At 43.5% G+C, this 57671-nt stretch carries 45 protein-coding genes and 1 pseudogene (1 of these 46 running past the window's edge); 15 read left to right on the forward strand and 31 right to left on the reverse strand.

The window, feature by feature from the left end:
- Both VL525_RS18645 and VL525_RS18650 read left to right on the forward strand, forming a co-directional pair.
- A pseudogene (locus VL525_RS18645) lies at positions 1–230 on the forward strand (hypothetical protein); the annotation flags it as partial.
- Entirely contained in the window at positions 227–751 is a 525-nt protein-coding gene (locus VL525_RS18650; protein WP_325388542.1) for a hypothetical protein, read from the forward strand. The pseudogene VL525_RS18645 and the gene VL525_RS18650, both read left to right, overlap by 4 nt.
- A 143-nt stretch (positions 752–894) precedes the next feature.
- On the opposite strand, the gene VL525_RS18655 is transcribed toward VL525_RS18650, so the two are convergent.
- Positions 895–1293: a helix-turn-helix transcriptional regulator gene (locus VL525_RS18655; RefSeq protein WP_325388543.1), complete on the reverse strand. Its 399-nt coding sequence runs from the start codon at positions 1291–1293 to the stop codon at positions 895–897.
- 139 nt (positions 1294–1432) lie between these two features.
- Here VL525_RS18655 and VL525_RS18660 point away from each other — a divergent pair, with 139 nt between their 5' ends.
- Positions 1433–2875: a HEPN domain-containing protein gene (locus tag VL525_RS18660; RefSeq protein ID WP_325388544.1), complete on the forward strand. Its 1443-nt coding sequence runs from the start codon at positions 1433–1435 to the stop codon at positions 2873–2875.
- 324 nt (positions 2876–3199) lie between these two features.
- On the opposite strand, the gene VL525_RS18665 is transcribed toward VL525_RS18660, so the two are convergent.
- From VL525_RS18665 to VL525_RS18680, 4 genes are all read right to left on the reverse strand, one after another.
- Positions 3200–3520 carry a hypothetical protein gene (locus tag VL525_RS18665; protein ID WP_325388545.1) on the reverse strand — a complete coding sequence of 107 codons (321 nt, stop codon included), beginning with the start codon at positions 3518–3520 and terminating at the stop codon, positions 3200–3202.
- Positions 3521–6778 (reverse strand): CheR family methyltransferase, encoded by a 3258-nt coding sequence (locus VL525_RS18670; RefSeq protein WP_325388546.1) that lies wholly within the window; start codon positions 6776–6778, stop codon positions 3521–3523.
- A 474-nt stretch (positions 6779–7252) separates the two neighbouring features.
- Positions 7253–7696 carry a response regulator gene (locus VL525_RS18675; RefSeq protein WP_325388547.1) on the reverse strand — a complete coding sequence of 148 codons (444 nt, stop codon included), beginning with the start codon at positions 7694–7696 and terminating at the stop codon, positions 7253–7255.
- Between the two features lie 10 nt (positions 7697–7706).
- Complete coding sequence (locus VL525_RS18680) at positions 7707–11240, reverse strand: chemotaxis protein CheB (RefSeq protein WP_325388548.1); 3534 nt, start codon at positions 11238–11240, stop codon at positions 7707–7709.
- Between the two features lie 738 nt (positions 11241–11978).
- On the opposite strand from VL525_RS18680, the gene VL525_RS18685 reads away from it, so the two are divergent.
- On the forward strand, positions 11979–12863 hold the full coding sequence (locus VL525_RS18685) for a hypothetical protein (RefSeq protein WP_325388549.1): 885 nt from the start codon (positions 11979–11981) through the stop codon (positions 12861–12863).
- 627 nt (positions 12864–13490) lie between these two features.
- Positions 13491–14111, forward strand: coding sequence for a hypothetical protein (locus VL525_RS18690; protein ID WP_325388550.1), 621 nt, complete (start codon positions 13491–13493; stop codon positions 14109–14111).
- 327 nt (positions 14112–14438) lie between these two features.
- On the opposite strand, the gene VL525_RS18695 is transcribed toward VL525_RS18690, so the two are convergent.
- The 4 genes from VL525_RS18695 to VL525_RS18710 all read right to left on the reverse strand — a co-directional run bounded on the left by VL525_RS18695 (position 14439) and on the right by VL525_RS18710 (position 17043).
- Positions 14439–14993, reverse strand: coding sequence for a hypothetical protein (locus VL525_RS18695; RefSeq protein ID WP_325388551.1), 555 nt, complete (start codon positions 14991–14993; stop codon positions 14439–14441).
- Positions 14994–15247: 254 nt separating this feature from the next.
- Positions 15248–16330: a hypothetical protein gene (locus VL525_RS18700; protein WP_325388552.1), complete on the reverse strand. Its 1083-nt coding sequence runs from the start codon at positions 16328–16330 to the stop codon at positions 15248–15250.
- Positions 16331–16487: 157 nt separating this feature from the next.
- Positions 16488–16631 (reverse strand): hypothetical protein, encoded by a 144-nt coding sequence (locus VL525_RS18705; RefSeq protein WP_325388553.1) that lies wholly within the window; start codon positions 16629–16631, stop codon positions 16488–16490.
- Between the two features lie 4 nt (positions 16632–16635).
- Entirely contained in the window at positions 16636–17043 is a 408-nt protein-coding gene (locus tag VL525_RS18710) for a transposase (RefSeq protein ID WP_325388554.1), read from the reverse strand.
- A gap of 200 nt (positions 17044–17243) precedes the next feature.
- On the opposite strand from VL525_RS18710, the gene VL525_RS18715 reads away from it, so the two are divergent.
- On the forward strand, positions 17244–17441 hold the full coding sequence (locus VL525_RS18715; protein ID WP_325388555.1) for a hypothetical protein: 198 nt from the start codon (positions 17244–17246) through the stop codon (positions 17439–17441).
- A gap of 68 nt (positions 17442–17509) precedes the next feature.
- Positions 17510–18529 carry an LLM class flavin-dependent oxidoreductase gene (locus tag VL525_RS18720; protein WP_325388556.1) on the forward strand — a complete coding sequence of 340 codons (1020 nt, stop codon included), beginning with the start codon at positions 17510–17512 and terminating at the stop codon, positions 18527–18529.
- Positions 18530–18775: 246 nt separating this feature from the next.
- Here the strand turns inward: VL525_RS18720 and VL525_RS18725 are convergent, their stop codons facing one another.
- The 13 genes from VL525_RS18725 to VL525_RS18785 form a co-directional block, all read right to left on the reverse strand.
- Complete coding sequence (locus VL525_RS18725) at positions 18776–20899, reverse strand: hypothetical protein (protein ID WP_325388557.1); 2124 nt, start codon at positions 20897–20899, stop codon at positions 18776–18778.
- A 112-nt stretch (positions 20900–21011) separates the two neighbouring features.
- Entirely contained in the window at positions 21012–23648 is a 2637-nt protein-coding gene (locus VL525_RS18730) for a hypothetical protein (RefSeq protein WP_325388558.1), read from the reverse strand.
- Positions 23642–26659 (reverse strand): baseplate J/gp47 family protein, encoded by a 3018-nt coding sequence (locus VL525_RS18735; RefSeq protein ID WP_325388559.1) that lies wholly within the window; start codon positions 26657–26659, stop codon positions 23642–23644. The genes VL525_RS18730 and VL525_RS18735 overlap by 7 nt, the downstream gene beginning before the upstream one ends.
- A 44-nt stretch (positions 26660–26703) precedes the next feature.
- The gene (locus tag VL525_RS18740; protein WP_325388560.1) at positions 26704–27126 is read right to left on the reverse strand and encodes a GPW/gp25 family protein; all 423 of its coding nucleotides are present in this window, start codon (positions 27124–27126) and stop codon (positions 26704–26706) included.
- Positions 27127–27139: 13 nt separating this feature from the next.
- Positions 27140–27421, reverse strand: coding sequence for a PAAR domain-containing protein (locus VL525_RS18745; protein WP_147032292.1), 282 nt, complete (start codon positions 27419–27421; stop codon positions 27140–27142).
- Positions 27422–27440: 19 nt separating this feature from the next.
- Positions 27441–29192, reverse strand: coding sequence for a type VI secretion system tip protein VgrG (vgrG, locus tag VL525_RS18750; protein ID WP_325388561.1), 1752 nt, complete (start codon positions 29190–29192; stop codon positions 27441–27443).
- The gene (locus VL525_RS18755) at positions 29193–29909 is read right to left on the reverse strand and encodes a hypothetical protein (RefSeq protein ID WP_325388562.1); all 717 of its coding nucleotides are present in this window, start codon (positions 29907–29909) and stop codon (positions 29193–29195) included.
- A gap of 41 nt (positions 29910–29950) precedes the next feature.
- A complete protein-coding gene (locus VL525_RS18760; RefSeq protein WP_187359631.1) occupies positions 29951–30106 on the reverse strand; it encodes a DUF5908 family protein in 156 nt (51 codons plus the stop codon).
- A 39-nt stretch (positions 30107–30145) separates the two neighbouring features.
- Positions 30146–30679: a phage tail protein gene (locus tag VL525_RS18765; protein ID WP_325388563.1), complete on the reverse strand. Its 534-nt coding sequence runs from the start codon at positions 30677–30679 to the stop codon at positions 30146–30148.
- A 10-nt stretch (positions 30680–30689) separates the two neighbouring features.
- Positions 30690–31127, reverse strand: coding sequence for a phage tail protein (locus VL525_RS18770; RefSeq protein WP_147032288.1), 438 nt, complete (start codon positions 31125–31127; stop codon positions 30690–30692).
- Between the two features lie 47 nt (positions 31128–31174).
- Positions 31175–33283 (reverse strand): phage tail sheath C-terminal domain-containing protein, encoded by a 2109-nt coding sequence (locus tag VL525_RS18775; protein WP_325388564.1) that lies wholly within the window; start codon positions 33281–33283, stop codon positions 31175–31177.
- Between the two features lie 75 nt (positions 33284–33358).
- Positions 33359–34144: a hypothetical protein gene (locus tag VL525_RS18780; protein ID WP_325388565.1), complete on the reverse strand. Its 786-nt coding sequence runs from the start codon at positions 34142–34144 to the stop codon at positions 33359–33361.
- A 5-nt stretch (positions 34145–34149) separates the two neighbouring features.
- Positions 34150–34725, reverse strand: coding sequence for a DUF4255 domain-containing protein (locus VL525_RS18785; RefSeq protein WP_325388566.1), 576 nt, complete (start codon positions 34723–34725; stop codon positions 34150–34152).
- 118 nt (positions 34726–34843) lie between these two features.
- Here VL525_RS18785 and VL525_RS18790 point away from each other — a divergent pair, with 118 nt between their 5' ends.
- The 3 genes from VL525_RS18790 to VL525_RS18800 all read left to right on the forward strand — a co-directional run bounded on the left by VL525_RS18790 (position 34844) and on the right by VL525_RS18800 (position 45684).
- Positions 34844–36280: a contractile injection system tape measure protein gene (locus tag VL525_RS18790; protein ID WP_325388567.1), complete on the forward strand. Its 1437-nt coding sequence runs from the start codon at positions 34844–34846 to the stop codon at positions 36278–36280.
- On the forward strand, positions 36246–37610 hold the full coding sequence (locus tag VL525_RS18795) for an ATP-binding protein (protein ID WP_325388568.1): 1365 nt from the start codon (positions 36246–36248) through the stop codon (positions 37608–37610). The genes VL525_RS18790 and VL525_RS18795 overlap by 35 nt, the downstream gene beginning before the upstream one ends.
- A gap of 142 nt (positions 37611–37752) precedes the next feature.
- Positions 37753–45684, forward strand: coding sequence for an eCIS core domain-containing protein (locus VL525_RS18800; RefSeq protein WP_325388569.1), 7932 nt, complete (start codon positions 37753–37755; stop codon positions 45682–45684).
- Between the two features lie 262 nt (positions 45685–45946).
- On the opposite strand, the gene VL525_RS18805 is transcribed toward VL525_RS18800, so the two are convergent.
- The 6 genes from VL525_RS18805 to VL525_RS18830 form a co-directional block, all read right to left on the reverse strand.
- Positions 45947–46846 carry a DNA/RNA non-specific endonuclease gene (locus VL525_RS18805; RefSeq protein ID WP_325388570.1) on the reverse strand — a complete coding sequence of 300 codons (900 nt, stop codon included), beginning with the start codon at positions 46844–46846 and terminating at the stop codon, positions 45947–45949.
- 172 nt (positions 46847–47018) lie between these two features.
- Positions 47019–48311, reverse strand: coding sequence for a hypothetical protein (locus tag VL525_RS18810; protein ID WP_325388571.1), 1293 nt, complete (start codon positions 48309–48311; stop codon positions 47019–47021).
- 349 nt (positions 48312–48660) lie between these two features.
- On the reverse strand, positions 48661–49263 hold the full coding sequence (locus VL525_RS18815; protein WP_325388572.1) for a hypothetical protein: 603 nt from the start codon (positions 49261–49263) through the stop codon (positions 48661–48663).
- Between the two features lie 24 nt (positions 49264–49287).
- Entirely contained in the window at positions 49288–50070 is a 783-nt protein-coding gene (locus VL525_RS18820) for a hypothetical protein (RefSeq protein WP_325388573.1), read from the reverse strand.
- A 792-nt stretch (positions 50071–50862) separates the two neighbouring features.
- Positions 50863–51105, reverse strand: a complete 243-nt coding sequence (locus tag VL525_RS18825; protein ID WP_325388574.1) for a hypothetical protein — start codon at positions 51103–51105, stop codon at positions 50863–50865.
- Between the two features lie 6 nt (positions 51106–51111).
- Complete coding sequence (locus tag VL525_RS18830; protein WP_325388575.1) at positions 51112–51372, reverse strand: hypothetical protein; 261 nt, start codon at positions 51370–51372, stop codon at positions 51112–51114.
- Between the two features lie 149 nt (positions 51373–51521).
- Here VL525_RS18830 and VL525_RS18835 point away from each other — a divergent pair, with 149 nt between their 5' ends.
- From VL525_RS18835 to VL525_RS18845, 3 genes are all read left to right on the forward strand, one after another.
- Positions 51522–52316 carry an SDR family oxidoreductase gene (locus VL525_RS18835; protein WP_325388576.1) on the forward strand — a complete coding sequence of 265 codons (795 nt, stop codon included), beginning with the start codon at positions 51522–51524 and terminating at the stop codon, positions 52314–52316.
- 131 nt (positions 52317–52447) lie between these two features.
- A complete protein-coding gene (locus tag VL525_RS18840) occupies positions 52448–53044 on the forward strand; it encodes a cupin domain-containing protein (protein ID WP_325388577.1) in 597 nt (198 codons plus the stop codon).
- A 4-nt stretch (positions 53045–53048) separates the two neighbouring features.
- Positions 53049–53336, forward strand: a complete 288-nt coding sequence (locus VL525_RS18845) for a hypothetical protein (RefSeq protein WP_325388578.1) — start codon at positions 53049–53051, stop codon at positions 53334–53336.
- A 32-nt stretch (positions 53337–53368) separates the two neighbouring features.
- Here the strand turns inward: VL525_RS18845 and VL525_RS18850 are convergent, their stop codons facing one another.
- Together VL525_RS18850 and VL525_RS18855 are read right to left on the reverse strand one after the other, a co-directional pair.
- Positions 53369–55438: a beta-L-arabinofuranosidase domain-containing protein gene (locus tag VL525_RS18850; protein WP_325388579.1), complete on the reverse strand. Its 2070-nt coding sequence runs from the start codon at positions 55436–55438 to the stop codon at positions 53369–53371.
- Positions 55439–55508: 70 nt separating this feature from the next.
- Entirely contained in the window at positions 55509–55967 is a 459-nt protein-coding gene (locus tag VL525_RS18855; RefSeq protein ID WP_325388580.1) for a DUF1569 domain-containing protein, read from the reverse strand.
- A 114-nt stretch (positions 55968–56081) separates the two neighbouring features.
- On the opposite strand from VL525_RS18855, the gene VL525_RS18860 reads away from it, so the two are divergent.
- Positions 56082–56282 carry a hypothetical protein gene (locus tag VL525_RS18860; RefSeq protein WP_325388581.1) on the forward strand — a complete coding sequence of 67 codons (201 nt, stop codon included), beginning with the start codon at positions 56082–56084 and terminating at the stop codon, positions 56280–56282.
- A gap of 70 nt (positions 56283–56352) precedes the next feature.
- A complete protein-coding gene (locus VL525_RS18865) occupies positions 56353–57432 on the forward strand; it encodes an acyltransferase (RefSeq protein ID WP_325388582.1) in 1080 nt (359 codons plus the stop codon).
- Between the two features lie 81 nt (positions 57433–57513).
- Here VL525_RS18865 and VL525_RS18870 read toward each other — a convergent pair whose 3' ends face one another.
- On the reverse strand, positions 57514–57671 hold the 3' portion of the coding sequence (locus VL525_RS18870) for a cold shock domain-containing protein (protein ID WP_325388583.1). It continues 37 nt past the right edge of the window; 158 of the gene's 195 nt are visible here — the last part of the coding sequence; its start codon lies off the right edge, out of view — the gene reads right to left on this strand; its stop codon occupies positions 57514–57516.

Below are 57671 nucleotides of genomic sequence, written 5' to 3' on the forward strand. Positions count from 1 at the left end.
TAAGGGAAGTAATGAGAAACGCCGAACAGGAAAAAAGCAATAGTCAAAAGCCGGAACAAACCACTTATTTAAAGCCCCAACCGGAAACACATTATTTGAAACAAGCCTTATCGGCGGGAACTGGCCTGTTAGGCGGTTTACTTGCGAATATGCCGGAGGAAGACGATACACCGGAGCGTAAAAGGAAAAAGAAAAATGAACATGAACAAAGCAGAGGAATATCAAGATGAAAGAGATAGATGAATTAAATAACAGAATGGACAGCAGTGAGGAAATCGTAGATAACCTCGTAAAAAATAGTGTAGAAATGGAAAAGCAGATGGCTAAAATCTCTGAAATCCATATTCCAGATTATTCAGTGGCGATGGATACCATAATTCGGGAGGTAAAGGGATTCAAACAAAATGATAGAGCAGATCAGCAATTGATTTTGCTTAAAACCCTTAACGAGAAGTTGGATAAGGCACCAAAGTCAGCTGTTAAGCAATTGCGAATTATTTTGTTTCCCGAAACTAATCAGGGACAATATTACAAAATTGTATTTGGCAGGCTTATTCCCTGCGGTTTATGTTTAGTCGCTATTACTTACTTATATTCTTTAGGTGGGAAAGCAATTGATGCCTACAGTCAACATAAACAAAGTCAACAATCAGCCCATTATCAAAGGGCTTGGATTTATTTAAAGCAGATAGCGAAAAGGAGAACTTTATCAGCTATGGATACAGCTTATACTAAAACAGCAGATAAATAAACCCTGATATAATTAATTGTTAAAAAATAAAGTCCCCTTTCACTCGCTGTTAGGGGACTTTAACCTAAACCTTATCACAATTGGACAAAAGAATTTGTCCTTTTAGATGGTGGCAATTTAATATTTTTTGGGGTTATTTCTTGTTATTTTCCTTTTAGCAGATCGTTCTTTTCTTTTTCAGCCTGTAATAGACGTTCAAGTAAAACTATCTTTTCATTATACAATTCGACAATTTTATCAATTGGATTAAACGATGGTTGGAAATTAATAGCGTTTAACGTCGAAGTATCTTGACTGGTAAAAGTATTTGAGATTATATTCAAAACAGCATCATCATTAAAGTTTTTGATAGCGTCTGCAGGTACACCCAAAATCTTAGAGATCTTTTCTAAGGCTTCGCCATCAACATCTGCACTCTGTTCGATTTTAGAAACAGCTTGTTGGCTTATACCTAATTCAGCAGCCAGGGTTTCTTGCTTCATGCCGCGCAGTTCTCTAATTTTGCTGATTTTTCTACCGATATGTAAGGTTGGTTCTGCCATAAGTCAAATGTATTGTTAAAATGTAAATGTACAAAACAACAGCTTTATTGTAAAGTACAATCGCTTATGGTTCGGTACGGCGATGTTACGCTATTCTTTTGTTTTGCCGGTTAATGGAGGCCGGTGTAAACAAAGTATTATGTACAATGGAACTTATGCCCCCTGGGAACATTATCCTAAAACACTTCGCCATTACGAAGTCGAAAATCCAATGTCTGTAGTAGTCGATTTTTTTAGTGCTGATTCAGTAAAAGGCCACGGCAAGCGATTAAAGGAATGGCGTTATTATGTAGTTAATGACGAGCATTACGATGAAAAACGACATGGCCCCGGCACATTGCTTTTTATATACGACCTTAATTTGAGGATTTTGGAAGCTATGTATCTGCTATTAGTCAATTACAAGAACTTCTCTTACCAGCGGAAACAGCTTACGGAGGAGCAATTGGAAGAAGAAAAGGAACAATGGGAATACTACCCTAAAAACCTTTCCCTGAAAGAACAGCTTGAACCCTATAAGGCAGTTAAGAAAGTCTTTAAGAAAATTAAGCCGCAGGAATATAGGGATCAGCTTCATGAGTGGTCACACGTAGCACTTTACAATAATGCAGATGTCGAGGCTTTATATGCAGGTGAGGTTATCACTGTTTATGAAAACTTAATTAAGCTGTATTCGGCAGCATGGCTAATCTGCCAACGGGAGGGCGGTCGCCCACAGCTAAAGCGAAGTAATATTGAAAGTAGCTTAACAGAAACATCCACCGAACCAATTGCGCTAAGAACCATAAACCCCCAACCAACGGCAGCCGAAAAGCTGGCACTGGAAGAAGTTAAAAATCTGATTGTAAAACGTTGTCCGCAGGTTCAAATGATTATTCATTTAGGAACACATCCCAAGCCGTTTACATTCTACCTGCTTATCCTGATAAGCGATGATGAAAAAACGCCCGAGCATGAAATCAGCAATAAGATTGAGGACAATTGCCAGTACCTTGCTCATGTACATGCCATAGTTCATAAGGCAAACAGCGCAAAAGAAGCCTTAAATATCGGTAGGCGCTTTTGGTCGACTGTTATGGATAAGGGATATATTTTATATCAGTCCCTCGAATTATTATTACCGGAGCATCAGGAAATAACTAAGGAGATATTATTAGAAAGGGCTAAATTCAATTGGGAAAGGTGGGGAAAACAGGGTAACGAGTTTTTAAGAGGCGCAGAATTATATAGAGCAGATAATAATTTCAGGCTTGCAGCATTTCTTTTGCACCAATCCGTTGAAAGCGTTCTTAAAGCTATTATTCAAGCCGTTATAGGCTACCGGGTACAGATGCATAATTTATCAAGGTTGCTAAGACTTACCTTGTTGTTTACCGATGAATTAAAAGAGGTTTTGGAGCTTAATACCACCGAGGGGGCACAATTATATCAATTGTTGCAAAACGCCTATTCACAATCACGATATAACAGTTCATTTGATCCTGATGGAGATTCAGTAAGAGTACTATCGAAGCAGGTAACAAAATTTAATAAGGTCGCAGAAAGAATTTACAAGCAATATATACAAGATATTAAGTGTTGACAGCCTCAGCAGTATTGGCAGGCGGGCATTCGTTCGCCTTGCCTTGCTTCTGAAAGCTATAGACCGTAAAGATGGTACCGCTAAGAACCCAAAAGTAGCATGTCGGGCGGTTGATTTTAATCGTCCGACTTTGCTGCTGAAAAGCAAAACGACACGTACAACCGTTGGAACCATGCAGCTACGGCAGGCGGCTTCATTGCACCTCGCGCTTTCGCGCCGGGTTTCATTGCGCCGTCAGCCTCAACGCCCCACAGCAAAACTGAAATTCGCTGCGCTCATAACAGATTTGCTTTTGGCCGCCCACTTAATAATAACATTCCTCATTCACCAGTACAGCGAAGATAGCCACCGCCGGGTAAAAAGTAAAGGCCATGCAGAGCGGGCCATTTTATTTTGTTTTTTAGCGGTGGCCCGGCCTTGACTATTTACCCGGCTACGCGCTTTTGGTTGCTCAACTGGTGAAAATGGAATGGTGTGTTCAATAAAAATATTGATGGGGTTGTATCTTATTTGTTTTGCTGATAAGCAATAATCGTAAATGATTAATAAAGCAGCCAATGGTTTTTCTATTCTTGCAACCAAATAATCAATATCAAAAGATTTTGCTACAAAATCATTGGGAACGCCGGAGCGTTTAATAATCACCTACTTTGAGTTCTTAAAAAAGATTTTAAAGGAACTGCCTTTTCCAACTTCGCTTTCCACCTCTATTTTACCACCTGATGCATTAACTATTTTTTTTATTAAATAAAGACCAATTCCAGAGCCCTCTTTATCGTTATTAAATCGCTGGTACATATCAAAAACATAATTGATTTTATCTTTACTGATCCCGATGCCATTATCGGTCACTGTTAATAAAGTATAAATATCTGACTTTTCAGTTTTAATCATGATTTCAGGTTTCCGTTCAGAAGAATGGAATTTAATCGAGTTAGTGATTAAGTTCAACATAATGCTTCTCAAATTCTTCTTAGCAAACCGCACCTCCTTTTCGCGGAAATCTGTCGTAAAGGTAGCGCTCGCCATCCTTACTTTTTCTGATATGGTTTCTCTTATTTCATTAAAAAGGACCGAGAAGTTTTCGTTTTGATTATCGTCGATCTGCTCTGATTCTATGCTACCCACCTTGCCCAGGTCATTAATAATCGATTTAAAATTAATAACGGATTTATTCATCATTGCAGATAATTTCATTACTTCCGGGTCTTTATTATCCATTTTATCATTAAGCATCGTTAACATCATTTCTATATTCAGTATGGGTGCTTTAAGGTCATGTGATGCACCAAAAACAAAATTATTAAGATCCTCATTAATCCTAAGCAAACTTTTATTGCGCTCATCCAGGCTTTTGTTGCTGATATCCAAATTCTTATTACTGACATCGAGCTCCTTTAATAGCTCTTTCAATTCGGTTATATCATAAAAACTGATGATTGCCCCATCTATTTGTTTATTACTTTTTTTAATATAGGGCATGGTCATTACCTGATAAGTGCGTCCTTCTGACGACTCTGCCTCCTTGGTTACCGTTTCCCCGTTAAGAATCACTTGTTTGATATCTTCTATCAGGCTTTCAAATTTTATATTAGTGGTAATGTTGCTCAGCGGTCGGCCAATGTCACTTTCCAGGACATTAATATGCTTGACCGCCCCAGGTGAATATTTTCTGAGTAACAGGTCATGATCGACGAATAACTGTCCATTGACATTGCTGCGGAAATAGTTGTTCAAATCATCGTTAGATTCCGTTAATTCGCCATTGGTGACAAGGTGCTCCTTATTAATAGTTTGCAATTCTTCATTTACCGATTGCAGTTCTTCGTTAGCACTCTGCATTTCTTCATTAGCAGATAACAATTCCTCATTGAAAGATTGCATATTTTCATTGGACGTATCTATTAGTTCATAAGCTAATTCCAGTTTATGTTTCGATTCGGCAAGTTCCTTTTCAAGAATGATAACATGCTCCCTTGTAAGCTGATCAATATCAGAGTCCTTGATCAGATTTTCATTCTTCGCTTTACTCTTTTTTTCTTTAAATAATATCAGTAATAATTTCTCATTTGGCTGACCCGTGTGAAAAGGGCATATTACCAAATTGACCGTCTTTGTCGAAGAACTATTTTTATTGACAAAATTAAGGTTGTTCAGAGTGACCTTTTGATTGAGTTGGAATGCTTTATGAACTGCGGCTTTAAACGTAATTGCTATGTTGTCAGGCATCAGCTCATTAAGATTGAAATTAAACATTTCATCCTTGAGATAAATCGAAGGGTCACCGAAAGTTTGAATAACCATTAAGTTTTCATCTGTACAAATTCCCCTTAAGCCGGATTCCTCCAAAGCAATAAAGTTCATTTTTTCAGCTATTGCTATTTGTGAAACAGGGGCTATGGGTTTTTTATTTATTTCAATAGTTGTTGTCTTTATCCCATCAATTACGCTTGAGGAGAAGGTTTCAAACTTTAAAGTACGTCCAATTTTATTACTTTTTAAAATATTCCATTTATTGTTAATCTCGCTAAAATCAGATTTCAAAATAACTAAGCTCTCACTCGGACCAAGGAATAGGTAACCATCTTTTTTTAATCCAAAGTGCAGCATAGCTAATACTTTCTTCTGCAAAGCAGCATTCATGTAAATCAACACATTGCGGCAACTTATCAGGTCGACATTACAATAGGGTGGATTTTTTGCTAAATCATGTTGTGCAAAAACGAGCATTTTCCTAACTTCAGGCTTCACTTTATAAGAAGCCCCATTTTGGGTGAAAAAGTGCCGTAGCCGCTCTTTGGATACCATTTTTTCTATCTTATCATCGTAGATGCCTTTAGACGCTATATCCAAAGCGGCTTTGTTGATATCGGTCGCAAATATTTTAACTTCTATGTCTTTTTTAACTTTATTGAGGTATTCCCTTATAAAAATTGCCAGGGAATATGCTTCTTCACCGGTTGCACAACCAGCAACCCATATTTTTAATATTTCACCTTTAATTTTATGATTTATAATATCGGGGATTACTTTTTTTTCGATGATCTTAAATGCGTCCGGGTCTCTAAAAAATGAAGTGACACTAATTAAAAAGTCTTTTGCCAGCGCTTCTATCTCTTTAGGGTTACTTTTTAGAAACTCGTAATATTTTTCAACCCGGCTAAAATTATGCTGAACCATTCGTCTTTTAATTCTGCGTAGAATGGTGGGTCTTTTATAGTCACTGAAATCCAGTGGAAGGTTTGCCTTAATTAAACCAATCATATCCGTCAATTTCTCCTCGTTGATTTCATGATCTTTATCATCAATCAGTAATTCAAGAACTCCATCATTAACGTAATCTTCAATTACTTTGGGCATGGCCTCAGGAGAAAGGACTCTGTCAGCATAACCCGTGGCAATAGCTGCCATTGGCATTTCGCTGTAATTAGCACTATCTGGGTCTTGTATAATTACAACGCCTCCCAATTCCTTGATCGCTGCAATACCTTTTGATCCATCGTTTCCTGTGCCTGATAATATTACGCCAATTGCCTTATTCCCCCTGTCTTTCGCCAATGAGGTAAAGAAGTGATCAATGGTCATATAAGGTTTTTGTTTATCCTTTTTATCAGATAAGAAAAGGGTGCCATTTTTAATGGTCATAAAATTAGCACTGGGAATAAGATATACCTTATTCGATTCTATTTTCATATTGTCACTAACCTCCATCACCTCCAGTTTACTGTGGCGGGCAAGTATTTGAGCCATCATGCTCTTATAATCATAAGCCAGGTGCTGAATCAGGATATATGATACCGCGTCAAGCGGAGTGTAATCAAAAAATGCGGATATTGCTTCTAACCCGCCGGCTGATGCGCCAATAGCAATAATGTATTGCTTATTGTCAATCTTTTTTTTCATAATCAGTAATCGATATTGGAATGATTTTATTAACTATTAGTTTTAGAGACTTACTGACTAAATAGTTATAGAGAGCAGGCGTTAAGTTTAAATAACATAGTTTATCGGGTTTTGTTATTAATTTTTGATTAAATTGCAGTTACATCAATGCTGCTAATTATTCAGAATAATTAGCATTGCTTAAATTGACAATGAGTTGATAACCTTAAGGTATCGCTGCTAATCGATAACTACAAAAAATAGAATGCTGCAAAGCGTTCTATCAGGCGATAAGTTTTATTTGGGATTGTTTGATTAACAAGTAAAGGCTAAACAGGCGTTCAGAAATTTTCCTTGGCTTGCGCTTGACTTTTTTTAACCGTCTCACGCATTTCGTTGCTTACATTGTGAAAATGGAATATGCTGTTCATTAAAATAATTTAGCAGTTAAAATTTATTTGTGTTCACAATATGCGACAAAACATACATAATTAATCAGGCTGCCAACTGTTTTGCTATTCTTGCAAGCAAATGGTCTATATCAAAAGGTTTTGCTACAAAATCATTTGGTGCGCCGGGTAAGTGCAACGATTCCGCGAGGTCATGGGTCCCGGAAATCAGAATAACGGGCAGAAAACAGGTCAAATGATTTTCTTTTATTTCTTTGCAGATTGAGCGGCCATCCAAACCAGCGAGAATTACATCCATTAATACCAGGTCAGGCTCAAAGTCTTTTATGTCATCAAATACAGTTTCACCGCATGATAACGTACGTACCTCATAACCATTATCTGTTAAGAGCAAAGAAAGGATTTCCAAAATGTCAGGATCGTCGTCAAGAATTAGTATTTTTTTGTTCATAAAATCAATGGCAGTTTCCGGCTTATAAGATGTTATTTTTGCGGCCAAAACTGTGCCAATAGTATTAAACAGCTGCAAATGAATCCGATTAAGGTAAGGGCAAGCTAAAGTAAAATGTTGAGCCTTTACCCATTTCACTCTCCACCCATACTTTACCATTATGCCGCTGGATAATTTCGGCAGACAAGTAAAGGCCGAGACCAAAACCGGAAATAGCCTGGGTAAAGACACTTTCTATCCGGTAGTATCGATCAAATAACTTTGCCTGATCTTCCGGCTTTATACCAATGCCTTCATCTTTTACACTTACCTGTATGTTGCCGTTTACCTCTTTGCAGGAAACTTCGATATTTTTACCTTTCGGTGAATACTTTACCGAATTACTTAGAAAGTTGTTGATCACCTGGCCAATCTTATCCCTATCTGCTTTAACAGATACCGGTGGGCATGACAGTACCACAATATTGTGGCTTGCGGTTATCAACATAACTTCTTCCACTATTTCATCCAATAAGGTATTCAACTCGAATGTCTGCTCATTCAAATAAATCTTTCCCGCCTCAAAGCTTGAAACATTTAAAAAACCGTTGATCATGGCGGTCATTTTCTTTACCTGGGTATGCGCCTTATCCAATTTAATCACATTAAAAGTGTTTTCTTCTTTTTTTGCCCTGGAAGTTAATAGCTGTATATATCCCTGGAGTGATGTTAGCGGCGTTTTCAATTCATGGCTGACCATTGCAATAAAGTCATTTTTCCGGATCTCATCCTGCTTATGCATCGTAATATCATGTACCACGCCTGTAAAATAAGTTGGCTTATCTTCCAAATCTTTGGAAAGGTCTCCATTGGCTCTTACCCAGCGAAGTTTTCCGTCGTGAAATCCCCGCAGTGGAAATTCCACATCACATTTGATACCCTGGCTGATATTAGCTTCGACAGCATCGGTCATTAAAGCTTGATATTTACTATCAATTTGTGCAATAGCCGCTTCATAGGTCATTTGTTCATCAGGATGAAATCCAAATATTTCCTTTAGCCGTTGGGATGGAACAAATTCACGGGTTTGGAGGTCTATAGACCACATGCCCATTGCGGCCGAGTCCATGGCTATACTCAGCATTTTATTGCTGATATTTAATTCCTGTTGTATTTTTTTTAATTCGCTGATGTCATTAAAGGTAATTATGGCGCCGGTATTTTTATGATCTGCCTGCTGCACATAAGGCATGGTCATGATCTGGTACCATTTGCCGTTATTGGTTTCAATTTCTTTGGTGATAACGCATCCTTCGGCAAGTACTTTTTTAACGTCCTCAATAATAGTTTCAAATTTGATATTAGTAGAAATGTTGCTGAGGGGCCTGCCGATATCCGTTTCCAATAAGTTGATCTGTTTTACCGTACCCGGCGAGAATTTCATTAATCGCAATTCATTATCAATAAATAACTGGCCGTTTATATTACTTCTGAAATAGTTATTCAAGTCATCATTAATTTCCAGTAGCTCTTTATTTTTTAGCTGGTAGTCAGCGTTAATGGTATGGAGCTCTTCGTTTACTGATTGCATTTCCTCATTAGTACTTTGCATTTCTTCATTAGCTGAAATCAGTTCCTCATTGAAAGATTGTAAATTTTCATTGGAGGCATCCAGCTTTTCATTGGAGAAATGAAGCTTGTCTTTTGATTCCTTTAATTCCTCTTCAAGATTAACAACGTATTGATCAAGGTATATTTTTTCATCATATACGATATCTTTTTGCAAGGCCGTAATTGATTTATCTTCACTGAAAGTTACCAATAATAAATTCTCTTCACCTTTAAATACCAAAGGGCTTACTGACAGGCTTACCTTAAAAATAACGCGCCCCTGCTTGATTTTTATTCCGTTTAGAACAACGTTTTCTTTTGTTTTTAAAGCCTTTTTGCTCAAGGTATTAAAAGCCACCGCAAGCGGTTTTGGTAGCAGCTCTGACAGGTTTGAATTGAAGTGTTTATGAAGTAAATACTTGGTGGTATCACCATAAGATTTTACCACCTGATTATTTTCATCAACACAAACTGCTAAGTAATCCAATTTTTTAGCCAGATTTTCGTGCATTGCTTCGGTCAATGAATATTTTGTATTTTTAGATACTTCTTCCTGCGAAAAGCGCGATGGCTTGCGTTTGTTATCCAAAAATTCGGGCATCGAAAAGGCATCAAAACTTACAGCCCTTTTTGTTTCCAGATTCTTATATATTTTCCATTTTTTATGTGCTACCTCCAGGTTTTTTATAATGGGCATCGGATTTTCACTGGAACCTAAAAATAAATAGCCGCCTTTTTTAAGCCCGAAGAGCAACATGGCAAATATTTTCTTTTGTAAAACAGGGGCCATATAAATCAGTAGGTTACGACAACTGATCAGGTGCATATTACAGTAGGGCGGGTTTTTCACCAAGTCATGCTGTGCAAAGATCAGCATCTTTCGTATGACCGGCTTTACCCTGTAATTGTCCCCCTCTTTTAAGAAATACTTTTCCAATAGGTCAGCGGGTACATTTTTTGAAATGCTCTTATTATAAACGGCCTTGCCTGCGTGTACTAAAGCACCGCTATCAATATCAGTAGCAAAAATCTTTACTACCGTATCTGCTAATCTCCCTGTTAACTGCTCGGCTATCAATATGGCTATGGAATACGCTTCTTCACCTGTCGCACAGCCAGCTACCCAAACTTTCAGCTCCTCAACGGGGGTTAACTTTTCGAGAATATCGGGAATAACGTTGCTTTTTATAAAATCAAACGCTTCTTTGTCCCTGAAAAATGAAGTAACACTGATCAGAAATTCTTTGGCAAGTGCCTCTACCTCTTTCGGAGTAACTTTCAAAAAGTCAAGATAATTTTCCAGCGTTGTAAAATTCCCAAAGGAAGCCCTTCTTTTGGTCCTTCGTAATATCGTGGGTAATTTATAATCTGTAAAATCAAGCGGTGATCCTTCTTTGATCAGGTCAATAATTGCCGCGAGGTTCTTTTCATCATCCGCCTGATCAATGGTTAAATTTCCTTCGTTTTTTATATAATCTTCTATTGCATCGGGCATTGCCATAGGTTCCATGATAAAATCTACCAAGCCGGTAGCGATAGCATGGGAAGGCATGCTACCAAACTCAGAAGTTTCAGGATCACGGACCATTACCATGCCACCAGCCTGCTTAATTGACTTAATGCCTTCAGTGCCATCCGAACCCAAACCCGATAGAATAATGCCAATGGCCTTTTTGCCGTAATCTTCTGCCAATGAATTAAAGAAGGTATTGATCGTTAAATGTGGGCTTTTAGTTTTTTCCTTGTCTGTTAAATACAACTTATTGTCCTGAATGGTCATGAACTTATCACTTGGGATAAGATACACCTGGTTACATTGAACTGTGATACCGTCTTCGGCTTGTTCAACAACAAGTTTACTGTGCTTGGCCAGTAATTCAACCATCCTGCTCTTAAAATCGGAAGACAAATGTTGCACAATAATATAGGATACACCATCTAAAGGCGTATGGTCAAAAAAAGAATTGATCTCTTCCATGCCGCCCGCAGAGGCGCCGATCGCAATAATATGGTGGGGATCAACTTTCAACATGGCAGGAATTAAAAGAGCAGAATTAGAATTTTTTAAAATTCTTGGAGGAAGTGAAACCAAAATTACAACTATATTTTTGAAAATGAGCATTTTATTGATGTTTTACCGGGTATTTACTATATAAGTGAAGTAATACTATCAGTTGAGACAAAACTATTTTTTATCTGAATAGTTGTATCTAAACATCATTACGCAAGTTCATGGATTTAAACGCTCATGCAAAGTCTGTGATTGAAACGACGACTTGCCCGCAACATAATCAAAGACCTTTATTAAAAATAGTCGATAGTCAAATTCAAATCGAGTGCTGTTGCGGTGATTTTAAAGTTATTTGTTTAAGAAGAATACTTAACCTATTAATTGACCATAAAAACAAGACGCTTAAGCTAGTATATCGAAATTATGAATAAACATTCCATCACGATAAATAACAAGCGTTCGCATAAGCCCATTGTTAAATCTCAGAAAATCATTGATAGATATTTCTATATTTTGTATCTTTATAACATAGGATTTGCAATTAATCTATGTCAAAAAAGTGGTGAGTAATTCGGTGAGTAAGAATTAAGGCCCACATAACATATTGAATACCAGGCCATTTTTGGGAACCATACAAATCCCTCCGGCTCCACGAAAATCACTTACCGTAAGTTGAACGTATGTTTGGCTTACGGTTTTTTGTTTATAAACTACACATAAAATTATATTTGTATCATCATAAATCTTGCATGAACCTATATGAGTTACGATTTATTTTTCTATAAACAAAAAGGCAAAGAAGTTTCAACTGTTACAATTTCTCAATATTTGTCAAATAATTTAGTACCTGTAAATGAAAACGGAACGCAATGGTTTTTTGAAAACAAAGACACAGAGGTGTATTTTTCATTCGACTATAACGAACCCGATAACGATTATCAATTTAAAGAAGATATTGAGCCTATTGATGATTTCGATGATACAAATTTTTCATTCAACATAAATTTCATGAGGCCAAGTTTTTTCGGAAAGGAAGCTTTCATGTTTGTAGAGCAATTTTGTGAAGATTTAAATCTCTTCGTTTTAAATCCCCAATCTGACTCTGAAAATCCTTACAAACCAAATAAGCAAGAGCAATTTGATATTTGGAATAAGACAAACTTATGGGCAAGCAAAGATCATTTTAACGAAGTACAAACTTGCTACTTGAGTGAAAGCGAATGTATCAAAGTTTGGGAATACAACTTAAACCGGCATAAATTGCAACAAAAACTTGGGAATGGTTATTTTGTTCCAAAGATCTTCTTTTTTAAAATCAAACAAAATAATGAACCAATTACGTTAACTACCTGGACTGAACACATTCCTATCGTTTTGCCAACCACGGATTATATTTTATTGGTCAGACAATACAAGAGACTTTTCCGAACTGTTAAGGACACTATTTTAGTTTCACGGGAAAAGCTTTTAAATGACCTTGGGGACTACTTTGACGAATACGATTTTCCTAACTGTAAAATAATACATCAAAACAAAGCCGATCAGGTCAAAAATAAATTCAATTCAATTAAACCAGAAAAGGAACTTGGCGAATTTGCGGAAAGGTTAGCGATGGAACATTTATTTAATGCAAAACCTGAATAAAATATTAATTATCCATAGTGACTTCATTTGCTGATTTTTCCATCACCTCAACCGCGTCAAGCAAATATTTAATTTGCAACACGAAATTGTCGTTTAAGGCTAATAGAGTGGGATTGGGTTCTAACTCAGTCCCTCCGGCTCCACATTAAATTGAACTTGTGTTTTTGAGAGCCCGCTAAGAGGGTTCGAACTTTCTCTTGAGCTGGCCGTGCCTGGACGGCGGGTGCGAAAACTCCCTCCGGCTCCACAAAACAATGAAACCCAGCCTTTGGCCGGGTTTCATTGTTTTGGCTCAGGCGTAAACGCTTGAACGAGCGGGAAGTTAATCCCCCTCCCCCCTCCTTTATGGTTAACATGGTTAACACATTTTTACCCTTTTTTAACATAAAATACTTAATATCAATTAGTTAATAAAATAACGCGTTAACCCTGCACGCCATTGCTTTTACTAAATATATTAGTATATATAAAATATATTGCTTATATTTACAGTCAACAATCGGCAATTCCGCGCCCGAAAACGCCGCCTCTCCGTTTACTTTTATTAACACCATTCAATAAAATAGCAACAACGGACCATGCTTTTTTTAAAATTTACATTCATCATAAAAACCTGAACAAATCATCATGACAAACCTTCCAGCTACAAAAATCGAACACCTGCTTTCGCTCGAAAAGATCACCGCCACCGACGTTGAACACCTAAACCAGGCCGAACGCCAGCAACTCTCAGAAACCGCCACCCAGACCCTCGCGCAGTTAACAGGCGCCGAACGCGACAATTTTTTGAATAAGATCGACCTCATCATTCCCGCAAGTACCAAAAACGACATTTGGGAATACAACCACTCGCTCATCAACGCCGCCGTCTCCCGTTATATGGGCCAAAACGGGGTAATGCCCGATAAAAGCTCCATTGCCCGCGAAACCGGCCTCAGCCGGCAAACCGTAGCCAAACATTTTGCGGCCTATCAAAAGCACCCCGGCCACACCGCGCAAATGGAACAATTTAAATTGATGGCCCCCAATGTGCTCGCCCATGTTTTTAAGCACGCTCTCAACGGCGACATGCGCGCCGCCAAACTTTACCTCCAAATGGTGGGCACTGCCGATAAACAGCCCGCCGTCATCGCCGAGCAGAACAACTACATACAGGTAAACAACACCATCCTGAGCCAGGAAAACCTGGCCCAACTAAGCGCCGAGCAGTTGAACCAGATAGAGAATATTATCAGGAAAAACGGATAATCAGATTAAAAAAAGGCTGTCATACTGAGGCCCTCGAAGTATGGTGGGCGGACCTTGACGGATTAACAAGGCCGGGTGGTTTTGGGCGTTCCCCGCTCGGGCTGTCACACTGAGGCTCTCCAAGCGGGTCAGGCTTTCCGTTACAAGTCCTCGCCGCTTACCAGCGGTTGCGGGCTTTTCACTCCAATCCTTAACGCGAAATATTCGGCGCTTTTCGAAGTCTCTGACTTCGAATGAATATGCTTATATTCTTCAGACTACTTACATAAAAGTCCGAAGTTGCAAACTTTGGACAGCGGGGAGGTTAACCACGGGTATTTTTGAATACTAACCGACTCTATCAAATACGGTCTTCCACGAACGCTCGCTGCCGATCAAGCTCGATTTTGCACTGGTCTGCACAGAAATAGACCGGCCATCATTACTCAACTTCCAAACCTCTGTTACGTAAACAAATGCTTGTTTTTGACCAGCCATCGTCAGGCGCACAGTTGAGCTAACAGTCATCGTTTGTCCATCAGCCGACAACTTTACGGTAAACGTCTTTCCCCTTCCCGGGCCATAGTCAATTTTGCCTGCTTTGCCGTCGAAGGCCATTTTCTCCTGGCTGGTAACAGGAGCTGCACCCGGAAACGAGCTTGACACCTCTACGGTCAGAAAATTTACCTGCTCTGCTATTTTCATCGTTTTAGCCAGCATACGGTCACCCGAATTATAGCAGCAAACAACATTTCCACCCATAGCTATCGACTCTTTGGCTCTCCATTCGCCGGAAAAGCTAGTGCGATGAGTGCCATTTTTTTGCTGAACCTGTACAAGAAAATAAATTAGTCCGACCATGATGACAGCCAGACCGTACAAAACATTTCTTTTATTTTTCATATCTCATCAAAATTGATTCAGCAAATCTACCCTGACATCCTCTAGCCTGAAGAATTTGTATTGTAAATTAAAATGTAAAATTTGTAAATAAAATCTTGACACATAAAAGCGGCGCTGTTCGAAGCCTCTGACTTCGAACAGGTATGCCTGTAGTCTTCAGACTACTTATATAAAAGTCCGAAGTTGCAAACTTCGGACAGCGGGGGATTTATAATAACAATAATCGCCTAACCTAATTTGCTCGAGTAATGTATTTATTCAGTTTTACTTAAAGCCCTATTCACATCTTCCATTGAATATTTATCCAACTTAATTTGTTTCTTTAACGGTTCAAAGACAGGATCCGGATATTTAGTTATAGCTATCAATAAATCTGCTCCTAAAGTTTTGTATCTAAATTCATCCTTGGTTTGGATTGTCTTTTTAAAAAAATCCAATGTTTGAGGTTCTTTAGGATATTGAGCTAATGCTTGATAAAGGATTTCCCATTTCTGATAATCGTACAGTTTCTCCTTCCATTCACGCTCAAAAATATTGGTTATTATCGGATAGAAACTATTATCAGGAATTAGCATCGCGGAGCGAATAGCATAGTCTTCGGATTGAAGGTCATTAAATGCAGCTCTTATTATGCTAACATCATTAACCCTCTCATACTTTGCTAAAGCCCATATAGCAACAGGCATTTTCTCATTTATTGCAATTTCTCTAATTCGATTATAATATTGGGCTTGGGGCTTCAAGTCATAGAGTAAATTGTACTTAGCAGATAAAATTATGTGTTTATCGAAAAGCAAGATACTATCTATCATAGACTTTTGTCTTAACGACAGTTTATAGCCAACGTCTGTTGAATTGTGTGGTGTGACTGCGTTTAAAAAATAATCACCTGCCATCTCTTCAGAAATTATGCAACCAAAAAAAGTAGATACTTTGGCTGTATCGTGTAAATGAGATAAAAGTAACGTAAAAGCATAAGTATCTTTTCTCGCCGTTAGAGCATCATAGGCATAGCATCTGACAACAGAGTTTTTATGGTGCGTAAGTTCCCTCAATTCTGCTAACGACGCTACTTTGTTTAATTTTTCGTAACGGTTCCATTGCCCAGTCCTAACACCAGCAAAACCTACTCCGGAACTGGTTAATTGATTGTATTTGGCTATGCTATCGACTATGGTTTGGATTGCAGGTCTGATTTTTACCGGCTCAATCCTTTTAGGTGAATTAATTTGATCACATGATATAAAAAGACACATCAATCCGATAAATGCGCTTAAAAACAAAAAAGAGCCTTTCAAATTGAATCGTAACATTTCAAGGATCGGTTTAGTGTTCATAGGACATAAAGTTAGCGGATTACTTTAAAATAATGAATCTTTATGGCATCTGGATTTTTCCATTGCATCCCCCCACTCGTTTAAGAGTTCAGCGCAGCGGCTCTTAAATGAACAAGTAAATGCAGCACTCCGTGCGGTTCCCCTGCACAAACATTATTCAAACCAACAACACCACCGGCAGTAAGCCATTCTCCTGCCTATAATAATCAATGGCGCTACTATATTTATAATCAGCAGGTTTCCAAACCAACCCGGCTTTAACCGGGTTATTATGAAGATAATCCAGACGCTGATCCATCATTTCCTTAGTTCTTAACTCGACAGGGTTGATTATCTTGTCGCCAAAACTGATTCTCGTTATTATTAATGTTTTTTGCAGCCGCACTTTTAAACAACCACAACATCCAATGTTTTCGGCTTTCTCTCTGGTTGTCTTTTATAGCCTTAATCAGCATACGGCTCGTAAATTTCTTTACATCACGTATAATGCCGCTAAGTTCGTTCCCTTGCCTTGCGGATATGATCAAGTGAACATGGTTTGGCATAACCACCCAGGCATAAACAATTAGCCCTTTATTTTCAATACTATACCGAAGGCTGTCCACCAATATCTGTTTGTAATCTTCACGACTAAAAACATCTATCCATTCTACAACCGAAAATGTGACGAAGTGGGGCCATTCGTTATCCCCAAAACGATATCTTGTTGCCATCGTGGCCGAAAGATAATCAATCACCAATTAATATATGCTTCATTAGCCGCACGGAGTGCTCGTTTTAATTCGTTGATTTAAGAGCGCTGCGCTGAACTCTTAAACCAGAGAGGCAAATGCTTCTCGCGCCCATACAGCAAAACTCCGCTTTATTTTCATTTTCCTTAAAATGTTTTTCAACCCCGCCCGTCTATATCAATATGGAAAGACATGACTACCCGCAGAACAGGAATTTTAAATTCCTTCCTGCTTTCACTGATGCCGATAAACAGCTGCTGATGCTGTACCATGATATATGCGATTACTTTGGATGGTCGGCAGACCAGGATGAGCTGGCGGCCCCAAACCCGGGCGATTCGTCCAACCAACTGGACTATTTACTGGCTATTTCGGGCTAAGTACTTTTACCTTGCGGTGGCACACACGCAACAAAGACTAAACCTTTATTCCCTACCTTTGCCCCACCATGAAAAAGATCGGATTTCTATCATTCGGGCATTGGTCAAACCACCCCTCCTATAAAACCCGTACCGCAGCCGATACCCTGCTTCAGTCTATCGACCTGGCCGTTGCCGCCGAGCAGATAGGCTTGGATGGCGCTTATTTCCGCGTGCACCATTTTGCGGCGCAGCTAGCCTCGCCGTTCCCATTGCTGTCGGCCATTGGCGCCAAAACCAGCAAAATAGAGATAGGCACAGGCGTTATTGATATGCGTTACGAGAACCCGATGTATATGGTGGAAGATGCCGGCGCTGCCGACCTGATCTCGGGCGGGCGCCTGCAACTGGGTATAAGCCGCGGGTCGCCGGAGCAGGTGATAGACGGCTGGCGACACTTTGGTTACGAGCCCTTGCCCGGCGAAACCGATGCCGATATGGGGCGCCGGAAAGCGATGGAATTTTTGGATAAACTCAGCGGCGAGGGTTTTGCCGACCCTAACCCCTACCCCATGTTCCCTAATCCGCCGGGCCTGTTACGTTTAGAGCCGCATTCGGAAGGCCTGCGCGAACGTATCTGGTGGGGAGCCGCATCCAATGCCACAGCAGTTTGGGCAGCCGAAAATGCGATGAACCTGCAAAGTTCGACCCTGAAGTTTGACGAAAGCGGCAAGCCTTTCCATATTCAGCAAGCCGAACAGATAAGGCTGTACAAAGAAGCATGGAAAAAAGCAGGCCACCAGCGCGAACCGCGGGTTTCGGTGAGCCGTTCCATCTTCGCACTGGTAACCGATTTGGACCGGGCTTACTTCGGCCAGGCCAAAGGCGCCGATAGTTTCGGCTATATCGAGCCCAACAAACGCGCCGTCTTCGGCAAAAGTTATGCTGCAGAACCCGATCAGCTCATCAAAGAATTAGCCGGCGACGAAGCTATACAGGAAGCCGACACCCTGCTGCTCACCATACCCAACACCCTCGGTGTTGATTACAATGTGCATGTGCTGTCGTCCCTATTGCAACATGTGGCCCCGGCACTGGGCTGGCGTTAGGTTGATGCTGTTTTTTGAGTAGACCGCAAAAAAAAAGCCCTCGGAGAATGACCCCGAGAACTTAGAAATAGAAATAAACTTAGTCTTGCGACATCGTAAAAACACGAGAAATTTCGATAAGTTGCCTTGCTGCTGTCCTTAACTCTTTCGAGCGCTATACGTTCTCACGCTTCGCGTAAACCCCAACCAAACTATATACCAAATCAAACAGTATAAAGATAAGTTTTTTTTAAATTATCAAGAAATTTAAACATCAAAAATTCTGCTCTGATTGACCCTGTAATAATAGGAAAGGCAACCGTCTCCAATTACTGTGGCACCATCGTGAAGTAATACAAATGTGCCCCCCCTTGGAACACCAGCCATATACTCAAGGCCGGCAAGATCCTTGAGCACAACTATTTTTTTCACATTAGGATCGGTGACTTCGACAAGCGCATCGTTATACCCCTTAACTAATGCTAATACCTTGTCTTTATTAACAGCGGTAGTATATTTGGTTATCACATTCGGATCGGACAGTGGGTTGGTAGCAGTGGCAGTAGCAGCAGCCGGTTTAGCAAAACCCGGCGCCTTGGCGTTGCCGGCGTTGTAAAACACATGTGAATAGGCATTCAGATTATCGACAATACCCTTTATCTTGTCCGGCTGACGGTAACTGGTTTCTAAATTGTTAGCCACCAATTTTTTAAAGGGGTCAAAAGTATACGTCGTTTTAGGCTGATTTGGGTCTGCCATTGCTGCCTTTAACGCCTTTAAACTATCGTTTAAAAAAACAGAGAAATCGTTATACCAGTTGTTCCATGTAGTAGGCCCCTTATAGTTCACGTTGCAGTCAATCAATTGAATTGGCAGGTCATCGGCTGCTATCATTTGATTTAACGCAGAAATAACGGCGTCCTTTTGAAGGCCAAGGTGGCCCTCTATCCTGAAAAAGCCCTGGTTTGTCCAATCGGCCATAGAAAGCTTCGCCACCATATTAGGATTGGTATTTCTTGTTGGGATTTGTGCGTCGTAATAACAAAAAATATTCTGAAGGTCTGCACTTTGGGGGTTCCAATTGGCTAAAATTGGATTATTGGCGACCAGCACATCGTAATAATAAGGAATAGCCCGGTGAGCAAGCAACGAGTCGCCTGCAACAGACGGAATAGCGATCACTTTATTAATTTTTGCAGCCTGCGTTTTAATAAGGTCCTGCGTTACAAAATTATTTACCAGCGAAACGGCACGCATAAATAATTGCTTAAGGCGGTTCCTGTCAAAGGTAAATGCCGGCTGATCGCCTGCGGGTAAAAAATAATAACGCCACTTATCAACGCTGCCTTGCTTTAGGCCGCCAAGCACTATAACACCCTCGATCCTCACCTGCGGATAGATCGGGTATTTTTTTGTATAATCATTGTAAAACTCAACCAACTCATTTATGGCTTTTGAAAGATCAGAGGCAAAAGCATTGTAATATTGCTCGCACTTGCCTGCATTTGCCGATGCGACAATAGCAGTAAACTTAGCCACTGCTGCGGTAAAGGCCGATTTCTCGGCAGAATCGAGCAGTGTTGAAATAATACTCAATTGCTTTCCTGAGCTTGCAACTGCAAAATAAGGCTGAAAGGTTGTAAAATTCGTACTCCATGCGGTAAAGGAATTTTGATAAAAAGCAGCTGTACTGCCTACCTGCGAAAGACCTTTTACGCGCGTTGCCATGCATAATGGCATCTGGGGGCTTAAAGTATTTGATGGCGGAACAGGCGCTACGCTAAATTGGGCGGCAAGCACCAGGAAAAGCCTGGTCATATAGCTTCTTTCAGTTCCCCTGTCGTTACAATCGCCTTGCTGACAATTATCATAGCTATCATCCTTTACAAAAACGCCCGCAAAAACGGTGTAATCAGAAATAGCCTTTGCTGCCGGTATAGCCATCGAATCCAGGGTATTTGATCCGTCGGGCAGATCGGGCAGGTTACTTGCAACATTAAATATTTCAATTGCGTTCAATACTTTTTCGGTCGCGCTTAATTTGTCTTTCACTTTGTCGTAGTCAGCTTTCTCCATCAGCTGCTGCGTATTATCAGGCAAAGTAATTAAGCTCAGATCGATCGCATGGCCTTTATCGAACACCTGGTTGCCGGTTTGCTGAATGATATAACCATCAACCGTGCAGGCGCTTCCTGCCGTAATGCTGATCTGTTTAAGCGAAACGCCATCTGTAAAGCTCAAAGCAAACCCTTGCAGTATGCCGTTCCCTTTCAGCAGGTATCTCGCAGCTTTTTCCTCCTGCCACAAAAAATCGGTTGTCTCATTAAGCTGTTTACTCGTAAGGTATTGGCTGCTTACATAAACAGGGAAAGAATTTGGTCGGGTTTCCATATTAAAAGTTTTAAATCAACATGAAAAAAATCAATTACTACATTGTTTTTTAGCGTTTTTGATGTTGCTTTTGCATTTTGGCAGGTTTAACAACAACTATTTATTTAATAAGTCAGGGCTGCTTTTTTTCAAAAACAAACCATTCTTCTTTGCCATCGCTGCCAAGCGCCGAATAATCAAGTATAACGGGCACCTTTATTTTGTCGGCTTCTTCATTGTAATTAATATCGTCACATTCGTCAAGGATAGATGGCAGGTACATATTTTTCAATAAGCCCATCATGGTATAAACGTCGAGCAGGGCTGTGTTAAAGTCCGTAATATCCTGGGCAACGGGTACCGCACCAGCCGTTTCTACTTTTGCCAGCGCGGTAAAGAATGCTTCAGTTGTTTGCTCGAACAGGAACATCAGCGCCGGATCGAGCCAGCAAATTTTCAATGTTACGTGCGCCGGTGCTTCGGTACGTATAAGGCTTTCGGTAAAGGCACGAAAATCCATATTGTTGCTGATAGAAAGCCATCCGGGTGCAACAACGGTCATCTGCATGCTATAATTATCAGGTATCAGGCATTCTGCATGTTCGTTATTTGTCCCGTTCCCGCATAACGGAAGCAGATTATTGAGCGGGGCCGTGCTTTTATAAAGTGGGCGTAACAAAATATGTTCTAAAACATGTATGCCGAAATTTGCGTCAAAATCATCAAAACGATTATCGGTAATAACCAATTTATCAGCTGGCGCAGGTACCACACCTGTTGCTATATTCTGCAGCAATAATTTATAGTCGACCACATTGGTGGGTACCGACAGTTTTTTATTTTGGGAACTGATAACACCCAGCATTTTTTGGATCCTTAATTGTAGCCCGGTCACATTATCACCACTCCCGTAAAGTGGTTTTGTATAATTAAAAGCGCGGCTTCGTCCGCAACTAATTTCAGGATACACGCTTAAAAATTGGATCTTGTCGTCGATCAGCTCGTCTGCGGTCGCCTCATCAAAAAAATCGCCCGTTTTATTTTGCTGAAATTTAAAAACCGAATAATCAACAAACAACTCATTAAACCGTGCCAGTAAATGGTCTAAAAGCCTGTTCCGTCTTTGTTTTTGCTGATCGGGCGTTTCAATCAATTGGGCATACGAAGTGTAAGTTGCCCCGAAATTAGGCGGATTACCGTCCGACTGCAGCAACATCCCCAGGTCTTTTATGATGTCTTCGCTTAACGGTAAGGGCTGCAATACCAGCGCAGTGACGCCCCCGCGCCAGGTAAATATATTTTTAAGCTGATCTAACTGTTTCAGATAATCGGCAAGCAACTGATCAAAAAACAACAAATAGGCTTTTGATTGAAGCCGTTGTGCTTTGCGAAGGTTAGTTTCTCCCTTGGGTATGCCATCCATACCGGTGTAATAAAATAAGGGGAAATCATTTTGTATCGAATAATAATTTAATATATCCCGGTTTGTACCCGGAGGGATTGGCAGATCATTTTCAAAATCGGCCGGTGATGAAGGGTAGTCGATAAAATCGTACGTGCTGTATTCCGGTTTTCTTTTGGGCGTAAAATAGATGAGTCCTTTTGAAAAGTTTATGCTATTAAATATTTTGGTTTTATCCTGCGCGTCGGCATCCAGTATGAACTGGAATACGGAATTTGAAGTATCCTGCAGATGTAAACAGTATGGCTGTGCATTCTGCAAAACCGAAAAAGTGCCGTCGCCATTGTCCTTATAACTACTTAGGTGAATTTTTTTTATTTGCAATATCCCGGGTATATCCATCAACAGGTTAATGATATCGCTGACGTATAAAACATCCAGGTGGCCATGTTTATTGAGATCGTCTTCATCAATGAAGCCACGGGTGGCAGAGGGCCCGTTAAAAATATCTTCGGTGCGCTTTTGCTTATCAATAAGCTCTTTAAACGAATAAAATTTGAGATTGGGGTTTATATAATTATATAATGCACTGTATATTTTCAGAAAAACAACATCCGCGTTCGCATCGGGCTTTAGCTCAATATCTGCGCATACCGCTATAAGTTCCGCATTCGGAACATTGATCACTTCAAAGTCTTCGCACAGGTTACGGTTCTGGCTCAACAGGTCCTTTACATAATTCTCTAAACAGATCTTATATTCGTCAGGCTGAACCACTGCTTCTGCATGCGCCGAATCCTTATTCCGGAATTGTGCAAGCGTAGTTAAGAAGGGCTGATGATGGTCTGCGATAGTCTGATAATCTTCCACCTCTATCTTAACAATATAGAGCCCCTTTAACTTAATAATTTCAAAGGGATGGTTTACCGGCTGCGTAAGCGATGTATCTACCGTCTTTTCATCAAAATAAATGGCAGGGTCGTAATTTATATCATCCATCGTCTCCAGCCAAACGTTCCGTACGCCGGGCGTTCGGTCCAATATTAATTTCCTATAATCGTTGAGCGTGATGGGGCATGTTGTAAGTATCTGATCTGCCGTAAAGAAATCATCGGCGTGGGGGCCTTTTTCACCAGCATCTGTCAGCAGATCAGCAACGGGGAACGAAGTTCGGTACGCAAGATCAGTTAAGGCATAGCACAATAGCTCCAAAATCGTCACACCGGGATCATGGATATTGTAGTCGGTCCATATCTTACCCGAAAACTGCTGTATATATCCCAGGCCCGTATTGCGCAGCCACTCATAGTCCTCTGACTGTGTTACAGGCGTTTTGCTGATTACGATATTTCCATTGTCTGTCAGCATATTGCTTGTGTATCAATTTGATGTGAAGAATGAGAAGTAAGAATTACATCTTCGCCGCTGCCGGTCGCAAATTCGTTCCAGCTTATTGTTTTGTTATTTTCTATTTTAAAGGCTTCAAAATTTGTCAAATAGTTTATGTATGGCCTTTCTTCTATAAAATTGATGATGGATGATGCATATATCTTACCCGAGAATGAAGGCGAAATATTTTTATTCAATATCCATGGCGCTATAAATTGCTGGATATCTGTATTCAGCTGATCGCGGTAGAAACTCTCATCAAATCCCGGATTAATTTTTACGCTGCATTTAACGATGATAGGCTCATAAACCGGGTTTATAAATTTCACATGGGCAAAAGTTGTCATAAAGCTGCCGATATATTCTTCGGCTTCTGTGAGGGTGCCTTTACTTATCCTTGGCTGCAACAGGTCTTTTTCTGCAATGTTTACGGTAGCCGGGAGCGCTACGCACAGCACGTTACCGGGCTCATACATACAATCCTGGGTGGCATGTGAAATACATTTGATCTTATATATGGCGGGAAACTTTTCAAGCACAAGATGCTCATAGTCCCAAATGCTCCAGCTTCTGTTCTTATGCCTTAATCTTTCGCTTACGCGGGTAAAAAAATGTTCGGCCTGCTCGGCCATTGAACCGCCATAAGAAGCCGATGGCTGAGATACAGCCTTTACCCCGTCTATTTTAACAAGCGCTTTTGTAATGGTGCCTGCGGGCAGCGGTGTTTGCAAATGATAAGGGTCGTTGTCGCGGTCATCAAACACAGCTTCAACTGCATTGGTATTAATATCAATTATGGAGGGATACGCTGCCGCACTGGAAGCAGAAACTACTTTTATCCAAACCAGGCTCTCGCCCATAAGGGTATTGGGCATCAGCGCCGCTTCCGGTATAGCAAAAGAAATAAAGCCGCTTTCGGTAAAATCGGTTGTTGTATTTACAACTATCTCATCAAAACCAAACTGTATCCATTTATTGGATGTAAGGTAATACCATTGCGTTTTCTCATTGATAAGCGCATCTATCTCCTCGGTGCCGTCGAGCCTTGAAAAATAGAGATTAACGGTTTGCGCGACGGGGCAATTGCTGAGCCCAATAAATAATTGTCCGCTTACATTATAATCACCCGAAACTAAGGTGTCCTGGGTTGAGGTAATTATTGAAAATCCAAAAGGGTGGATCTGCATTAACTGGTGTTCGGGCCTGGCTGCAACATCAAATGCATCTTTTTTTACATAATCAAGATGCAGGCTGTTAAACTCGGGCGTATAAGGTTGCGGAGGAATAGGAAGAATAGCTGCCGCCGTGGCAACCTTTGCATTATTAGTGACGGTATAGGTTAATACATTCGGAAAAATCTGGTGGCCAAAATCATATCCTACGGTTACTTTGGCAAAACCCCACCGCGACGTTTCAGTATAGTCGTTTGATTCTGTTATATCGAAATCATTATTTATAACATTATCGGTGTGGAAAGTATTATAGGATTTCTTTTTATCCGGGTTTATATAATTTGCCAGCGCATCCTCATTAACCTGGGTCCATTTGCCGCCGCTTAATAATTCCACTTTTCCGGGTACATTTCCCTGTTTAAGCGCTTCCCATTGCTTATTAAATGAATCGATTGTTTGCGGACTTACAGAGTTATCGGGAACGGTTTTCAAATACGTCTGATAGGCAGAGTAATACTTTGCCATGTTACCAGGTGCACCCTTCCAGTTAATGGCAAAATGCAGGGTAGACAGATATTTACTGAACACTTCGGTGCTGCCAATGGTAAAAAATGATTTGTTTTTTACGGGCGTATTGCCAAATGGCTTAAATGCCTGTAATGGGTTTAGCTTTCCGTTGTCGCCGGTGATCGTATACGATTTGACACCCTCAACATTCATTACGATCTCTCCTAATGCATCAATGGTTAGCGCCGACAAAAAATTGATGGCACCGGGAAAATTCGCATCGCTATTGATCAGAAATTTTATAACAGGATATTGCGTTGGGTAATTTGACTGGTGTGTTTTTTCGTCGTAAGCTGCTATGGCGGGTAATGATTCATCAATTTTTACACGTAAATACGTTTTTGCTGATGTTCCGCTGCCAACCCCGGGAAGAAGATCGACCATTACACCCTTACTTACCCATCCCTTGGGCCCCGTATAGCTTGCTGTTAATGATACAGGCGGGAAATTTTCTATACTATCAATTTCTATGGTCAGCCTGCGGCGGCCTTCTTTGGCTAATAAAAGCGGGGAGCAGAAAGCAAAGCCGACATTAGCCGGGGCATTGTTAATTGACCCGAACACCCGCCAGCTGGTAATATTATTTTGTTTAAAACTATTGTTAGAAACCGCATCGGCGGCCGCATATAAGCCATTTGTGATGGCCCCTGTTTTATCTGCGAAAACCGTTTTCTTTTTAGCGATGGTTACCTGGTTTACGATAATTTCGCGGGTTGTTTTATAAACAAGGCTTTTTTTTGCAGCATCTTTGCCGGCATCCAGCTCACGCCCTGCCGCTACCCTGGCGGCGACGGTATTTTTTTCCGGCTCAAACAAAACGGCTACCTTGTCGGGCTCTGCCGTCTTTTTTGCAAGCTGTAAAACATCCTCGTAATAAAAATCAACGTGGCGGCCGGTAAAGCCATTAAAGCTATCACGTAAGGTTTGAAATGTTTTTAAAAAAGATAATAATAACCCAAGGTGTGGCGGCACGTCACCCCGCTGCAGCAAACTGTCGATATTGGTAAACTTTAATGTCTTATTTTGATAATCGTAAATAAAATCATAAAACTCCTTCCACCTCCCCCATTCGTTCAGCGTAGTATCATAGTATTTTACAAAGGAAGCGTATTCGGCTGCCTGCATTACCAGTTGCTCTATAGTGCGGTCATCAGGCTGGTAAAAGCCTTGTTTTAGCCCGGCAGGAAAGCGTTGCCACTGGTATGTGCCTTCTCTTTTTAAAGGATGCGGTATGTTGCAACTACAGCTCATTCGGTAAATACTATTTAAAAATTACTTTTCAAACCAATGTTTTACTATGCTCCGCTATTAATTACCAGGTTTCCTTCGTCTAAATAGAAAGGAAATACCAGGTTATGCCTTGAGTTGGTGGTGCGGATGGTGTACTCAACATCCACCAGGACTATTCCTTCATCTTCCGTGGCCGTTACAGATACGTCTTCTGGATTTATCCTGGGCTCGTAATAGTAAACGGCCGTAAAAACAAGATCCTTTACATAAGCGATCAATGATTCGTTGATGGCCTCAAACATTAATACATCCAGGTTGCAACCATAGGAAGGTTGCATGATCCGTTCGCCGATCCGGGTTAAAAGAAGCACATGGAGACTACTTTGAATGTCATCTTCATCGCTTAACATTTCAACATTACCGGTTGTCTTGGTAAACTGTATTGGAAACTTCCACCCGGTACCTAAAAATGATGTTAACATGTCCATATCATACCTTATATTATCCGCCAATTATTACTGTAGGGCAGCCCACAGCCGACATAGCCCCGCATATACACGCGTCTGTCGTTCTGATAGCAGCCACACCTCCGATCTTTACGGTAGCGCTTCCAACCGGGAAGATACTTGCCGTTATGTGCCCCGACGGCGGAGGTATTACACATACATGATTGTCGCCCATCACGCTGGCCGGCATACCGCCTATCAATACGGTGGCGCAACCCGGGCCCACTATGGTACCGCCGTGGTTTGTAACATCTCCTACTCTGGCTGCTGCCGGCATATTTATTTTTCTTTATGTTTTAATTAATATTAACAGTACTTCCTCTCACAATTGTGGTAGAACTTGATGACAGCTCCGCACCACTGCCCCCCGAAGCCTTGAACTGCGAGTTTGCCTTTAGTTCGGAATTGGTGCCTTCAACTGATATATCACCATTTGCCTTTATCTTAAAATCTTTACTGCTTGTTATTTCAATACCATTATCATTCATCACTACCTTATTCCCGTTTTCATCTTCCAGTGTTATTCCTTTCTGATCTTCACTTATTAATATCTTGTTTCCTTTTGGCGTGTCGAACAATATCTCCTTCTTGTCGTCGTCAAATTGCCACCTCATTTTTTCGCGACTGTAAAACCCCTTGATCTGATTGGCGTCTGCGGGGGTTATGGGGGATGCGTTTTTGCTGCTGTGCATACAGCCAACAATGACTGCGTGCAGCGGGTTGTTATCAATAAAACCAACAACTACCTCATCATCAATTTCGGGCCTGAAATAACTCCCGCGGTCTTTTCCGGCATCAAGTGTTGCCATTCGTGCCCAAATCGCTTCATCTGCGCCGCCGAGCGTAGGCAATTGTATCAATACCCTGAACTCGCTTAAAGGATCTGATTCAAGTTTTTTTACTACCCCTATCTGTAATCCATTAATACCAGGCATATATCCAAGCGCCGGGCTTGCTGTAACATCATCGTACTGTGACGCATAACTTTTATTTTTCCACCCAAACTGGATATCTGTATCCCATTTCCCCTCGCGTATGCTGTGATGTACGCCGGTAACATAAGCTTTGCCATTAAAACGGTCTCCAACGCCATTTAATTCAATTATATCACCCGGCCAGATAGTGGCAAAGCCAATACATTGCGCCCTTCCGAACGTCTTACTTAAATGGTGCCTGATGACGGCTGCTTTGGCTACAGTATCAAGATTATCTGTTACGGTATCGCCCTGCCAAAACATGTCAAGAGAGCTGTTCCCAACAGCGTCCGCCGCATCGTTAGAGGTAAAATTCCCGGGTTCCTTGCCATTCCACTGGTTACTCTCCGTACTTTCTATCACCTTTTGGTCCGACGCGCTCCAGCCGCTTACTTTTATTTCGGTGTAGCAGTTGCGTGCATCCATTTCGGCCTCAAATTCAAGAATAGATGATCCGTAATACAAACTCAAAACAGCATCGGCATCAAGTACAGGGGCCTTTACCTGTATTTTATCATATTTTGGCAAAACAAACATGCCGTTTGCTTCGGCCCTTAGGTTTATAAAATCCCAGTCGGTGCAAAACGACTGAAGTAAATGTTTGTGCTGGGTAGTGGTAGCATCAACGTCGCTGCTTCCCGGTATCAGCGATTCGATCACTTCGCTATCCTTTTTATCTTTAAACGACGTATTTTTCCTGTTAAGCGTGGTTTTGAAAATATCGTGCTTGGCAACGATATTAAGCACCGACGATTGCCCCTGTAAAATTTTCACAGCCTGCTTTACCACCATTCCTTTAAAAATGGTTTCCTCCTGGCCATGATAGCCCGCTTTGACCTCAATTTCCACACCCGGGATAAAATCAGCGCTGTTACTTACTTCAAAAGTTGCAGTGCTAACATCCCCATCCAGTAAAACTATCTGCGCTTCGGGCACTTTATGCGCCATGTGGCTTACGGTAACACTTAGCACGCTATAATTGCCGGCAATAGCAGTTCCGTTTACCAAAATTGTTTTGGTAGGCAGGTCGGCAGGCGCCGGGGTTGGTACAACTCTGCTATTATTGTCTGGCATTTATGTTGATGTTTTTGATACAGGCGGAAAAAAAACCGTGGTTCCTTCCGGCAGATTTCTGAAAGTATTAAAGTTATTCGCCCTTGCTACTTCCACGTAGTAAGTGTTCTTTTTGTATATAAAATTGGAAACCCCTATCAGTTTATCGCTGCGCGTCAATTTTCTTTTATGCGTAAGGTCGGGCGAGTTGGGGTTATTGATCATTTCACTCAGCTCCTGGTCAAGGCAGCTGGTAAAAACGGCGTTAACCTTTGCGCGTAACGGTTTTGCCGTTGATGAAAAGAGATTGTAAGTAATGTCTACCGATTTGAGAACACATTTAAGCAGCACAGAACCGTAAAGAATTTTGATATACCTGTTCTGATGTTCTTTCCCGTCAAACACATACACTACGGTTAAAAAATCGTTCACTTCCTTTGCCACCTCTTTTTTCGGCTCGCCGTTGGCCCCGGTGCCATCAATGATGAACTCGAAAGAATAATCCTGCGGTTTAATTCTTTTAAACCTCATCGGGGCGCTTGTGGCCCCATCGGCCTGCGTTTCGTCCCTGTCAACCTGTAATTTTACAGCAATGTTGTTGGGGTTAAACATAACCGTATAGGCCTGCCCAAGATTGTTATCATTGAGCACAAGTTTTCCATCCTCAAATTTTACATCGTTGTAAGGAATGAATTTTAATTTCTGAAGGGCCCCGTCCTGTTGAATTAATCCAGCCATAGCTATTTCTAGTAAATGGTTCTAAAAGCTCCCCGGTATGGTCACCGTTCTTCCTTTTCATTAATCTTCTTCAACACCTCGTCCAGCAACTGCTGAATCTTCTGTTCGTTGTCCGAAGCAGGCACAGCAGCCTGCCGGGGGGATTCGGGCGCCGTAATGCTGGCCCTGATCACCAATTCATTTATTTCTACAGGCATAACATCTGGAGTTAAAGGTTATAATTGGCCGGCGCTATATCATAAAGATATCCCTACTGCCGAAGTGAGTTTATCAAGCAAACTTTCCCGTTTAAAAAACTGGTAAGCAAGCTCCATGCTTTCAATTAAAAACCCACTGTCAATCGCTTTAAAATCGCCCATGGTTAGTTTAACAGGATAGGCATTTTTAAAACTCCATATTTGCGCCGGCATGTGCATGTCGTTTAGTAAGATCACTTGAACCTGGCAGGGCTTGATGTCAAAGTTTGCAATAGCATCATTCGCCCATGTCATGAGCGGAGATGGCAACGAAGAAAAATAACCGCGCTTTAATACCAGGTTAGGATATTTTGCCCTTTGGGGCAGTTTGTGCACAAACCTGTTTTCTCCCCCTTCTATTAGTTCTTCAGTAGTAATTTCTGCTGCAAGCCCGGTTACTTCTGTCCATCTTGTATCAATATCTGCCGTACTCACCGAAACGGGCCCTATACTGACACCCGAGCCAATGCCCTCAAACCTTACAACAAAATGGAAACCTACAGAAGGATATTTAACCGCATCAAGTAATGCCATAAACGTTTACTTAATTATTGTTTTCAACACTAATGCCTTCATGGGCCAGTTCAAGCGTTTCGATACTTACTTCGTTACCGGTTGCCTTAAGCGATCCTCCGTCGGTTTTAACGGGCCACGCATTGCGCACGCGCCATACAATAACCGGCTCGTGGTTTTCATTAAGCAGGCTAATGGTTACGTCGCGCCGGTCTATCTTATTCAATTGATGGGTATTCCACCAGCTGAAAAACTCGTTATCGCCTTTAGTTACGCCCCGTTTTAAAGTGATATTCCCGTATTTTTGCATACCGGGCATTTTAATAGTACTGTAGTCCGGCATGCTTCCGTCCCGGTATTCAATAATTTGCGTTTCAATATTCAACCCGGAGACCTCAGAGAACCCGATATTCGTACCGCCCCATTCAACGCGGAAGTGGAAGACAGGTATAGGATATTTAGTTGCCATAAGCTTTTTAATTAAAAATCAATTTTATAAGTTAAATACCATAATGATTATTGCTGGAGTTTGTGAGAGAACCTCAGTATGACAAATTCAGCCGGCCTTACAGCAGCCATTCCGATTTCGACGATCAGCCTTCCCTCAAGAATATCCTGCGATGTCATCGTAATTCCAAGCCCGCAATTGATATAATATGCCTGTTCGGGCTTGGCTCCAGCCAGTGCACCCTGTCGCCATTGGTTATTTAAGAAATTATCGATCTGACCGCGGATACGTGCCCAGGTGTTGGCATCATTTGGCTCAAACACGCACCAGGATGTGCTTTTCTTACAGCTTTCCTCAACAAAACTGAAAAACCTGCGTACCGATATATATCTCCACTCGTTGTCGTTGCCGGCTAACGTTCTTACGCCCCATACTAAAATACCTTTCCCGTAAAATGCCCGGATAGCATTAATTGACTTACCGGCATTAGGATCGACATTTAATCCTTCCTGGGTATCATCGTCAATAAGTTCGCTTACATCACTTACAGAATTGATGGAGACATTTCCGGGAGCTTTCCATACGCCCCTATCCCTGTCAACAGATGCATAAACACCTGCTACGGCACCCGAAGGCGGTAAAGTGTTGATGGATGTGTTCAGTACCGACAAAATTGAATTATAGATCGGCAGATCGGGTGTTAAGGCATCTTCGGTTGCAGATTCTAACGCCAATCCCATACTAACAACGGAATCGAGACCACTTTTCGCAGTCCGGAAAATTTGTGTCAGCGCGTTCAGTGCCTGCGTTCCCTTATCAACAAGCGTTGCACCGGTTATAAGGCCGCTATCAACGGCTGCACCCGGCACCCATTTGGCATCTGTGAAAAGGGTGAAATCGACAACCGCCATAGAAGCAGCAACATTGGAAATATCCGGTGTAGCTATACGATAGGCTTCATTGTCAAGATTTCTGAACGTTTGTAAACTATTCTTCAGGTTGCTGGCCAAAAAGTCTTCCACAGAAGCTCTTAAAGTTGTCGACCCTATAACCCTGGTAATTATCGGCAGCGCGGCGGTAGGTGTTGCGGGTGTTGCCGTGTTTATTTTGTTTGTTGGGGTAGCATGATTGACAACAAACCCTTCAAATTGTGCATACAGGTAATATACAAATTCAAAGGCTGCTTTTAACTGAACCAATCTTGCTGCATCATTCGCGGCCCCGTTAAACGAATTTACGATGCCCTGGAAACTGGCATCCAGTTTAGAGCTGCTGAAAGTGTCGGTCGCGGGCGAGCCCGTATAAACCGCCAGCCTGGCATTAATAAGGTCGTTACTGGCGTATATGGTCGAAAAAGTATCAAGCTTTGTTTTAATAGGTGTTCCGCTTGCGTCCTTATCAGTATCCTTAAAAAGTGATTTTAATGCAAGTGCCGTCCCCGTGCTATCGAAAAGATTCTTCATGATATCACGCAGCCTGAATTCTTTATCGTAAATAGTTTTTACATACGGCGAATATGCGGCACCGTATTTAAGATTATTCATCCCGATCTTGCTCCGGAAAAGGTCCGCTTCTTCTTCCACCAGTTTAGTGGGATCATCGGGTACGTCCAACACGGCAAACCGGTCGCCCAGGTCGCCGCATTGCTTTAGCGCGGCCTGTTGTATGCCGGCAATTTTATCCCAATCGACAGCACCGCCCGTTTTTATATTTACAGCGTCCGGGAAAAGCAGGATAGTTGGCTCATCAAACTTTCTTACTTCGGCCAGTCCTTCTGTAATTTTTGTAGCGCGTGTGGCATCATTATCATTGCTGCTATATTTATCCACCGAACAGATATAGCAAACGCCCCCGCCGTTATCAAAAAACAGCCTCATGCTATCGTACAAATTGTAAATACTGTTGTTGACAACCGTTGTTGAAGTGTCGACCACGTTATTAATATCAAGCTGCACATGGATTGATGAATAAGACGGCCCCTGACCAAAATATTGCACATAGTCAAGCAGGCTTGATATCCTTGTGGGTTTTTTGATGAGGTCATCGGCAACAAACCTTTGAGCTTTTTCAGTATAGCCAATGAACGCCGGAACGGCTGTATCTACTTCGGCTACTGACGGCGGAAGTTTCGTTATTTCTTCCACATAAACATTCGGAGTTTTGTACGTACCTGCCATAATGAAATTGATTAAATAATGATTGTTATTATTTATTGCTAATGCAGCAATTTGTTTTTAGTATAAATAGCAATTTTATGCCTGCGGGATAAGCAAATCAAACTCGGCAAAGCTTGTATCCGCAAGGCTGGTCTTATATTCCAAAAAGTCATTTTTTAATACACGCACAAGCGAAATGCTGTCTAAAATTTCAGCATCGCCCACAATAAAAAATTTCTTTATGAAATTACCGGCTTTAAAACTATAAATTCCGGGCTCCAGGCCCGAAGCATCCACACTAAACGCAAACTCAGGTATAGCAGAAACTCCATCGATGCTTTTATCATTGAGGAGTGCAGGAGGTATATTCAAATTAACAAGGGCATTTTTTTCATCCCTTATTTCAAGCGCAGCATAAGCAGAGGTAAGCCCTGTCTGCGCCCGGGTTACTGTAAAAGTAAAAACAGGGGTAACAATTTTTACGTCTTCCTGTATTGAAACAGTGGGCGCCCCTCCGGAAACGGAGATCAGCGCGTTGTACAAAACGGGAAAACCAATATCTTTTGCTATGGTAGCCGTTGAATGAAATTTCAGGTTTTTTATTTTTTCTTTGTCAGAAAAACCAATGCTCAAATAAAAATATTCGTCGGTATCAATAACAATAGATGGCACACAATCAACCGGTGCATTTGCAGGCATCTCTTTGCCTTCAAAATAAACAGCGGCAACATTGCCCTTAAATTGTGGCTTTAGTTTAAGATCAGACATGGTACCAAGGCTGAATGCCGGCGCCGTTAGCGTAATTCCATCAGAAATAATACCTATACCCGCAAGGTTATAAGACGTTGTAAACGAAAAAAGAGGTTTGTAGCGGGTAACCATCGTTTTTAATTTTCAAATTTTTTCTGAATTACATCTATTCCAACCGCCCTTACTTCTCCTGATGTATCGAGTACTCTGTTTGCCTGTATTGCTATAACACGTATTTTATATAATAGACATGGGGAAAGTTTTTCGCCGAGCGCCTGCCACATATTACTATTTTGCTCAATAGTCTGGCTGTACAGGTCAACCACTAATTGTTGTAGCGGTTCATAAGCAGGCTTCATAAAATCCGGTTTTGTAAAAACATATTTCCCCTGTAAAACAGTTACTACATTGGCCAGCTGTTTTAAAGCTTCCTCATAGTTTTTCCCATCATACTGATAGGTAACAAGAACGTATAAGTTTAAACGAATTTCGGGATTAACAGTAGAGTAGAAATCATCGCCGGGATTTATGCGCCGGTTATGATTTACCTCTTTTAATATTTTTTCTTCTTCTATGTTTAAAAGAGAAAGGTGGATCTTGTCTTTCTCTATATCTGTATCCTTTGTTATGTTTCCTAAAACGACAGGGTTAGCCGGGCTGGTTATTTCCTGATTCAAGAAATCTCTCAAAAATTTCATTGCTACATCAAGCATAACAAAGAACAGGTTTATACAAACGAATCTAAATTAAAAAAAACTATTCTGCAATAGTTTTAACCTTTTCTAAAAAAAAATTAAATTAGATGAAATAATTATTTCAAAAGAAATAATAATGCAAAAAAATCATATCAACCGGGTACTTTTGCACTTCTCGTTTGCCCAGGAAGAAAAAGACACGGCCTTGCTGCAAACAAAAAAAATATTTTACGATGATACTCTTCCGCTTATAAACGTCATTTTTGACAAAACAGAAAAAAATATTTACATCGACAAGCTGGAAATCGATGTCGGAAAAATAACTGAATCGGAGTTTCCGGAAAAATTTTCGGCCGCTTTGACCGAGGCCTTATCAAAGCTATCTTTTCAAACCATTCCTCAAAATAAATTAGAGCCAAAAGCCGGTTTTAGTGCGGATGAAAATACAGGCCTGCTTGTTGAAGACCTGATCTTCTTTTTGAAAAGCGGTTATTGGCCATGGTACGTTCAACGGAAGCCAGAAGAAGAGATCAGGGGAATGCTCATCGCTTTTTGGGAGCGGAAAGAACTTGTTTTCCAATTATTCAGTAAGATCAGCGCTGATCATGCAATTAACATACAAAGAATTACTTACCTGGCGGCGGGTTCCAAAGAGTTAAAAAACACCTTGTATGAGGCATTTTTGATGATCCACCCCTATTTGAAAGAAATTCTTTTATTTTTCGGGAAGGTTTATTCAAAGGTTATCGCCGGCGAACAATACTTAAATGCAGCTTTCATTAATAAGCTGTACCGGTATAAACCACTTGAAACGCCCGGCGACTTTAAAAACTTTATTGCCGAACTGCTTGAAAAAAATCTTAATAACAGCATAAAATTACCATTGCAGGTTCAGCAAGCTGCCGGCAGCGTCAAACAGCTATTGCGGCAGCAGGATGTGATTATAAAAGACAAGTTGCTGCCATTGCTTGAAAAGTTATTTTCAATTGGCAACAAATTTTACAATGCTGCCGAATCAGCCAATCCTTCAAACTATACCACTTTCCAACCAGGCGCCGAAGAAGATAAAATAAGCATTACCAATGCCGGCCTTATTTTGTTACATCCTTATTTACCCTTTATGTTCAGGGAATTGGGCTGGGTTGATGAAGGGAAGAATTTTATCGATCAAAAAGCGCAGCAAAAAGCCATCCTGTTTCTCCAGTTTTTGATCAATGGTAAAAGCAGCCAGGCCGAGCATCTATTGGTTTTAAATAAAATACTGTGCGGATGGCCAATTGACTTACCTTTAGATATAAAAAGATATCAATTCACTGAGGCGGAAAAGAAAGAAGGGAAGGAAATGCTGGACAGTTTGATCGAACACTGGTCGGCATTGAAAAATACTTCACGGGATGGATTGATAAATAGTTTTATTACAAGGAATGGGCTGCTGCAAAAAAGAGAAGACGGTTTTTTGGTGCAGGTGGAAAAAAGCTCCATTGATATATTGATCGAATTTCTGCCCTTTGGGATTCTTACTATAAAGTTGCCGTGGAATGAGTACATTATTTACACTGAATGGACATACTGATTTAAAGGGGCCGGATGTTGCTTTTGTGGAAAAGCAAATGGAATGGCTAAGCAATGTAATTGATACCAGGCTTAAGCTATATTTTGGCCATGAACCGTCGTGGGCCGAAATTGAAGACGTGCCGGATGAACAAAGCGACTGGTATACAACATTCTTCAAAAAACAACCATTATCATTTGCCGATAAAGTAATGTTATGGCTTAGCATGGCGCCTGTATTAAAGCCACAGCTGCTTGATTTTTTTTATGTAAAGAACCAGGATATCGACAACCGCTTTTCAGAGTTCGGGGCTTTTAAAGCAGCCCAGCTAAATGGCCTGGTGCCTACTATGGATACGCTGCTGTTTATTTTGAGCGGCGATGATCTGCAAAAGCGCATTTTTTATCTCAATCATTTCGGGCGCGATCATTTTCTTTTTTCATCGCACCTTATACAATTAGAAAGCCCTTCTGCTGCCGAACCTTTCACCGCTTCGGTCATAGTAGCCGCCGAAGACCTGATAGAGATCATACTTCGGGGAAAAGAGTACGCCCCCGAATTCTCGCATTCGTTCCCGGCAAAAAGGCTTACGACCGAGCAAAACTGGGACGAACTGGTATTGGAAAAAAAGACGCTTGTTCATATTGAGGAGATCAGGACGTGGATAGAAGTTGGCAATGAAATGCTGAATGCCTTTGATTTACGGAGCAAATTAAAACCGGGCTACAGAAGCTTGTTTTTCGGCCCTCCCGGTACAGGCAAAACTTTTACGGCTGCCCTGCTTGGCAAATACACCGGTTACGACGTTTACCGTATCGACCTTTCGCTGATCATCAGCAAATATATTGGTGAAACAGAAAAGAACCTCACCAAAATATTCGACAGGGCAGAACATAAAAAATGGATCTTGTTTTTTGATGAAGCCGATGCGCTATTTGGCAAAAGAACGCAGGTAAAAGACTCTCACGACCGTTATGCAAACCAGGAAGTGTCGTTTTTGCTGCAGCGTGTAGAAGATTACAGCGGCCTGGTTATCCTTGCCACAAATCTTAAATCAAATATTGATGAAGCATTTGCGAGGCGTTTTCAAAGCATCATCGATTTTCATATGCCGTCGGTTAAGGAACGGTTACTTATCTGGCAGAAAACATTTTCACAAAAAACAAAATTTGCCGATGATGTTGATCTTAACCTGATCAGCGCTGATTTTGAGATCAGCGGCGGTAGTATTACCAACGTGGTTCGCTATTGTTCATTGCTTGCAATAAAAAGGGAAAACAGAATTATACATCATGCGGATATTATTGAAGGCATCCGCAGAGAATTTCTGAAGGAAGGAAAGACCATTTAACAGTTATGATCGGCCCGGGGCTATTCTCCTTCTATATATAATGAATAAGGCTTGCAAAAAAAAAGCTGACCTAAAGTGATAAAGGGGTATTGATTGATAAATTATTTCCCTTTAATTTTAAATTAAATTTACGCCTGTTCTCATGCCAGTAAAAACTGCTACGACAAAATCACGCGCAGTAAATTTATCGACCCCGGCAAAAGCCGGTGGCGGCAGAGCTATACAACGTAAAACCCAATCATCCCCCCTACCGGCTGCAGTCCAGCGAAAAGAACAACCGGGGGGCTGGGCGCATCGCCGGCCGCAAAAAGCAGTTGGCGGCAGGTCGCTCATCCAACCTAAGGTAAACATCCATGCTGCAAATGATCATTTTGAAAAAGAGGCCGATCATGTGGCAGATAAAGCAACGGGCAATCAACCGGCATCTTCGGGCACACGCATAACGAGTATCAAAAGCGGTACCCAAAGCAAGGGTGCCGAATGCCAAAGCAAAAGCATTCAATCTAAAATAAATAACCTTGGATCTCCGGACGTATTACATAGCGGCGATGCCAGCCCGCCTGCACCCGATATTCATACGACACACCCGTTAACTGCTGTACTTTCTAATCAGAGTACGAGGGGAAGTCCTTTGCCTGCACCTGCCCGCAGGCAAATGGAAAACCGTATAGGTGCAAACTTTGAAAATGTTCGCATCCATACCGGGCAGGAAAGCCATGATGCCAGCGCATCCATTGGTGCAAGGGCATTTACCCAGGGTGCAAATATTCATTTTGCAAACGGACAGTTTAACCCAAACACAAGGTCAGGCCAGCATCTTTTAGCGCATGAGCTAACACACACCGTTCAGCAGGGCGCAAGCCCGGCAACCACCAGCACCGTTTCTTCTATTCAGCGTAGTACAGAGAGCCACGCTGCCTTCAACCCGGTCGCCCTGCCTTCGGAGGCCAGGGGCCCGCCGCTTCAAACCAAGTGCGGCGATACAACCATTCAATGTTCATTTGTCGATACCGCCATCTCAAGGATCGGCGACCTGCTCGACGACCTGCCTTCGATCACCGAAGGTATTGAAGGCGCAAAAAGATGGCTGATGGGAAAGGCACGGCGCTTTGCGGGCTTTATTCCGGGTTATAGCGCCTTAGGTGTGGTTATGGGGCAGGACCCTATAACCGGCGAGCGCATTGAACAAAATGGGAGAAATTTTATCAATGCCGCGCTTGATATTATTCCCGGCGGCAGCCTTTTAAAACAAAAGCTGGAAGAACTTGGCGCCATTGACCGGGCAGCTGCATGGATCGACCAGCAAATACAAACTCTTAGCGGTATTGTTTCCAATATACGCAGTGATTTTACTACTACCTGGAACGCCCTGGGCCTGACTTCTATCCTGGACGGCCCGCTGAATGTTCTCCGAAACCTTGGCGGTATCTTTGAACGGGCGATAACCAGCATCGTCAGCTTTGCCGAAAGAGCCGCATCCGAACTGCTTTCTATCGTAAAAGAATTCCTGCTAACACAGATCGTCGACTTTATAAAAACGCGCACCAATGCCTATGAATTATTAAAAGTAATTATAGGCCATGATCCGGTGACGGGAGAAAATGTTGCGGCAAATGGCACCACTATATTGAATGCGCTGCTTGAACTGGGGGGCGAACAAGGCAGGGAACAACGCAGGCAAATGCAGGATACCGGCTCGTTCCAGAAAGCGGCAGATTGGATTGACCGGGGTATTGCCGTATTTGGCAACTTATATCAAACAATAAGAGACAATTTCGGGCTGATATGGAACGCTGTTTCTATCGACAGCCTGATGCATCCTATTGATACATTTAACCGGCTGTACGAAAAATTTGCTGAACCGGTAAGGCAGGTTTTAAATTTTGTAGGCGAAACCCTGGTGGTAATACTCGGGTTTATAAAAGAAGCGCTGCTGGGACGCCTGTCTGCCTGGGCCCGAACCGTAAGAGGCTACGCATTGGTAACTGTTTTGATAGGCAAAGATCCATTCACCAACGTTACCGTACCAAGAAGCGTTCCCAACATCGTCCGCGGCTTTATGAGCCTGATGGAAGGCGGCGAGGAACAATACAGGCAAATGGAAGAAAGCGGCGCCATTGCCAGGACTACCGCACGCATTAATGCGGCTGTTGCCAGGTTAAACATGACGCCGGCTACTATCCTGCAGCTATTTATAGACCTCTGGAACTCGTTCAGCTTCAGCGACCTTACCAGCCCGGTACAGGCTTTCCACAGAATTATTGACCGGTTTGGCGAACCGATTGCAAGGCTGATCGCTTTCATTGTCGAGATCGTAAAGATCGTGATCGAAGTATTGCTGCAGGTAATGAACTTCCCTACCGACCTGATCAATAATATTATTACCCGGGCCATGGCGGCATTTGAAAGGATCAAACGCGACCCTGTCGCCTTCCTCAGGAATTTGTTGAGGGCAATAAAACAAGGCTTTATCCAATTCTTTGACCACATCGGCACACATCTTATGAATGGCCTGGTGGGATGGCTGATGAGTGAGCTGCGGGATGCAAATATTCCTCCGCTTACAGATTTCTCGTTGCGTGGAGTCATAGGATGGGTACTACAGGTACTGGGCATCAGCATGGAAGCCATCTGGGCGAAACTTGCGGCACATCCAAGAGTAGGGCCTGAACGGGTTGCCAGGCTGCGTAATATGATCAATACCCTTGAAGGCATCTGGACATTTATCCGCGATGTCCAGGAAAGAGGAATGGGTGCTATTTGGGATAAGATACAGGAACAACTGAGCAACCTGTGGAATACCGTACTGGATGCGGTAAAGAACTGGATCATGGAAAGGATCATTTCGCAGGTAACCGCAAGGTTATTAAGCATGCTCGATCCTACCGGCATTATGGCGGTTATCAATAGCGCTATAGCCATTTACCATGCTGTGCAAAGCTTTATCCGCTATCTGCGGCAGATACTGGAAGTGATCAATTCATTCGTAAACGGCGTGGCAGATATTGCCGAGGGCAACGTGTCAACAGCCGCCAATTACCTTGAAAGAACAATGGACCGTGCAATGCCTATAGTAATAGGCTTCCTGGCCAACCAGGTGGGTTTAAGCGGTATAGGGAGAAGAATTGGCGAAATGATAACCCGGGTAAGGGAGATGGTTGACCGTGCGTTAACCTGGCTGGTAAACCGGGCGGTAAACACAGGAATGAACATACTCGACCGGGTAATGGCCGCAGGAAGAAGCGCCGTGCGCGCGGTTTTGGGATGGCTTGGGATAAGGAAAGAGTTCAGGGCCAACAATGGCGAATCTCATGAACTTTACTTTGAGGGCGCAAACGAACAGACATCCCATTTATGGGTAGCAAGCCGGGAACCCATGCGGTACGCTGCTTTCTTAGACAGGATTAATACTGTAGCCTCAGGCGGAAACCAAACAATAGTTGCCCAAAAACAGGCAGCCAGAGCCAAACTTGATGAGATAGAAACCGCTAAAAACAGGCCTCTTGACAGTTCGGTACCTGAAGAGCAGGCAAGGTCGGCTAAATTTGACATTGTCAACGCGAAGGTGATAGAACTGAGTGTTTTAACAGCACCATTGTTTGGCGGTCCGGCGCTGCCGCTGGTATTTAATTATGGTGGATTGAATGCTGAAGGCTTTGCCACCGGCATGACCATAAGGAACCTGAACAAAAACAACCGTCCGCCGGTTGGCAGTTCTCCCGGGGTGTCTAATGCCGCGTATGAAAAGCTTGATCACAGAAGGAGGCGCAATGGCAGCTATTACATAAAGGGGCACTTATTGAATGGTTATTTAGGTGGCACCGGGTTGGATTTCAGGAACCTGACCCCGCTATCAAGGGCAGGAAATGGCAATCATGAAAGAGATGTTGAAAGAAAAGTCATCGAGAAAATAGACCAGGGTAAGACCGTAGAATATATTGTTACACCAGTGTATGGCTCCCGGTCTTTCCCAACGGACGTTCAAATTACAAGTTCAACGTTGGACACACAGCAACGAGCAAGATTGGGGGACGTTATTTCTGCGGAAAACCTTGTGCCTTTAGGATTAGAGTGTGTTGCCAATGTACTAAATGAAGCAAGCGGCCAATATGATACTTCAATTGTGCACGAAACTGTGGTAAATCCGGTTGAATCTACGGTTTCATCTTATGAGATACAGCCAAAACTAAAAAACGCAGCTTCCACCACGCATCATGAAAAAGAGGCAGATCGTGTGGCTCATAAAGCGGTAAGCCGTGAAAGATCTGCACCTGTGGCCATTAGTAAGATAACGCCGGCTGCGCGCCCATCAACTGCACAGGTAGCCATGGCGGCCGCTTCGCCGCCTGCGCGGGCAAGCCCATTGCCGGTTGATACCCGCAGGCAAATGGAAAAACACATCGGCGCCGACTTTAGCAACGTGCGCATTCACACCGGCGAAGCAAGCCAAAAGGCAAATGCCGCTATTGGTTCGCGCGCATTTACGCAGGGCGCTAATATTCATTTCGCACAAGGCGAGTTCAACCCGGGTACAAAGAGCGGCAAACAATTGCTTGCGCACGAATTAACACACACGGTGCAGCAGGGGGCTGCACATCAAAATACGACAGGTACTGCCGAAACAGGTAAAAAAGTAAGCCATGTTCAGGCCACGAAAAAAGACGCGGTGGTTTCCGCGGCCAAACCGGTTGCAGGTCATGGCGTTGCCGCGCCGGCCGATGCCGTCAAAGTGCCGGCAGGCAAAGCGGCCAAAAAGAAATCCCCGTCGTCGCCTGAAGAAGATCCTGCGTTCCAGAGAACGGTAGGCAAGGCACATGCCAGGGCAAATGAACAGAGAGCCCATGCTCCGCCGGCAGCAAAGGCGGCAGATGCCCAAAGCGCAGCAGGGCCGGTACCTTTTGAAGCGCAAAGCAAGGCGCAGAACAGGAAAGCGGAAAGCATTGAGGCGGCAGGCAAAGAAGAAAAATTATTTGACGCTGCTTCGTTTAAAAAGGACCTGCTGGCAAGGATAACCGAGGTTACCCCCAAGACCCTGGAAGAAGCTGATGATTTCAAAGAACATAACAAAATTGGTGAGGTAAAAACTGAAGTTGGACAAAAGGTATCGGCTGAAAAGGAAAACACAACCGGGCCTATGACCCACGCAACTGCCGATCCGCTGCATGTAAACGAAAGTGAGAACAAGCAGCCGGTAACCCTGCCGCCAACCAACGCAGGAAGTAGTCCTGCATCTATCGGTGCAAAAAATGCCGCTCCGAAAGCGAAAACGGATGATGAAGTTTCCATGCAGGAACAAAGCGCCTCTCTCGATGATGAGATGAAGCAAAATAATGTCACCGAAACTCAACTGCAGGGTAGCAATGAACCTACATTCCAAAGCGCAGTAAAAGAAAAGAGAAATGCGCAAAAGGATGCCTTAGAAAAACCGGTTCAATACAGAAAAGATGAAAAAGCGGAATTAAAGACCGCTGAAAGCGAAGCCGCCTCAAAAGCGGCAGGCTCGTTGGCGGGCATGCATAAGGACAGGGACAAAAACTTTGCGGCTGTTATTCTTCAGCAAAATGATTCGAAGAAAAAAGACGAAGACGCGCGGGCAAAGGTGGCAAAGGATATCAATGATAAATATGCCGCCACCGAAAAAACGGTAAACGATCTGCTTACACAAGCCGAAACCTTATCAGGCAGCATTTTCGACCAGGGCGCCGAAGACGCGCGTAAGATATTTGAAGATTATACCGACAGAAAAATGCGGGCCTACAAAAACGACCGCTATTCTGGTTTGCTTGGAGGGGGTTACTGGCTGAAAGACAAGTTTATGGACCTGCCCGACGAAGTGAATGTATTTTACGCAGACGGCAAACAACTGTACCTGGATAAAATGGACCAGGTGATAACCGATGTGTCCAATGTGGTAACCGACAAACTAAACGGTGCAAAAAAGGCCATCGACGATGGTAAAAAAGATATTGATACCTATGTTGCCGCGCTTCCGGATAATTTGAAAGAAGTTGGCACCGAGGCCGTGGACAACATCAAAGATAAGTTTGACTCGCTTGAACAGGGCGTAAAAGATAAGGGACACCAGTTGATCGACGAGCTTGCCAAAAAATACGTTGATAATGTTAAAAAACTGGATGACCGGATAAACGAGCTGAAGGAAGCAAATAAAGGCCTTATCAGTAAAGCCATAGGTTTGTTAAAAGAGGTTTGGAAGGTTATTAAAAATATTTACCAGTTATTCAAAACCATATTACAAAAGTTGGCCCAGGTAGTCGGGATCATTATAGGCGAACCTGGTAAGTTCTTCAGCAACCTTGGCGCTGCCTTTAGCAAGGGATTCGACAGGTTCAAGAGCAGGCTTGGCGAGCACCTGGAAAATGGGCTGATGGCATGGCTGTCCAGCCAGCTTGGCGTTCCGGACCTTAAACTTCCCGACAAATTTGATATCGCCTCCATTTTCGGTATGGTTTTGCAGGTAATGGGTATCAATTATGCGCACATCCGCGAAAGGGCCGTTTTGCAAATAGGTGAAGAAAGGGTTGCGTTGATGGAAACAACTGTGGGTATATTCCAGCGGGTGTACAAAGAAGGATTGGGCGCGATATGGGAAATCATTAAAGAGAAGTTCACCGATTTTAAGGATATGATATGGGAAGCCATAAAATCATTCATCAAAGATGCTGTAATTAAAGCGGCCCTGGTATTTTTATTAAGCCTGCTTAACCCGATAGCTGCATTTGTAAAAGCCTGCATGGCTATTTATGATTTCCTGATGATGCTGGTAAGGCTGAAAGACCGCATCATCGAATTATTGAATTCAATTCTCGACGCGGTATTGACCATTGCTACCGGCAATGTTGACGCTGCCGCCGCAGCTATTGAAATGGCCTTTGCCAAATCAATACCGATCATTATTGGGTTCCTTGCAGCGCTGCTTCACTTAAACGACATTGGTGCAAAAGTGCGGGATATAATACTTCGCATCAGGGCGAAAGTTGATAAACTGATAGATTGGCTTATTACGAAAGCGTATGCATTTGTTGGCCCGGCCGTGGAACTGGCCATGTCGTTAAAAAACAAGGGAAAGGCATTATTGGACAAAGGCAAAGAGAAGGTTGTAGCGCTCGGAAAAAGTGCAGTAAGCAAGGTTGCCGGATGGCTGGGTATAAAGAAGAGCTTTACCGCTGATAATGGCGAAACACACGAACTCTATTTCAAAGGATCGTCCGATGAATCGTCCGAATTGTGGGTTGCCAGCAGGGATCCAATGAGATACGACGAGTTCCTGGATAACATAAAAAAAGTAAGGCCCGATGGCGATAAAAAAATAATGGACAAGAAAGCCGAGGCAAAAAAACAGCTTGAGGAAGTGGAAAAGGCCAAGAATATACCAATTGTTTCGTCCATTACGGAAGAGAAGGACAGGGCAGCTAAATATGATAAAGTTAATGCCGAGGTAATTAAGTTGAGCGCAATAACGGCTCATCTTTTTGGCGGTCCGCTGGAGCCGCTTGAATTTAACTTTGGCGGATTGACCGACGTTGGTTTTGCCACCAAAATGACCATCAGGTACCTTAACAAAAACAATCGCCCGCCTGTTGGCGGCCCGCCGGGTGTATCTAACGATGACTATAGAAAACTTAATCTCAGAAGAAATGGAGACAAGCCCTATTATGTCAAAGGGCATTTACTAAACGGCTTTTTAGGCGGAACCGGGAAAGATTTCAGAAATCTCACCCCGCTGTCCATTTCAGGGAATGGCGTGCATGAAGCAAGTATCGAAAGTAAAGTTATTGAGAAAGTGGACGAGGGTAAAACGGTAGAATACATTGTTGAGCCGGATTATAGCAGCCCGCTAAAAACTCCAAGTAGCGCCGAAATACAAAAGTCAAATTTGTCAGCAGCAAAAAAGGCAAAAATGGAAGACATTGTGTCCGCAGAAAAGAAAGTGCCCACAGCAATGAAGTGCGAGGCCAACATTTTGAATGAGAAAAAAGGCAAATTCGATACCAGTATAGTTAATACACCTGTTCCTAACAAGGTGGAAACCGATCTGAAATCGTACGAATTGTAAGTTGAAAAAGGCATGATCTTTTCCCGTGCCCGAGACCCGGGGACAAAAAATCCGGAATTGCTGGATTTATATGAAGGGTTGATAAATAAATAGCCACGGGGTAATGGCTCTACAACAAAAGTATGCTCCATGATTTGCAAGTGCAGAGATGGCTTCGTTCCTCGCCAGGACGATTTGGTTTTTTAAGGTTAGCTTAAATCCACAGGATATCCTCCATGGACGATGGCCCTTTATGCCGCTCCGTGCAGATATAGACCAATCCTTAATACAAATCCGCGAATTGCTTATTTTCCAGCGGGTTGCGCACCGCGGCGGGCAGGGCGGTAAAAAACCGGTAGCCGGTATTTCGTTCCAGGTCGTTCACCGTGCAAACGTATTTTCTCCAGTCGGGCGAAACGGCTTCGTCGTTAGGGGTGTCAATGGCTATCACGTCTGTGCCGGCTTCAATACGGTCCAGGTCGTCGTTATTATCGGGGATGATGAGGGCTATCTTCCAGATGTGCGCAGGCACGCGGATGCGGCCATCTGCTATGCTTTCCCTGTAGCCCAACCTGCCGGTGCCGCCCCTGCCATAGCTCCCCATAATGATGTAAACCTCGTTACCCTGCCTCACCTTTTCGCGGCAGTAACTTTCAAAATGCTCCCAGGTATGCTGATTGTTGTTTTTGGCTTGCGGTATCATGTTATCCATCAAAAAAGTAGCGGAGTTGGCTTCGGCGCTGGCGGTGCGGTCGCCGCTGGGGCAATTGTGCCCTTTATCGAACCCTGAACCCCGGTAACTGGCATTATCAGCCTCGAACCAACCATCGGGAAGAGTGGTATCAGGCCTGAAATCATTGCTGCGCACTGCAGCACCTATATCCTCCGCACAGAGGTGCCAGCTAACCCAGTTCGGTTCGCCGGTGGTGCGGTTATAGCTTTCTATATAGTATTTATGATCGATAAGGTAATTGGCGGAATCATGGATATCGGGTGTTGCCGAGCTCGGGTTCCCCAACAGCATATTGTTATCGTCGCCCGGGTGCCGGGGCAGGCGCACGCCGGTTATCCGTTTATACGACCGGTGGCGTTTGGTATGTTTTTGAGGCTGCTGACAGGCAGTAACGGTTAGGGTTATAAATAATAAAAAGTAAGCGAAAGCGCGTAAATTACGGTGGATCATCAGCGGTGCAATTTCTAATTTTTAAATGACTTCCTGCTGATGAATTTCTTTCAGTAAATATTTCTCCCGCTCTCTCCCGCCCGTTTTGTCCTCGCAGGGTCTCTCAACGAGGACCCTGCGTTCTGGCAGGACGGTTATTCCGCAGGGTCCCGTGCCGGAGACCCCGCGGGGACTAAAGTGTGGACACTTGTACGGGCGGAGTACGCCGTTGCTGATAGATCAACAATCCAAACATTACCGCACTAAATGCAGCGTAGGCATACTGCCTGCGGGATACGCCAACACCATAGGGGAACCAGATGCCCTGGATATGCAATTCAGATAGTTCCCGCGCAAATAATCCGGTCGAGATGAGTAATACCGCCGGTAAATAGAGCCATCCCTGTTTACCCTGCTGCCGGATGCCCAGGCAGATGATAAGCGCCAGTGTTAAGGCAAATAATAAACGTGCATAGTTAGAAATGGCCTGAAAGGCAGCGTGGGGGACTGCCTCGGAAACCCATGGAAGGCTGAAAAGCTGGCCGCACATATAAACTATGGTGAGCGCCAAAATAACAGGCGGGATCCAAACGGGGCGGTCAACCTTATACCAACCGCGCCATGCCATCAGCCAGGAGCCAAGTACCAGCGGCATCAGGATAACAAGTGTTACAATATCAATTTGGTGGCTGGTTTCCACCTGCAGCCAGTAGTAAAAAGCCTGGTTTGCCCGTACCAAACCCAGCAAAATTAAAGCTATGATAAACCATTTATATTGTTTAACAGGCTTGCGCAAAAAGGCGATGGTTATTGCCAGTAGAATGAATACGACGAATTCGGCCACCTCTACAATATATCCCTTGATGGTTTGCCGCCACCTGAATTTATACCTGGCTTCAATATCGCTTTTCTTTCCAAGTTCCGGTGCAATGTGGATGCCTCCTAAATCGGTGCCCTGACTTAATACCGCTGCGCTCGCCCATACCCTGAAAGCAATGGTGATCGTCTTTTTTCCCCTTATGCTATCCGGTAACAGGAACATACGTGGCTGTATGCTGTAGGCTACGGGTACCGTATTCGAAAAATCTCCCGCGCCACCCAGCAATCGTCCATCAACAAATAATTGATAAGCCTCATCAACTGCGGGCGGACCCGCAATGGCCAGCACATCTCCTTTTACTCTGTCCAATGAGATTTTCAAACGGTACCAGGCGTAACCCGAATAATTTGCATGCCCCTTTGCTGCCCAGCCGGGGACATAACCTGTTAGCCCTACATCGCCATCATGTGATCCAGAAGGAGCGGTAAGGTCGACCGTTTCCCATACTGAATCATTAAAGCCTGGCCCGGCCCACTCCAAATTATCCCCTGTTTTAAATTTCCATGGGCCGTTAAGTATGATCGCAGATTGCTTATGGTTAAACGCATTAGCGTTGGTAAATGCTAATAGCAACGCCAGCAGGGTAAAAAAGGTAAAGTTTTTCATATTCATCCGCGTACCGACCAATAACCCAAAACTGCATGGATTTTATGCTTATAAAAAATGGTTTAAACAGATCGGTGAAAATATTCTATGATACGGGCAATTATCTCAACCGTAAGCGTTCACAAGCCAACGCTCGTAATCACCTGGTCTCCCGCCCGTTAAAGCGTCCTCCGCTTAAACGGGAAAATTTTGGGCGTCCACGCCTGATAGTTAATGTAAGCGTGGACGCTTACTTTTGCTAATGTTCAAGTGTGGACACTTGAACAGGCGGAGTGTGGACGCTTACAACTAGCGTACAAGTATGACACCTGTACAAGCGCTTTGCAATGCGGACAATTGAAAACAACCCTTATTCTATCAGCTTAGCTATTTTTTGCAAAGGAATAGTATCGGCAAATGCCAGTATCTGGGTATCGGTGCAATCGTCTACCTTAAAGGTTATCATGGCGCTGCCCAGGGGAATTTGCAGTTCGTAATCATTTTTATCGGCCGTGCTGCCTGCCTGCTTCTCAAGCCTGGCTTTGTACCCCTGTACCTTCACGGTCTTGCTCCTGCCGTCGCTCATCATGCCGCCCAGCATCGGGGTGTTCAGTATGGAATTGGTCATGGCCACCAAAGGCGAGTTGCTGATGATAGAAATATCGGCCTTTTTACCATCTTTTTGGGCGTAGGCGCGGTGTATGGTAGCGCCTACAAAGCCTATGTTTGAAGTTACATTATCGTCCTTTCCTACAATTTCCATCGCGTCCATTTTAGGCGGCAGCAATTTCAGCACTTCCTGGCCCACCACCAGGTCCACCTCCTGCATGGCTTGTTGCAGGGCAAAATGCGTTTCTTCCAGTTTGCCTGCATTGTACGAGGTTTTGGCAGTGGCCATTGCTTTGGCAAAATCCTGCGCATTGCTGCAGCATGCAATGGCAATAACAGCGATAAATGTTAAAATAGCTTTCATAAATATTTTCATTGCTGATCAAAATTATTGTTCACCAAGCATTTTTTTAATGCCATCGATATCGAATGAATTAGCAGCGGCCATTACTTCCTGCTCGTTGGCGAAATTGATGCACTCCCATACGGTCATAGAGGTTTGCCCAAGCGAGACGATAAGGGTATAGCCTTTGCTATCCTCATACTGGATAATGGCCTTATTGCCCTTAACCCTCACCTGTTTGAAATTTTGCTTACTTCCGTTGGCTTCCATCATCCCGGCGTTAGAAAAATACAGCGTGGCCAGCCCGGCGTACACGCCCGCGTTTCCTACGGTAACCGTCATTTGTTTATCGGCCGTGTTTTTCCACACGCGGTGAATGCTCAGGTTGCTCCAGCCCCACTGGGTGCTCATTACCACGTCCTGCGCGGTGTCTGCATTCAGGGTATCTACCGTTGGCGGTAACGATTTTAATATCTGGCGGCCCAACTGTATCTCGACCCCCATAAGCGCCTGTTGAAGCGAATACCGGGCATCGCTGTAATTTTTGGCTGCATGGGCCGTTTCCGCTTCCGCCATTTGCGCCTTCACATCGGGCGGAGCTGTATTGGTCAATCCCGCGCCGCCTTTGTTAACAGGCCCGCCCGGCGATGAGGAACTGCTATTACCAGCAGATTGGTTATCGGGCGGAATACCCGCCTTTTTATCGACTTCCTTATCCACCACTTTGTTCACTTTATCTTTAAGCTTTTTGAAAAGCCCTTGCGATGATGCCGTGTTGGCGGCCATAAAGGCGATAAGGAAACAGAGACTGTATAAAACTTTTTTCATAATTCGGTATTTACTCGGTTAGTAAAGATAAGCAACATAAGGCATTCAAAACTAATGATTTAAAATAATTCAGCAAAAAACCCGCCCGCTTGTTTTTATTGCTTTGGGATGAGTTGTTTGGTATAGTTTATTTCATCCTCCCTTGCCCCAACCACCACAAGAAAAACGCTGAACGCCGGGTGCAGGGCGATCGAGAAGCGGCTAAAATTCTAAAGCAGTTGCTCCGGCGATATCTTGCCCGCCTGTATATTCAATGTCAGAAAGTCGAAGAAGTTCCAGCCCTCTGCTATTTTGCCGTCCTTATCTAACTAACATTTATAAACACAAAATTACCAGTCGGTTATGTATTATAAAATAGTAAAAACACCTATTTTGCTAAGTAAAAATACCTATACCACAGGATAATTGCCGGTCGTTTACTTAGTGTATCAAAAAAAGAAATTTGTGCTATAAGTATGATCGTTTTTGGGCGTCCACGCAGTAAGAACGGACGCATCACCAGCCCTATCGCTGGCAGACTGTTGGCTTAAAGCGGCCTGTTTTGGCTTAAAGCTGCTTATTTTGGATATATTTTGATTTTCCCGGTTCATTTTTCCGGTGCAGCCGGCGCGAAGCCAGAATAACTAATGCCCTCGTAACCAACGAATAACAAAAGCAGGTGTTCACGAAAACATCAAAAAAGGGGCACTTTTTGACATTAGCCAAAAGCCAACATGCTGAAAAACAATTACTTACAACAAAACATGCCGCGCAAAGGGCGAAAGCGTGAACACTTAGTGTATCGGGGCCACCCTATCCTTTCAGCGTAGGATGATCTTTACCGGCGATACTATCAATATAGCTGCCAATGGTCCTGATCAGGGATGCGTCGAGAAAATCTTCGATACGCTGCAGCCATTCGTTGCCGCATTTGTATAGCATGGCCTGTTTACCGTCCTTAAACTGAACCAGCCAAACCTTTAGCTTTTTAAAAGTGGTGCGCATAATTTGTACCGCATGGACAGACCCGTCCTTCAACCTGATTCTATGGATCATAGGGCGCTAAGATTTTATTAACGGTAATATTTCGTTTTCTTTCGTTTCGAGCAGTTTACCTAAACGCCGGATATTCTGTTTGGTGAAGAATTTCATTTTCACCTTTTCTCCTATCCAGCCTTTGCCGGGCAGGCGTTTGATGATCATCGATTCGCCTTTATCATTTAATGTTTTGACCAGGAAACTGTAGGGGGCCATAGCCAATGGTGTTACCACCAATGCTAAAGGGGAATTATAAATGTGGAGGATGATGGTGAAACTCGTCATGGCAGCTACGGTAAAGCAAAAAATAAGTAATTGTTTTAGTCATAGAAGCACGATTGTGTTATTCCAATAGGTTTTAAACGGATTTTGATTTAAATAATTGTATTGAAACTGCCGGAAACCTGTTAGGTTTGCCGGCATCTGGCATTAAAATGACAATTAGTATTTTAGGCTGCGGCTGGTATGGCAAAGCTTTGGGCCGGGCACTTGCGGCAAAGGGTTTTATGGTGAAGGGTTCGGCTACTTCGGCTGACAAGCTGGGGGCATTGGCTTACCTGGGTATTTTACCTTTTGAAGTGCGCGCTGAGGCCGGCGGACTTAAAGCAGGCCCGGGATTTTTTGATTGCGATGTGCTGGTGATCAGCATACCGCCACGGTTTCGCAGGGGTGAAAGCGCTGATTATCTGCCGAAGCTTGGGTATATCATCGATGCGATAAAACAGTATGGCATTAAAAAAGCGATCTATACCAGTTCGACCGGTGTTTATGGCGATACAAACAGGGAGGTTGATGAACTGTCGGACCCGCAGCCCGGTACCGAAACAGGAATTATACTGCTGGGGGCAGAAAAGCTTTTTGAAAAGGAAACGGGCTTTAAAACCGCCATCCTCCGCTTCGGCGGATTGATCGGCGAAGGTCGTGACCCTGGCAGGTTTTTTGCCGGGAAAACGAATATCCCCAATGGCCGTGCGCCGGTTAATTTAATCGGGTTGGAGGATTGTGTGGGCATTACCGAAACCGTGATAGAAAAAGATGCCTTTGGACATATCTTCAATGCCTGTTCGCCCGAACATCCCCAAAAAGCAGAATTTTACCGCGCCGCTGCCGCAAAAGCCGGGCTACCACCGCCGCAGTTTATTGACGAACTCCTCGACTGGAAAATGGTGAACAGCGTGAATGTGCCGGGGACTTTAAGGTATCAATTTACCGGTTCGCTTGTTACTTAATCCTCCAGGTTGTAAGGATAAAGCCAGCAGGAACCTTGGGTTACAATAGTTTCTTTACATTTGACGGATATGACGAGCCGCGTTCGGCAATAGTTATTACTAATAAGGTTTATTATTGACCGGCATAAGAAATGAAGAAAATTAAAGCTTACATAGACAGCGGCAACCTGGAACAGCATTGCTTTGACCTCTTCAACGCGGAGCGAGCGAAAGAAGTCGCTGAATTTAGTGTGTCTCACCCGGAGATCCGGCAGGAACTAAACGAAATTGAGCAAACCATTGAATTATTGGCCAAAAGCTATGCCATTGAACCTGATCCCCGATTGAGGGGCAGGTTGCTGAATGTGCTCGGTTTTGCGAGCGGGGAGCAATTAGATATCAATAACCTGCCGCCCACCGGTAAGTATTCCGATCATGTCAACTGGCTGAATGCGGTTGAGCATTTACTACCGGCCGAACCTTTTGAAGACTTCTTCCAGCATACCTTACGGCAGGACGACCAAATAGCCCAAATGTTGGTTGTTACCAGGCTGAATGTGCCACCGGAAATTCACGAGGACCTAGCCGAGAGCTTTTTCATCCTAAGGGGCCAGTGCACCTGCACCATTGGCGGCAGGCGGGTCACCCTTAACCCGGGCGATCATTTGGATATCCCGCTGCATGTCAGTCATGATATAACAATAGATTCACCGTACGTGATCGCAATTTTGCAACACCAATTTTCCTGACCCTATGAAAACTACCCCGGCTGAACAGGAACTGATCAGTGCGATTGCGCGGCGCGACGTTTCAGGTGCAGCGTTGTTATATGATCAATATGCAGGGAAACTCTTCAAAATCATTTGCTGTTCTATTGCCGACCAGCAGTTAGCCGTTGCAGTGCTGGAGGAAACAATGTTATACATCTGGAACAACTGCACAGATTGCCATAAGCAAGACTCGCACCTGTTATTATGGATGGCCGGGATTGCGCGGCAAATAGCCCGCAAAAGAATTAAAAGCCAGCAAGGAACCACCTGATCAGCACCGATTATATCCTGTCTATATATTCGTCAATTCACCACCGGGAAGGCCGATATCCTCAACCTTGCGCCGCCCATAGGCACCAGGGTAATGCTGGTTTCGGCCTCATCGGTTCTCACAGGGCTTTCGGGCAGCAGGCCGCACAGGCCGTACTGGTCTATTTTCCAGCCGGGTATTTGCCTGCCTTTGGCTTTTAGTACTATAGGGGCCGATTTGTTGGTGAACGGGTTATTGTCCTTTGGCCAGGCCCTTCTTTCAACCTCGAATGACATGGCGGGATCTTGTTTGTTTAATTCGAGCCCGAAGTTCCATGCCGAGGCCGGATATATCTCGAAGGTCGGCCATTTGGTCTGATCGGCGGTAGGTTGCCATTTGGCATCAGCCACGGCGTTTTCTTTGGTCGAGGCCACTTTTACATATTTCTCGTCTATCTTCAGCGAAAACGTAAGCGGGCCGTAGTTTACACTCACGCTGTTCTTATTCTTCTCCCATTCGCGCACGTGTATGCTCATGGGTAAGTGCAGGGTTATACGGTCGCCGTTCCTCCACGTATTAACCAGTTTAATATACTCCGCACCCGCCGGACTAACCTCAACTGTTTTTCCATTCACTTCCACCGTTGCATTGGCGCACCATTTTGGTATGCGCAGGTAAACGGGGAACTTATTTGGCGCGGCCGTTTGAATTTTAAGGTTGATCGTTTCGTTGAAAGGGTATTTTGTTGTGGTAACAATGGTAACCGGCTGCCCGTTCCCTGCCTTTGCAGTAACCGACCCTTCAGAATACAACTGATCGGCCAGGCCGTTATCGGGCGTGGCCATCCAGCTGTTTTCGGCATAATAAACCCAGCCGGCCGAATGGTTATGCTGGCAGCAGCGGCTGCTGAACGGGTTCATGTTCAGGAACGGTCCATCGTTATTGATACCCGGTGCATGGTTCTTGCTGTCGCTCAGCACCATGTTGGGGGCGGTTAGGTAACGCAGGCTTTTATAATCGGGCATAAAGGCTGCGGGAAAGGTATTGAAGGCCACATCCTCGCAGTTGTCGGCCCAAAAAGTATCGCCGGTAAATCGCAGCAGGAACTCGTCCGAGGTCATTTGCTCCACCATACCACATGTTTCCACGGCTTGCCTCGGGTCGTCATAACCCTTGCGGGCGTTCTCATCTGCGCCGAACATACCGCCCGGCACTTGCCCGTAAATATTTCGGATCAGCTTAAAGTCGTTATAGGATGCCGCCAGGTCGGCGGGGTTATTGCTCTGCATAAAGTATGTGGCTGGTTCGCGGAACGATTGTGCCACATTCACGTTATGCCAGTTGGGCAAGTTGTTGGCTTGCCGCCAGTTGGCCGTGTTTCGGTCGATCTTGGTTGCCAGGTTGAGCAGCCATTTTTCGCCGGTGCGGTTATACAGCCAGTACACGCTGATGAGGTTATCCCCGCCCCTGCTGTTCTCCCAGTAATCCTTCAAAAACAGGCTGTCCGGCACGGTTTGCTCATATTTAAAATACCGCGACATGAGTTTCAGTACCCTCGGATCGCCGGAATATTCGTAGTACGATTGCAGGCACCAGAGCATAGGCATATTACCCCACAGGTCGCGCCGGCCGGGTTTGGTATAATTCAGCGGACCGAAGTCGCCATTGGCACGCTGGTTTTTGATAACGGTATTGATCCAGAATTTGGTTTCCTTCAGCATTTTTGGGTCGCGCAGCATATAGGCCATATCGCCGTAGCCTTTCAGCCAGTAAGGCAGCTCTTCCCATCCGTATTTGCCTTTGCCGCTTTTATTTACCCAGGCGTTGTCGGTTTTAGTCAGCCATACACTGATCTCGCCGAGATTGCCCGTCAGGCCCTCCCGCTGTAGTTCCAGTTGGCGGCGCAACCAGCCGTTGGGTTTTATAGCAGTTACAGGCAGTTTTATAAAGTATTGCGCGTTCAGCGGAGCCTTGTTGGAGGTATAGTAGGCGTTGTGTCCCCTATTGCTTACCTCCTTTATAGCAGTTGCGGTTTGAGCCGATAGTTTATTGTTGAATACAGCAGCCATCATAAAACAGCCCGCTAAGGCGGCTTTACCGGCCGGTGAAGAAATGCTTTTCATAATTAGTTTGTTTGGATTGCGCAAATTATGAATAGGCGGGTAATATGGCAAATAAATTACTGAGTGGAGATTAAACGCCGAACTGCCCCAAATGATGATCCAGATGTTTATAAAACATATTGTTCCATTCAGTAATGGTTAACGGGCCGAAAGAATGGGACTCTTTTCCATCGAAATGCTTTTCGCCCAGCTCCTGCGTTTTTTTGATATGGGCTATCAGCCGGGACTTTTCGGCTTGAAAATCACGTTCGTCTGTAATGATAAACGCCGGGGCTGTGGGGCCGTTGTGTTTGTAAGGCGTCTCGCCCACTACCTTATTTTTCACCAGCATTTTCAGGATAAACTTCATAAACCCTTTGGGTTTGGGATGCTTATCCTCATATACCATTTCATACGACACGTTGAGATGCGCCAGCATTTGCGATACGTTCATTTTACCCCATAACGGCGTGCTTGCCGGAGTAAGCTTATTAATGCGGCCGATAACGGCATCGGTAACTTCGGATGTGAAAATATTGGGTAATGCCATACACAAAGTAACGTAATTTTCTGATTCGCAACTGGATATGTAACCGGTTAAATCCAAACGGCATTTTTTGTGTTTATAGCACGAAGAGTGTACGATGATTAAATATAAATTGCGATGCAAAAGAAAACATTCCCCGGCGAGAAGGAAGAAATGCCTGTAACGCCGCAAAAACCCGAAATAGAGCAACCCGCCGACCCGAAAACGCCTGAGATACCGCAGGAAGACCCTAACCGGATACCGCCTGAAATATCGCCGCAGCAACAGCCGCCGCCCGAAGCACCACCCGGGCAGCCCGGCAATACCCCAAACGGCTGATTTGGCGGATTTGGTAATATTCCCTATTCTTGGCGTTATGGTCCTGTTTAAGCCAGCAGGATGAATAACGATGGAGCAGCAAATCCCGGCGATATTAAAAACCAAACCGCATTTCGAAATCCTTGACGGGTTACGCGGCGTAGCCGCTTTATCAGTAGTGACCTTTCATTTTATGGAAATGGCCATTACCGATTACAGCAAAAACTTTATCGGGCATGGCTTTTTGGCGGTCGATTTCTTTTTCTGCCTCTCGGGCTTCGTTATCGCTTATGCTTATGACGACCGTATCGGGAAGATGGGTGTCACGGAGTTTTTCAAGTCGCGCCTAATACGACTGCATCCATTAGTCATTATGGGTTCGGTGCTGGGCCTGTTAACTTTCCTGTTCGATCCGTTTGGCGGTCACCCTGAGTTGTATAGCGCAGGCAGAATAGCATTGATATTCCTGTGTTCGGTTTTGCTTATCCCCTTCCCGGTGGTAACCGAACGGGCTTTTAACCTGTTCAATTTAAATGCGCCGGCCTGGTCGCTGTTTTGGGAATACATTGCCAATATTTTTTATGCGTTTATTTTGAGCAAACTAAATAAACGCTGGCTGCTGGCGCTTACCTTACTCGCAGCTATACCTATCTGCATTATCGCATACCGCACCGGAAACCTGATGGGCGGCTGGAGCGGAGGCACCTTTTGGGACGGCGGCGCACGGGTAGCTTATTCGTTTTTAGCGGGAATGCTGGTTTACCGTTTCAATTGGATCATCCCGTCGAAACTTGGTTTCGGTATGATGTCTGTATTGGTGTTTGCGGCTTTTATTATGCCTTTTTCCGGTTGGAACTGGCTGACAGAGCCCCTGGCTGTATTGTTCTATTTCCCGCTGATTGTTGCATTGGGCGCCGGGGCCAGACTAAGCGAAAGGCTCAGGAAGATTTGCGTGTTCTCCGGAAAGATGTCGTACCCACTGTACATGACACATTACGCAGCGTTGTGGATGTTCGGCAATTATTATGCGTCACATAAACCCGGAACAGTTGAATTTTCAGTAGTTGTGGTTACCTCCATCATTTTACTGGTTGGCGTGGCCTGGCTGGTAATGACATTTTATGATATTCCTGTACGGAGATATTTGAGCAGGAAAAGGCATGCAGCTTGATAAGTTTTGTCGGCTGGAGACCTTAAAACAAAAAAGCACCCGCTTGTGGGCGGATGCTTTACGAGTAACTTATAGTGATACTTAAATAACTTTTACGTTTACTGCGTTTAGGCCTTTTTTGCCTGATTGCTCTTCGTACTGTACGCGGTCATTTTCGCGGATGTTGTCGATGAGTCCTGTTGAGTGAACAAAGATGTCTTCCCTGTTGTCACTCGGTGAAATAAATCCAAAACCTTTTG

The sequence above is a fragment of the Mucilaginibacter sp. genome, assembly GCF_035492695.1.
GTDB lineage: Bacteria > Bacteroidota > Bacteroidia > Sphingobacteriales > Sphingobacteriaceae > Mucilaginibacter.

What these genes read in the sequence shown, in the direction of transcription:
- VL525_RS18650 (WP_325388542.1), top strand. Translation starts at nt 227, where the DNA reads ATGAAAGAGATAGATGAATTAAATAACAGAATGGACAGCAGTGAGGAA.
- VL525_RS18655 (WP_325388543.1), bottom strand. Translation starts at nt 1,293, where the DNA reads ATGGCAGAACCAACCTTACATATCGGTAGAAAAATCAGCAAAATTAGA.
- VL525_RS18660 (WP_325388544.1), top strand. Translation starts at nt 1,433, where the DNA reads ATGTACAATGGAACTTATGCCCCCTGGGAACATTATCCTAAAACACTT.
- VL525_RS18670 (WP_325388546.1), bottom strand. Translation starts at nt 6,778, where the DNA reads ATGAAAAAAAAGATTGACAATAAGCAATACATTATTGCTATTGGCGCA.
- VL525_RS18680 (WP_325388548.1), bottom strand. Translation starts at nt 11,240, where the DNA reads ATGTTGAAAGTTGATCCCCACCATATTATTGCGATCGGCGCCTCTGCG.
- VL525_RS18685 (WP_325388549.1), top strand. Translation starts at nt 11,979, where the DNA reads ATGAGTTACGATTTATTTTTCTATAAACAAAAAGGCAAAGAAGTTTCA.
- VL525_RS18690 (WP_325388550.1), top strand. Translation starts at nt 13,491, where the DNA reads ATGACAAACCTTCCAGCTACAAAAATCGAACACCTGCTTTCGCTCGAA.
- VL525_RS18695 (WP_325388551.1), bottom strand. Translation starts at nt 14,993, where the DNA reads ATGAAAAATAAAAGAAATGTTTTGTACGGTCTGGCTGTCATCATGGTC.
- VL525_RS18700 (WP_325388552.1), bottom strand. Translation starts at nt 16,330, where the DNA reads ATGAACACTAAACCGATCCTTGAAATGTTACGATTCAATTTGAAAGGC.
- VL525_RS18705 (WP_325388553.1), bottom strand. Translation starts at nt 16,631, where the DNA reads ATGATGGATCAGCGTCTGGATTATCTTCATAATAACCCGGTTAAAGCC.
- VL525_RS18710 (WP_325388554.1), bottom strand. Translation starts at nt 17,043, where the DNA reads ATGGCAACAAGATATCGTTTTGGGGATAACGAATGGCCCCACTTCGTC.
- VL525_RS18715 (WP_325388555.1), top strand. Translation starts at nt 17,244, where the DNA reads ATGGAAAGACATGACTACCCGCAGAACAGGAATTTTAAATTCCTTCCT.
- VL525_RS18720 (WP_325388556.1), top strand. Translation starts at nt 17,510, where the DNA reads ATGAAAAAGATCGGATTTCTATCATTCGGGCATTGGTCAAACCACCCC.
- VL525_RS18725 (WP_325388557.1), bottom strand. Translation starts at nt 20,899, where the DNA reads ATGGAAACCCGACCAAATTCTTTCCCTGTTTATGTAAGCAGCCAATAC.
- VL525_RS18730 (WP_325388558.1), bottom strand. Translation starts at nt 23,648, where the DNA reads ATGCTGACAGACAATGGAAATATCGTAATCAGCAAAACGCCTGTAACA.
- VL525_RS18735 (WP_325388559.1), bottom strand. Translation starts at nt 26,659, where the DNA reads ATGAGCTGTAGTTGCAACATACCGCATCCTTTAAAAAGAGAAGGCACA.
- VL525_RS18740 (WP_325388560.1), bottom strand. Translation starts at nt 27,126, where the DNA reads ATGGACATGTTAACATCATTTTTAGGTACCGGGTGGAAGTTTCCAATA.
- VL525_RS18745 (WP_147032292.1), bottom strand. Translation starts at nt 27,421, where the DNA reads ATGCCGGCAGCAGCCAGAGTAGGAGATGTTACAAACCACGGCGGTACC.
- vgrG (WP_325388561.1), bottom strand. Translation starts at nt 29,192, where the DNA reads ATGCCAGACAATAATAGCAGAGTTGTACCAACCCCGGCGCCTGCCGAC.
- VL525_RS18755 (WP_325388562.1), bottom strand. Translation starts at nt 29,909, where the DNA reads ATGGCTGGATTAATTCAACAGGACGGGGCCCTTCAGAAATTAAAATTC.
- VL525_RS18760 (WP_187359631.1), bottom strand. Translation starts at nt 30,106, where the DNA reads ATGCCTGTAGAAATAAATGAATTGGTGATCAGGGCCAGCATTACGGCG.
- VL525_RS18765 (WP_325388563.1), bottom strand. Translation starts at nt 30,679, where the DNA reads ATGGCATTACTTGATGCGGTTAAATATCCTTCTGTAGGTTTCCATTTT.
- VL525_RS18770 (WP_147032288.1), bottom strand. Translation starts at nt 31,127, where the DNA reads ATGGCAACTAAATATCCTATACCTGTCTTCCACTTCCGCGTTGAATGG.
- VL525_RS18775 (WP_325388564.1), bottom strand. Translation starts at nt 33,283, where the DNA reads ATGGCAGGTACGTACAAAACTCCGAATGTTTATGTGGAAGAAATAACG.
- VL525_RS18780 (WP_325388565.1), bottom strand. Translation starts at nt 34,144, where the DNA reads ATGGTTACCCGCTACAAACCTCTTTTTTCGTTTACAACGTCTTATAAC.
- VL525_RS18785 (WP_325388566.1), bottom strand. Translation starts at nt 34,725, where the DNA reads ATGCTTGATGTAGCAATGAAATTTTTGAGAGATTTCTTGAATCAGGAA.
- VL525_RS18790 (WP_325388567.1), top strand. Translation starts at nt 34,844, where the DNA reads ATGCAAAAAAATCATATCAACCGGGTACTTTTGCACTTCTCGTTTGCC.
- VL525_RS18795 (WP_325388568.1), top strand. Translation starts at nt 36,246, where the DNA reads ATGAGTACATTATTTACACTGAATGGACATACTGATTTAAAGGGGCCG.
- VL525_RS18800 (WP_325388569.1), top strand. Translation starts at nt 37,753, where the DNA reads ATGCCAGTAAAAACTGCTACGACAAAATCACGCGCAGTAAATTTATCG.
- VL525_RS18805 (WP_325388570.1), bottom strand. Translation starts at nt 46,846, where the DNA reads ATGATCCACCGTAATTTACGCGCTTTCGCTTACTTTTTATTATTTATA.
- VL525_RS18810 (WP_325388571.1), bottom strand. Translation starts at nt 48,311, where the DNA reads ATGAAAAACTTTACCTTTTTTACCCTGCTGGCGTTGCTATTAGCATTT.
- VL525_RS18815 (WP_325388572.1), bottom strand. Translation starts at nt 49,263, where the DNA reads ATGAAAGCTATTTTAACATTTATCGCTGTTATTGCCATTGCATGCTGC.
- VL525_RS18820 (WP_325388573.1), bottom strand. Translation starts at nt 50,070, where the DNA reads ATGAAAAAAGTTTTATACAGTCTCTGTTTCCTTATCGCCTTTATGGCC.
- VL525_RS18825 (WP_325388574.1), bottom strand. Translation starts at nt 51,105, where the DNA reads ATGATCCATAGAATCAGGTTGAAGGACGGGTCTGTCCATGCGGTACAA.
- VL525_RS18830 (WP_325388575.1), bottom strand. Translation starts at nt 51,372, where the DNA reads ATGACGAGTTTCACCATCATCCTCCACATTTATAATTCCCCTTTAGCA.
- VL525_RS18835 (WP_325388576.1), top strand. Translation starts at nt 51,522, where the DNA reads ATGACAATTAGTATTTTAGGCTGCGGCTGGTATGGCAAAGCTTTGGGC.
- VL525_RS18840 (WP_325388577.1), top strand. Translation starts at nt 52,448, where the DNA reads ATGAAGAAAATTAAAGCTTACATAGACAGCGGCAACCTGGAACAGCAT.
- VL525_RS18845 (WP_325388578.1), top strand. Translation starts at nt 53,049, where the DNA reads ATGAAAACTACCCCGGCTGAACAGGAACTGATCAGTGCGATTGCGCGG.
- VL525_RS18850 (WP_325388579.1), bottom strand. Translation starts at nt 55,438, where the DNA reads ATGAAAAGCATTTCTTCACCGGCCGGTAAAGCCGCCTTAGCGGGCTGT.
- VL525_RS18855 (WP_325388580.1), bottom strand. Translation starts at nt 55,967, where the DNA reads ATGGCATTACCCAATATTTTCACATCCGAAGTTACCGATGCCGTTATC.
- VL525_RS18860 (WP_325388581.1), top strand. Translation starts at nt 56,082, where the DNA reads ATGCAAAAGAAAACATTCCCCGGCGAGAAGGAAGAAATGCCTGTAACG.
- VL525_RS18865 (WP_325388582.1), top strand. Translation starts at nt 56,353, where the DNA reads ATGGAGCAGCAAATCCCGGCGATATTAAAAACCAAACCGCATTTCGAA.